At 41.8% G+C, this 57,671-nt stretch carries 40 protein-coding genes and 1 pseudogene (2 of these 41 cut by a window edge); 13 read left to right on the top strand and 28 right to left on the bottom strand.

Annotated features, from left to right (window positions below):
* A protein-coding gene (locus IPO83_04405) for a hypothetical protein (protein ID MBK9730522.1) crosses the window boundary here: on the bottom strand, positions 1-235 show its beginning. It extends 1,769 nt beyond the left edge of the window; the window shows 235 of its 2,004 coding nt (coding positions 1-235); the start codon lies at positions 233-235; its stop codon lies beyond the left edge, outside the window.
* A gap of 286 nt (positions 236-521) precedes the next feature.
* Here IPO83_04405 and IPO83_04400 point away from each other — a divergent pair, with 286 nt between their 5' ends.
* The 9 genes from IPO83_04400 (at position 522) to IPO83_04360 (ending at position 19,981) form a co-directional block, all read left to right on the top strand.
* Complete coding sequence (locus IPO83_04400; GenBank protein MBK9730521.1) at positions 522-2,567, top strand: hypothetical protein; 2,046 nt, start codon at positions 522-524, stop codon at positions 2,565-2,567.
* Between the two features lie 418 nt (positions 2,568-2,985).
* Complete coding sequence (locus IPO83_04395) at positions 2,986-3,495, top strand: peptidylprolyl isomerase (protein MBK9730520.1); 510 nt, start codon at positions 2,986-2,988, stop codon at positions 3,493-3,495.
* Between the two features lie 398 nt (positions 3,496-3,893).
* Positions 3,894-5,108 carry a pentapeptide repeat-containing protein gene (locus IPO83_04390; GenBank protein ID MBK9730519.1) on the top strand — a complete coding sequence of 405 codons (1,215 nt, stop codon included), beginning with the start codon at positions 3,894-3,896 and terminating at the stop codon, positions 5,106-5,108.
* A gap of 218 nt (positions 5,109-5,326) precedes the next feature.
* Positions 5,327-7,516, top strand: coding sequence for a tetratricopeptide repeat protein (locus IPO83_04385; GenBank protein ID MBK9730518.1), 2,190 nt, complete (start codon positions 5,327-5,329; stop codon positions 7,514-7,516).
* A gap of 59 nt (positions 7,517-7,575) precedes the next feature.
* A complete protein-coding gene (locus IPO83_04380; GenBank protein ID MBK9730517.1) occupies positions 7,576-8,316 on the top strand; it encodes a response regulator transcription factor in 741 nt (246 codons plus the stop codon).
* A gap of 155 nt (positions 8,317-8,471) precedes the next feature.
* Positions 8,472-8,888: a response regulator gene (locus IPO83_04375; GenBank protein ID MBK9730516.1), complete on the top strand. Its 417-nt coding sequence runs from the start codon at positions 8,472-8,474 to the stop codon at positions 8,886-8,888.
* Between the two features lie 116 nt (positions 8,889-9,004).
* Positions 9,005-17,620 carry a T9SS type A sorting domain-containing protein gene (locus IPO83_04370; protein MBK9730515.1) on the top strand — a complete coding sequence of 2,872 codons (8,616 nt, stop codon included), beginning with the start codon at positions 9,005-9,007 and terminating at the stop codon, positions 17,618-17,620.
* A 415-nt stretch (positions 17,621-18,035) separates the two neighbouring features.
* The gene (locus IPO83_04365) at positions 18,036-18,878 is read left to right on the top strand and encodes a T9SS type A sorting domain-containing protein (protein MBK9730514.1); all 843 of its coding nucleotides are present in this window, start codon (positions 18,036-18,038) and stop codon (positions 18,876-18,878) included.
* A 629-nt stretch (positions 18,879-19,507) separates the two neighbouring features.
* Positions 19,508-19,981 (top strand): GtrA family protein, encoded by a 474-nt coding sequence (locus IPO83_04360; protein ID MBK9730513.1) that lies wholly within the window; start codon positions 19,508-19,510, stop codon positions 19,979-19,981.
* A gap of 139 nt (positions 19,982-20,120) precedes the next feature.
* Here IPO83_04360 and IPO83_04355 read toward each other — a convergent pair whose 3' ends face one another.
* On the bottom strand, positions 20,121-22,544 hold the full coding sequence (locus IPO83_04355; GenBank protein ID MBK9730512.1) for an arylsulfatase: 2,424 nt from the start codon (positions 22,542-22,544) through the stop codon (positions 20,121-20,123).
* 346 nt (positions 22,545-22,890) lie between these two features.
* On the opposite strand from IPO83_04355, the gene IPO83_04350 reads away from it, so the two are divergent.
* Positions 22,891-24,069, top strand: a complete 1,179-nt coding sequence (locus tag IPO83_04350) for an AraC family transcriptional regulator (GenBank protein MBK9730511.1) — start codon at positions 22,891-22,893, stop codon at positions 24,067-24,069.
* A 119-nt stretch (positions 24,070-24,188) separates the two neighbouring features.
* Here IPO83_04350 and IPO83_04345 read toward each other — a convergent pair whose 3' ends face one another.
* From IPO83_04345 to IPO83_04305, 9 genes are all read right to left on the bottom strand, one after another.
* Positions 24,189-25,538 carry a citrate (Si)-synthase gene (locus IPO83_04345; GenBank protein MBK9730510.1) on the bottom strand — a complete coding sequence of 450 codons (1,350 nt, stop codon included), beginning with the start codon at positions 25,536-25,538 and terminating at the stop codon, positions 24,189-24,191.
* A 225-nt stretch (positions 25,539-25,763) separates the two neighbouring features.
* Entirely contained in the window at positions 25,764-26,759 is a 996-nt protein-coding gene (locus IPO83_04340) for an isoaspartyl peptidase/L-asparaginase (GenBank protein MBK9730509.1), read from the bottom strand.
* A 221-nt stretch (positions 26,760-26,980) separates the two neighbouring features.
* Positions 26,981-27,733, bottom strand: coding sequence for a DUF2490 domain-containing protein (locus IPO83_04335; protein ID MBK9730508.1), 753 nt, complete (start codon positions 27,731-27,733; stop codon positions 26,981-26,983).
* Complete coding sequence (locus tag IPO83_04330; GenBank protein MBK9730507.1) at positions 27,733-28,383, bottom strand: hypothetical protein; 651 nt, start codon at positions 28,381-28,383, stop codon at positions 27,733-27,735. The genes IPO83_04335 and IPO83_04330 overlap by 1 nt, the downstream gene beginning before the upstream one ends.
* A 19-nt stretch (positions 28,384-28,402) precedes the next feature.
* Positions 28,403-28,816, bottom strand: a complete 414-nt coding sequence (locus IPO83_04325) for a hypothetical protein (protein MBK9730506.1) — start codon at positions 28,814-28,816, stop codon at positions 28,403-28,405.
* Positions 28,813-30,459 (bottom strand): ABC transporter ATP-binding protein, encoded by a 1,647-nt coding sequence (locus tag IPO83_04320; protein ID MBK9730505.1) that lies wholly within the window; start codon positions 30,457-30,459, stop codon positions 28,813-28,815. The genes IPO83_04325 and IPO83_04320 overlap by 4 nt, the downstream gene beginning before the upstream one ends.
* Before the next feature lie 50 nt (positions 30,460-30,509).
* Entirely contained in the window at positions 30,510-31,544 is a 1,035-nt protein-coding gene (locus tag IPO83_04315; GenBank protein MBK9730504.1) for a hypothetical protein, read from the bottom strand.
* 41 nt (positions 31,545-31,585) lie between these two features.
* On the bottom strand, positions 31,586-34,498 hold the full coding sequence (locus IPO83_04310; GenBank protein ID MBK9730503.1) for an SBBP repeat-containing protein: 2,913 nt from the start codon (positions 34,496-34,498) through the stop codon (positions 31,586-31,588).
* Positions 34,499-34,555: 57 nt separating this feature from the next.
* Positions 34,556-37,921, bottom strand: coding sequence for an SBBP repeat-containing protein (locus IPO83_04305; GenBank protein MBK9730502.1), 3,366 nt, complete (start codon positions 37,919-37,921; stop codon positions 34,556-34,558).
* Positions 37,922-38,382: 461 nt separating this feature from the next.
* Between IPO83_04305 and folK the strand changes: the two genes are divergently transcribed.
* Positions 38,383-38,862 carry a 2-amino-4-hydroxy-6-hydroxymethyldihydropteridine diphosphokinase gene (gene folK, locus IPO83_04300; GenBank protein MBK9730501.1) on the top strand — a complete coding sequence of 160 codons (480 nt, stop codon included), beginning with the start codon at positions 38,383-38,385 and terminating at the stop codon, positions 38,860-38,862.
* A 141-nt stretch (positions 38,863-39,003) separates the two neighbouring features.
* Here the strand turns inward: folK and lysA are convergent, their stop codons facing one another.
* From lysA to IPO83_04280, 4 genes are all read right to left on the bottom strand, one after another.
* Complete coding sequence (gene lysA, locus IPO83_04295) at positions 39,004-40,236, bottom strand: diaminopimelate decarboxylase (protein ID MBK9730500.1); 1,233 nt, start codon at positions 40,234-40,236, stop codon at positions 39,004-39,006.
* Positions 40,237-40,323: 87 nt separating this feature from the next.
* A complete protein-coding gene (locus IPO83_04290; protein MBK9730499.1) occupies positions 40,324-40,512 on the bottom strand; it encodes a hypothetical protein in 189 nt (62 codons plus the stop codon).
* 47 nt (positions 40,513-40,559) lie between these two features.
* Positions 40,560-41,474 (bottom strand): ribose-phosphate pyrophosphokinase, encoded by a 915-nt coding sequence (locus IPO83_04285; GenBank protein ID MBK9730498.1) that lies wholly within the window; start codon positions 41,472-41,474, stop codon positions 40,560-40,562.
* Positions 41,475-41,930: 456 nt separating this feature from the next.
* Positions 41,931-43,766: a proprotein convertase P-domain-containing protein gene (locus IPO83_04280; protein MBK9730497.1), complete on the bottom strand. Its 1,836-nt coding sequence runs from the start codon at positions 43,764-43,766 to the stop codon at positions 41,931-41,933.
* A gap of 127 nt (positions 43,767-43,893) precedes the next feature.
* Here IPO83_04280 and IPO83_04275 point away from each other — a divergent pair, with 127 nt between their 5' ends.
* On the top strand, positions 43,894-44,283 hold the full coding sequence (locus IPO83_04275) for a hypothetical protein (GenBank protein ID MBK9730496.1): 390 nt from the start codon (positions 43,894-43,896) through the stop codon (positions 44,281-44,283).
* A gap of 281 nt (positions 44,284-44,564) precedes the next feature.
* On the opposite strand, the gene IPO83_04270 is transcribed toward IPO83_04275, so the two are convergent.
* Genes IPO83_04270 through IPO83_04250 form a run of 5 tightly spaced genes read right to left on the bottom strand, consistent with a single transcriptional unit; the run spans position 44,565 to position 46,985 of the window.
* Positions 44,565-45,140: a DUF4256 domain-containing protein gene (locus tag IPO83_04270; protein ID MBK9730495.1), complete on the bottom strand. Its 576-nt coding sequence runs from the start codon at positions 45,138-45,140 to the stop codon at positions 44,565-44,567.
* Positions 45,141-45,177: 37 nt separating this feature from the next.
* A complete protein-coding gene (locus IPO83_04265) occupies positions 45,178-45,759 on the bottom strand; it encodes a YdeI/OmpD-associated family protein (GenBank protein MBK9730494.1) in 582 nt (193 codons plus the stop codon).
* 13 nt (positions 45,760-45,772) lie between these two features.
* Positions 45,773-46,186, bottom strand: a complete 414-nt coding sequence (locus tag IPO83_04260; GenBank protein MBK9730493.1) for a DoxX family protein — start codon at positions 46,184-46,186, stop codon at positions 45,773-45,775.
* Between the two features lie 6 nt (positions 46,187-46,192).
* On the bottom strand, positions 46,193-46,657 hold the full coding sequence (locus IPO83_04255) for an SRPBCC domain-containing protein (protein MBK9730492.1): 465 nt from the start codon (positions 46,655-46,657) through the stop codon (positions 46,193-46,195).
* 7 nt (positions 46,658-46,664) lie between these two features.
* Entirely contained in the window at positions 46,665-46,985 is a 321-nt protein-coding gene (locus IPO83_04250) for a winged helix-turn-helix transcriptional regulator (GenBank protein MBK9730491.1), read from the bottom strand.
* A gap of 250 nt (positions 46,986-47,235) precedes the next feature.
* On the opposite strand from IPO83_04250, the pseudogene IPO83_04245 reads away from it, so the two are divergent.
* Positions 47,236-48,209 (top strand): annotated as a pseudogene (locus tag IPO83_04245) (helix-turn-helix domain-containing protein).
* A 186-nt stretch (positions 48,210-48,395) separates the two neighbouring features.
* On the opposite strand, the gene gldN reads toward IPO83_04245, so the two are convergent.
* The 8 genes from gldN to IPO83_04205 all read right to left on the bottom strand — a co-directional run.
* Positions 48,396-49,226 carry a gliding motility protein GldN gene (gene gldN / locus IPO83_04240; GenBank protein MBK9730490.1) on the bottom strand — a complete coding sequence of 277 codons (831 nt, stop codon included), beginning with the start codon at positions 49,224-49,226 and terminating at the stop codon, positions 48,396-48,398.
* A gap of 26 nt (positions 49,227-49,252) precedes the next feature.
* Entirely contained in the window at positions 49,253-50,902 is a 1,650-nt protein-coding gene (locus IPO83_04235; protein ID MBK9730489.1) for a hypothetical protein, read from the bottom strand.
* Positions 50,903-50,996: 94 nt separating this feature from the next.
* Positions 50,997-51,815: a gliding motility protein GldL gene (gene gldL, locus IPO83_04230; protein ID MBK9730488.1), complete on the bottom strand. Its 819-nt coding sequence runs from the start codon at positions 51,813-51,815 to the stop codon at positions 50,997-50,999.
* Positions 51,816-51,880: 65 nt separating this feature from the next.
* The gene (locus IPO83_04225) at positions 51,881-53,152 is read right to left on the bottom strand and encodes an SUMF1/EgtB/PvdO family nonheme iron enzyme (GenBank protein MBK9730487.1); all 1,272 of its coding nucleotides are present in this window, start codon (positions 53,150-53,152) and stop codon (positions 51,881-51,883) included.
* Between the two features lie 162 nt (positions 53,153-53,314).
* On the bottom strand, positions 53,315-54,328 hold the full coding sequence (locus tag IPO83_04220) for a type IX secretion system membrane protein PorP/SprF (protein ID MBK9730486.1): 1,014 nt from the start codon (positions 54,326-54,328) through the stop codon (positions 53,315-53,317).
* A gap of 232 nt (positions 54,329-54,560) precedes the next feature.
* A complete protein-coding gene (locus IPO83_04215) occupies positions 54,561-55,391 on the bottom strand; it encodes a uroporphyrinogen-III synthase (GenBank protein MBK9730485.1) in 831 nt (276 codons plus the stop codon).
* 24 nt (positions 55,392-55,415) lie between these two features.
* The gene (locus IPO83_04210) at positions 55,416-56,399 is read right to left on the bottom strand and encodes a DUF4271 domain-containing protein (GenBank protein ID MBK9730484.1); all 984 of its coding nucleotides are present in this window, start codon (positions 56,397-56,399) and stop codon (positions 55,416-55,418) included.
* A gap of 9 nt (positions 56,400-56,408) precedes the next feature.
* A protein-coding gene (locus IPO83_04205) for a BamA/TamA family outer membrane protein (protein ID MBK9730483.1) crosses the window boundary here: on the bottom strand, positions 56,409-57,671 show its 3' portion. It continues 516 nt past the right edge of the window; only the last 1,263 of its 1,779 coding nucleotides appear in the window; its start codon lies off the right edge, out of view; it ends in the stop codon at positions 56,409-56,411.

The raw sequence follows: 57,671 nt of genomic DNA, 5'->3' as shown, positions 1-57,671 counted from the left end.
ACGGATACAGCCAGCAAATTTCCACGCCGCCAAAATTCATTTCTTTCACCCAGTCGAGCTGATGCCTGATATCCGGTTTTTTAATCTCGGTAGCGAACCACCACCATCTCACAAATGGCTTTGAACTGTTGTAATATGAAACAGGTTCAACAGCAGGTGTTGCATTTTGCTTGCAGCTATCCAGCGAGCCTATCATTATTGCAATAAGGAAAAAAATGCAGCAGTATAATTTCATTGAGCTCAAATTTAGAAAACGACTTCGGTCAAAACTTAAATTATTCCATAGTTCAACAAACAGCTAAGGCATAGTACAGGATTTAGTAACTTTATTACCACACTGAATATCTTGCTACATGATACATCATACAGCATCATTCCCACAGTTGATAAAGCAAAGTTTAATCTTCGCGGTCTTAATTGTGATTGGCTTTTCTTCAAAAGCGCAAAATGATTGGACATGGTTTCAGAACCAAAACTTTGACTGTTATGAGAACAATAATAGCATCCGTTCAATTTGTTTATTGAACGGAAAAATATGGGTAGCAAAGAACCATGAGGTTATGGCGATGGACACTGCTACAGGAGACTATGAAATCTTTGGTGAATCAGACTTCCCTTCATTTGATTATGGCGATTTCGTTTCTATAGCTTCCAATGATGTTGATTGCATTTATGTAAGTTACATGGGCTGTCAAAACCAAATGAAAGGACTATTGAAGTTTGATGGAGTTATATGGCAAAATTTTCCGTGTGACTTACTAAATGCAATCGGTTGGGCTGGTATGCCACTTCAGGTCGCTTCCACTGGCCACGTTTTCACTGCGGTTACAAATCAAGTTGCCGAGTTTGATGGGCAGAACTGGAGTATTCATACGAGTCCGATTGGCAACATTTACTGTGGCGGGATGGATGAGGCCGATTCCATTTGGATGGGAACTATTGGCAGTGGCAATCTGATTAGTTATTACGAAGAGTCATTTGAATTGGTACTTAATAGTTCACCTGCATTCTACACAATGGCAGTGAGCAAGCAAGGATCGGCATATATTCCATCTTGGCCCAACAGTGCCGGTGCAATAATCAAGTTTAACCACGGCTCACTAGATACGTTTGATTTTCCGTGGTCACAATTCTCGACTTATGTTTCTCCAATGACAACAGATACATCCGGTAATGTGATTATGGTGAATGGGAATGCTGTCTACTTCCTTCAAGGACAAGATTGGATACCTCACTATTTTCCCGTTAATTTCGGTGAACATACAGCAGTCTATTGTGATCCGTCGAATAACGTCTGGATCGGATATTCGAATGGAATGTTAGTGAGATTACACGAGGGACAATCCACAATTTTCAGCCTAAGCTACTCCTCCCTTCCTTCAGATACTGTACTCTCGATCTCATCGTACCAACCCGGAAGTGATTTTCAAACTGTTGCTGGAACAACTAAAGGACTTGCGATAATTGACAACGATAATCTTGCTGTGAAAGCAGTATTTGATCACAACAATTCTATTCTGCAATCCGATAGGATTACTTGCCTTTCAAAATCAAGCTACTTTTCCCCTATTTCATCTCAGTGGATCGGGACAAATACCGGATTATATTCCTGGGATTTCGATACAACCTGGCGCCGCTATTCGATCGATAATTCTCCATTGCCAAATGACACCATCAATTCAGTTGTGCTTGGCGACTATAACGGCGGTGTATGGATTGGCACCAACGCCGGACTTGCATATTTTGATGAAGATACTTCCTGGACGATGTACACAACTTCAAATTCACCACTGCCATCTAACAAAATTCAGTGTCTACAGTACTATGCACAAGTACTTTATGCCGGAACTGATAGTGGTGTAGTAATTTATGATGGAAGTACATGGCGGATTCTTAATACAACAAACTCTGGGATTTCCGCTAATGACATTATTGCGATAGCAAGAACATACAATGCTTTATTCATTGGCACCCGAGCAAATGGTTTATGTGATTCCAGTTTTGTAAGTTCAAACTGGACTTATCTGAACTCCGGTAACGGATTAGGATCAGATTCCATTCTAACGATTTACAGCAGTGCGTCTGGTGGATGGGCAGGGTCCAATGGTGTGTTCGTTGGCACTAAGGGTGCAGGAATGTACACTGTATACCCTGATGGTACTTATAATGACGTCATGGAGGTTCAAGGTATTGGCTTTGAAAATGCATACGATGCATCTGAAAACACAGGCTACTGGTCATTTCAGTGGTGGGTCGGAACTGAAAAAGGAATTCTCTACTCAGATATCTATGGTGGCATTTATGCAAGTATCAATCAATCTCATAATGCTGTTGTCTATTTTGATCCTACAATGCTGAACATCCGTGCTGACTGGTCACAATTTGTGTCCCCGGAGATACAAGTTTTCGATTTGCAAGGAAGATTTTTATTCAGCTATCATCCGGGAAGACTGATTGATCAGCAAGTGGTTCGCATTCCTACAGCAAGATTGTCTTCCCAGATCTATGTGATCAGAATTCTATCAGGTAATTCAAGCATCGCGTTGAAAGCAATCAAGCCCGAATGAGTGATGATTTCAAATCAAAACGATAGAAGATGAAATGTACAAAAAACTTCTGCTGACTTGTTCAGGAAAGCGGAAACTGCAGTAAACAATGGTGCGGTATTCGAAGTGCAGAATTTGAAAGTGGCGTGAATGGGTGTTCGAGAACCATGATTAACCTTCATTTTCTGGTGAAGAGTCTCAGCCAACTGCTGATTCAGACACAAGACTTACAATAACAAAAATGTCTGCAAAGTTATCAGTAGCAATGCAAGTGATGGCATGTGGAACAAAAGATTATTTGAATGCATCCCACATTGAACGAAGTTTCACCGATTGCTAATGCGCGAATTTTATTACGCCCTGTTTTACAAATTGAAATATTGATTCAAATCCGTTTATTTTCGCAGCAATAATTTTAACTCAATCTAATTTACAAATAATGACCACTGAAAATCCAAAGGTATTTTTTGAAGTAACTGCTGACGGTGAAAATGTTGGCAAAATCGTTTTTGAATTAAGAGCAGATATAGTTCCGAAGACTGCTGAGAATTTTCGCGCATTGTGCACAGGAGAAAAAGGTTTCGGCTATAAAGGATCCGGTTTTCACAGGATCATCACTTCTTTCATGTGCCAGGGAGGTGATTTCACCAATGGCAATGGTACAGGAGGCAAAAGTATTTACGGAAATAAATTCCCTGATGAAAACTTTATTCTCAAGCACACTGAAGCCGGTCTGCTTTCTATGGCCAATGCAGGACCGAACACGAATGGTTCACAGTTTTTTATAACTACCGTTCCCACGCCATGGCTGGATGGTAACCACACGGTATTCGGAAAAGTGATGGAAGGAATGGAGGTAGTTACCAAAATAGAATCGTTCGGAAGCAGGAGTGGCGCCACTTCCAAAAAGGTGGTGATTGCAGATTGTGGAGAAGTAACCGGAAAGTAAAAGATAAGGAGGATGTTGAATTACGTTTGTGCATTAGTCGGTGTTCAATACTTCTTCTAACTATGAGAAAACCGAAGCACCCTATGATAATTGATCTGTTATTGATAAATAGCTGACCCAAACGGTGGTGCGCTGCTCTTACAATACGAACTTCCTTCAGAATATCTGACATAGGAATCGTTTTGGCCTTGCTCTTCTGTGATAATCGGTTCGCTTCAGCCATCAATACTTTTTTACGAAGTGCTTTTGCTAATTGATCTTGCTCTTCTTAGAACCCCTCCCCCCCCCGGGGTGATTTCCTTCCCCGGCGCCCCCCGGATTTTACATTTAAGAACCAAAATTACAGAATGAGCAGGTCATGGGTTCCGGTCTGACATGCATAACACCATTTAAATTCCATGGCCAACAAAGAACATTTAGCCGCAATAAACAAAGGCGTTGAATACTGGAACAATTGGAGAAATGAAAATCCGGTTTCGATTGACCTTCGTGAAGCTGATCTGAGCAAAGTCAATCTGAATGGTGCCAATCTTAAAAGTGCTGATCTGAGTGACGCGAAATTATTCAGAACCAAACTTTGTAAATCAAATCTCACGGAAGCAAAACTTAAAGGTGCCAGTTTGTGGAATGCTGATCTCACTGATGCGATACTAAAGAAAGCGAACCTGATCGAGGCAGATATGAATGGAACCAAACTTATTGGCGCTGATTTCACAGGTGCAAAATTATACAGGGCTAAACTTTACAGGGCAAATCTTGATCACGCGATCTTAATACAAGCTGATTTTAGCGGTTCAAACTTAAAGGAAGCGAACCTAACTGATTGTAATCTTGAATCGGCAAAACTCGACGGAGCGAAGCTTACAGAATGCAATCTCACGAGAGCAAATCTTTATAAGGCTTCTCTTTTTCACGCCACCTGTGTGAGCACAAAATTTACCGGTGCCAATATGGAGCATGCAAACATTTATGGCATTTCCGTATGGGACATTGAAACGGCAGGACTCGTGCAAAAGAACCTCGTGATAACACGCGCAGGTGAACCGCAGATAACAGTCGACAACATTGAGGTCGCACAATTCATTTACCTCATATTGAACAATAAAAAAATCAGGGATGTAATCGGAACCATCGCAAAAAAGGGGGTGCTGATACTTGGAAGATTTTCTGCCGAAAGAAAAAAAATACTGGATGCCATCAGGGAAAAGCTTCGTGAACATGATTATGTGCCCATCATGTTTGATTTTGAAAAAGTGACAGAAAGAGATCTTACGGAAACGATTAAGATTCTTGCCGGCATGTCAAGATTTGTAATCGTTGATATTACGAATCCAAAGAGTGCGCCGCTTGAATTGCAGGCCACTGTTCCTGATTATAAAATCCCTTTCGTGCCCATCATACAAAAAGGAGAAAAACCGTTCGCGTTGTTTTATGATTTACAACCAAAGTACAATTGGGTATTGGATATTATTGAATATGATTCTGAAACTGATTTACTGGAAGGCTTTCAGAAAGGAATACTCGACAGAGCATTGTCCGTTGAAAAAAGATTGCTGGAAGAACGACTTACTCCAAAACCCGACTCCCTCAACTTCGGAGATTACAAGGAATAACAACAACACTGAATACTTCAAAACATCGCTATAAAATCTTTCGTGCAACTCTCCTGCACGGTAATTCTGAAATCATGGATGATATAACAAGTATTGTTCCTGCTGTGGGATAGAACCCTATTCTTTTTATATACATCCGGCGGCCTGTTTTGGTGACTTCCTCGTTAACTGCAACGATTTAATGTTAAATATTATCTTGCCACTTCAACATTCACCTGATGAAGAAAGATCTTTTCCTGCCGCTCGTGCTTTTTTTCAGTCTATTCATTTTTTCATCGGGCACTTCTTTTTGTAATAATCAATTGCCTGATTCCATTCAATCAAAATTCAATGCAGCGATTCATGATACATCTCGTATCAGGATATTGATTGAATACAGTCAGCAGGTTCAGGACAGCACTGCGCTGAACTATGTAAACATGGCGATGGCGTTAATTGATAAAAATATTTCAGGAACCTTGAAAAAGGACTTCACCAAACTAAAAGGTGATGCACTCTCTGATATCGGACTCATCCACCGGAATATCACGGGAGATCTTCCTACAGCCATTCAAAAATTTACTGAGGCGCTTTCAGCTTATGAAATTGCAGGAGATAAATCAGCCATGACTGTTCCGCTGAGTAATTTGCAGGATATCTACCTCATGAGTGGCGATATTGTAAACGGTAAAAAAATACTGGATAAAAGCTTTGCCATTCAAAAAGAAAGTGGCGATACCCATGGATACATCGGCACACTTCAAAATTACAGCAACTATTACGCGATAAAGGGGAATGCTGATTCAGCTCTGGAAGTGCTTACCGTTGCAAAAAAACTGGCAACGCAATCAGGCAACAAATTAGATGAAGCGTATGTGCTGCTGGCCATCGGCACCACATGGTACAATAAGGGAGACATGTCGCAGGCATTGCCTTATTTATATGAGAGTGTCGCCGCATTTGAAAAATCAAAGCATCCGGAAGAAAAATACCAGGCGCAGCTTGGTGTTGGTCTCGTTTATGCGAAGTTAGGCGCCTATCCGAAGGCCATTGGTTTCTATCAACCGGCGCTGAAGATTGCCATGGAGACAGACGACTTGCCCAATATCTGCCTGGTTAACCTTAACATAGGCATTGCATACAGGGCAAGCCATCAACCGGATTCGGCAATCGGTTACCTGCAACAGAGTTTAACTGCTGCCCGCCAAATCGGTTTTACCATATATGCCATCTATTCTCTCGTTAACCTGGGGGAATGCAAGCTCGAAATGAAGGACACTTTAACAGCCATGAAATATTTCAGGGAGAGTGTCGCAGAAAATAAAGAAGCCTTGTCATCGGAAGGATTTGCAGAGAGCTATTACCAGATCGGTAATATTTTTTTTCTTCAACACAAGATTGATAGTGCAATCTATTATGCGAAGCTCAGCATGTCCAATGCAAGCGAGTCGCAGTTTGCAGAAACTTTAAAACCATCTGTGCAATTGTTAAGCGGAATTTATGAATACAAAGGAGATTACAGGAATGCACTCGACTATTATAAACGATACATCGGCTACCGCGATACCATTGACAATAAGAAAGCATTTCAGGCAGCAGTAGAAAAAGAGTTTGAATATGAATCGGAGAAAAAAGAATTGCTGGCAAAGGCAGAACGGGAAAAAGCTGCCATTGAACTGACTGCACAAAAAAACCGCCTTTTGATTTCTTCCGTTGCATTTGCTACGATTCTTGCGCTGGTTGGCATCTTATTCTACGTAAACCGGAAGCGAAAAGAATCTGTCTTCCGGGAAAATCTTGCTGAGAGTGAAATGAAAGCATTGCGTGCGCAAATGAATCCGCACTTTACTTTCAATTCATTGAATGCGATTCAGCAAATGGTGCTGAGCAATGAAAACGACAATGCTTTTCATTACCTCGATACTTATAGTAAGCTTACACGCAAGATGCTGGAGAATTCAGAGAAAAAATTTATTTCTGTTTATGATGAAATTAAATTTCTTGAACTCTACCTCAGTGTTGAATCGTTGCGCTTCCAACATTCTTTTCAGTATGAAATAAAAGTGGATGATTCAATTTCTCCGCATGCTTCCAAAGTTCCGGCTATGGTTATACAGCCGTATGTGGAAAATGCTATCAAACATGGTTTGCTTCCGAAAAGCAACAACCAACATTTGCTGATTCATTTTAAAAGAAATGCGGCAGATGATGAATTGCTTGAAATTGTGATTGAGGACAATGGTGTCGGAAGAAAAATTTCAGGAACCAAAAACATGGATGATCATCAAAGCATGGGTATGTCTATCACTGAAAACCGCTTGCGGCTGCTGGAAGGGAAAAAAGGAAATAAAGTGCTGGTAGAAGATTTGGTTGCTGCCGATGATTCATCAAAAGGAACAAGAGTGCGGATAATTATCAGTCAGGAATAATTCAAAGTGCTTTTCTTGTAAAATCAATTTTTACACTTCAACTTCTTTTTACATAACGTATGCTCACTGCTATCATAGTTGATGATGAACTCAAGGGGCGTCAGTTTCTTCGGCAATTGCTGGAGAAATTTATTCCACAGGTGAAAGTTGCAGGTGAAGCCGCCAATGCAACAGAAGCAAAAGAACTGATTCATGCTATACATCCTGAACTGGTTTTTCTTGACATAGAAATGCCGGGCAAAACAGGCATTGAGTTGCTGAAAGAAATTGCAGACATCAAATTTGAAGTGATTTTTGTGACTGCATTCAACACTTACGCGGTGGAAGCATTCAAACTGGGTGCCGTTGATTATTTGCTGAAGCCGGTTAGTCCGCCGGAATTAACAAGAGCTGTTGAACGCGCTGAAAAATATATCGGCTTGCGTGTGCAGCAGAAGCAAAAGTTTGATACCCTTGCCGAACAATACGGAAAACCATTTTCAAAGATTACGGTGCCCAACCTGAGCGGCTTTGAATTTGTTGACTTTTCTGAAATCATCTTTATGCAGAGTGAAGGTAACTACACACACATCCGGCTGGCCGGCGGAAAAAAAATAATGGCCACACGACTGCTCGGTGAATTTGAAGAAATGCTGATGCCTTACAATTTTTTCCGGGTACACAAATCGTTCATCATTAACCTGGTGCACATGAAGAAATATACAAAAGGCGATGGCGGCGTGGTAATGATGAGCGATGGCTCTGAAATTGACGTGGCCCGCAGAAGTAAAGATGCTTTTCTGAAAAGAATTCAATTGTAACCTTTGCTTTTAGAAAGTAAAAAGCTAATCACAGGAAACGGTTTCTGTCTTCCTGCTTACACCGTTTACCCATTGACCTGTTCCGTTCGTAGTACTATTACTGCCACTCATACAATCGTCTCTTCTCAGTTACATTACATAAATATCTTTGATGTATGGACGAAAATTATTTGCTTCGTGTCCTCATTCTGGACGATGAAGTTCCTTCCTTACAACTCATTCAGATACTTTTACAACAACAGCCTTGCATTAAGATTATAGCGGCAGTTCAGCGGGTGAGTGAAGCCATTGCAATCATGAATTCGCAAACTATCGATCTGCTGGTGCTCGATATCGAACTGAAAGGAGAATCAGGATTCGATCTTATAGACAAAACGAAAGAAATCTCTTTTGAATTCGTATGCCTGGCCGCCACAAAAGACCATGCCTTCAAAGCATTCGAATATGGAAGCGCAGGTTATTTGCTGAAACCTGTGAATGAAAAGGAACTGAGGAATTGTTTTTCCCGCCTTCGAAAATCCAAACCATACATACAACCGGTTCCACCGCTCATAAGCGGGAGCCGACCGTAAATCAATTGCTGAAAACAGATGTACACATTCAAAATATATTTAACACTGATTAAATAATCGATTACATTTCCCCCACTTCATTAAACGCACATTCAACCATCCTAAATTTTTATCCCATGAAAAAGATGCTACCCTTTCTGCTGAGTTTTCTCTTCTGCTTATTACAGTACATGAACACCGCAAATGCACAATGCAGTTTGACGAACACGATCAGCGGAACAGCCTGTACAGGTCATACGCTAACAGCAAATGTGTCGGCCACACCTTGTGCAATTGCCTGGCAACAAAACGGCAATACCGTTCATACGGAATATCCGGAGAACTGGAACGGAATAGGAACTACTGTTGCCGGTGGTAACGGTTTTGGTAGCGGCGCCAATCAGTTTGGCAATCAAACGCAATACTCAACAGCATCAGCCGGTGGTATCGCCGTTGATGCAGATGGAAATATTTACATCTGCGATAACCCGAACAACAGGGTTCAAAAATGGGCACCCGGAGCCCCTTCAGGCACCACCGTAGCCGGCGGAAACGGTGCGGGCAGCGGTGCAGATCAGCTTAATAATCCATCAGATGTTTTTGTAGATGCAACGGGCAACATATATGTATGCGATTTTTACAATGCGCGTATTCAAAAATGGGCCCCGGGAGCCACGTCAGGGATTACCGTGGCCGGTGGCAATAACTTTGGATCTGCCGCCAACCAGTTTACCAATGCATTCCAGATTTTTGTGGACGCTTCGGGAAATGTTTATGTGTCAGACAATGGTAATTACAGAATACAAAAATGGGCGCCGGGTGCCACCTCAGGTACAACGGTAGCAGGCGGAAATGGGTCAGGCAGTGCAGACAATCAGCTAGGGTACGCTAACTTTATTTTTGTGGATGGATCCGGCAATCTTTATATAGCAGATTATTTTAACAACCGTGTTCAAAAATGGGCACCGGGAGCTACTTCTGGAATTACAATAGCCAACTTGACCGGACCCAGGGCTATTTATGTCGATGCAGGTGGCAGTATGCTGGTAAGTAGCGCAGGTTTTAATGGTAACGATAGAATATCGCTTTGGCATCCAGGACAATCATCAGGTAAAACATTGATGGGTAAAATAGATTATAGCAGTGACCCCAATCCTTTCCAGACTGTTTCAGACATGACACTTGATTACAATGGAAATATTATTCTGATTGATGCTTTCAATTTTCGGGTCCAGAAATTTAATGTTGGCAATGTCACCAACACATTTATTCCTTCAGCATCAGGAAACTACCAGGCTGTTGCTTACTCATTTGGTACAGGTTGCGATGTTACCAGTAACACAATTGCTGTGGAACCCGCTCCGGTGGTTACATCATCGGCCAATGGGGCATTATGCGGTGGCAGTAGTGTCACACTCACTGCAACAGGTGGCTCCACATTCACCTGGCAACCAGGCAACCTTTCCGGGGCCGAACAAACTTTTGTTCCACTTAATACAAGTACTTATTCAGTTACCGGAAATGTGAATGCCTGCGTAACTGAAGCCACCATTAATGTGTTGCCAACTCCTGAAATCTCTGTCACAGGTGAGGCCTGTACAGGCCACTTGCTAACGGCTTCGCTGAATTCAATTCCCGCTTTATTAGAATGGAAATTGAACGGAAGCGTTGTTAAGTCATCGACTCCATCCTGGAATCCAACAGCGGTAACAGTGGCAGGTGGTAATGGCAGCGGTTCAGGATCTAATCAGTTTGCCAACACTTACGCAGGCATTCTGGTAGATGCAGCAGGGAATATTTATGTTTCAGATGCTGGCAATCACCGTGTACAAAAATGGGCCCCGGGCGCAACATTCGGCCTTACCGTAGCAGGCGGCAACGGGCAAGGATCGGCTGACAATCAGCTTTACAATCCTGGTGGCATTTTTCTGGACGCCTCCGGTAATCTTTATATCGCCGACCAAAGCAACAACCGGATTCAGAAGTGGGCGCCGGGAGCCGGCAGCGGAACTACCGTTGCAGGCGGCAATGGATTTGGTGGCGCACTCAATCAATTAGAATATCCAAGCTACGTTTCTGTAGATGAATCAGGCAATGTATATGTTCTGGATGGCTGGGATAATGCCCGTGTCATGAAATGGGCACCCGGAGCCACCGAAGGCGTAGTGGTTGCAGGGGGCAATGGTAAAGGAAATGCCGAGAATCAAATCAACCTCGGTACTGGAATGGTGAGGGATAATACAGGTAATATTTATGTAACCGATTGGTATGCCAACAGGATTCAAAAATGGACACCGGGAGCAACCACAGGTATTACCATTGTATCCGGACTTAGCAGCCCTAATGGCTTATTATTGGACGGTGCCGGAAACTTCTATGTGGTGAACAGCCCTTATGTTTCGCCGGCCTATCAATCACACATCGTACGTTATCGAACAGGAGATTATACATGGCAGGATATTATTCCGGCTACTTACGGAACGGCCCCCAATCAACTGGCAGGAGCAACGAACGGTTATTTTGACGCTGCAGGAAATATGTATATACTGGATGGAGTAAACCGACGTATACAGCGATTTTCTACTGCTGCGATTTCGCAAACTTATGCTTCAACATCTCCCGGCAATTATTCAGTGGTTGCAACCTCATTTTCCGGTTGTCAGACCACTTCCAATACTATCAATGCAATATTGTCTCCTGTCACCAACTCACAGGCAGTGTCTATATGTGCAGGAAGCAGCGGTCAACTTTCTGTTACCGGCAGCAGCAGTTATACCTGGAATCCTGGTAACCTCAGCGGATCCTCCATCAGTGTGAATCCCTCCTCCACCGTAACCTACACTGTTACAGACAATGCAACTTCCTGTACTACGCAGCTCATGGCATTTGTTGCCGAATCATCTGCACCGGCCATTTCCGGAACTAGTTGCATTGATGGAACTAATCTTACGGGCACTGTAGCTAAAACACCTGTTACGCTTGAATGGAAATTGAATGGTTCAACCGTTGCTTCATCTACCGCTACCTATTCAAACAATAATATGACCGTGGTAGCCGGCGGAAATGGTATCGGAGCGAATCTGAATCAAACGAAGTATCCACGCGGAATGGCGCTCGATGTTGCAGGAAATGTGTATGTAGCGGAAGAACAAAATCATCGTGTAACCAAATGGGCACCCGGCGCGACGGAAGGAGTGATTGTTGCTGGTGGAAACGGATCCGGCCCTAATGCAAATCAATTTAGCTCACCGGAAGGAATTTTCGTTGACAAGTTTAATAATATATACGTAGCAGACCAAAACAATCAGCGTATTCAGAAATGGGCGCCAGGAGCCACAGAAGGGGTAACGGTAGCCGGAGGTCATGGACAAGGAAATGCATTGAATCAACTCAGTTCTCCATTGAGTGTTTATGTGGACGATGCAGGAAATATATACGTACCTGATCAGAGTAACCATCGGGTAGTAAAGTGGACGCCTGGTGCTTTAGAGGGCATTGTGGTGGCAGGGGGCAACGGGCAGGGTTCCTCAGCAAATCAATTATACTTTCCATTACAGGTTACCCTTGATCTGCAAGGCAATTTATACATTGCAGACTATAGCAATCACCGCATTCAGAAATGGGAGCCGGGTGCAACATCAGGCACCACTGTAGCGGGTGGAAATGGGGCCGGTTTCAATAGTGACCAGGTTGGACAACCGCAGGGTGTAGCAGTGGATGGTGCAGGTAATATATATGCTCTTAGTGGTTATAATAGTTACATTACTAAATGGGCGCCCGGTGCTACATCAGGTGTTTACCTGGCAGGTTATTGCTGCAATCCTCCCGGTGGTGTGTGGGGTGCATATTCACTTCAGGCAGACGTAAGTGGCAATCTGTATGTAGCAGATTATGTGAACTGCAGGGTGGTGCGCTACAATGCTTCCTTAAATATTCCTGCACTCACTCCTACTGTTGCGGGGGATTATACTTTAGCAGCAACCCAATTCAATGGTTGTGTGTCTTCTTCACCCATACATACGGTGTATGGCGTAGCTGCAATTACTTTTACAGGCAATCAATATTTCTGCACAGGAAATTCTACCACACTGGATGCAGGAACACATAGCACTTACCAATGGTCTACAGGCGCCAACACACAAACTGAAACCTTCAGCTCTGAAGGAAATTATGCAGTTACAGTAACTGACAACGGGTGTTCCTCTACTAAAAATTTTTCTATAGCAGCGCAGACACCAGTGGTCAATACGACTGCAAATCCTGCTGCCAGTTGTATTGGTAGTCCGGTACAGTTGATTTCCTCCCTTATTTCAGGTGGAATTCAAAAGGTTACCAAAATCTATGATATAGACGTCAGTCACCTGATTGGGATGTTTTCCACATGCGATAATGCTAACCGTTATGGATATTACTATAATTCAGTCGGTTTTAATTATAATGATATTGGAGGTGGGACAATTGCAAGCATCAAAATAGAATTTAATGTGGGACTCGATCAAAATGTAGCAGGTACGCATACTATTAGCGGGGCTGCCACCGGAAGTTTTTTAGTGCCAAATGTCTTCGCAGGTTGCGATGTAGCGAACCCTGCCAACTTTGTAACTATAAATGCAACTCCTGCCGGTTACAATGTTGGAGGCAACAATAATATTTACTTTTCCAATCCTTATATTTTTGGATTGGTGCCAACTGCTGCACTCAACAACTACTACGCAAGGGTTACCGTTACATACAATCAACCTGTCGTATCCTACGCATGGTCGCCAAATAATGATACGATCCCAAATCCTGTTGTTCATCCGCTTTCAGCAACTACTTACACCCTTACTGCTTCCAGCCTTGGATGCAGCAGTACCTCAACTGTAAATGTGAGTGTTGCAACTGCACCGGGAGATACTGCCCTGTTCGGTGATCATGTATGGAATGTTTATGCCTTTAATGCAGGAGATTTCTCTGATACGGGCCATTCCTGGAATGAAGCTTATTCCGGTTACTACGTTGACAATAGTCTCAATTTCAATACGGAGTCAAAATGGAGTTCAGTTTCCTCTCCTTCCAACGCTGCCGGTTATGTCGGTTGTGCCGTAAACAACGACAATCACTCCTGGTCTGCCAAGCGAAAAGGATTCCCCTGTGGCACTTATTTAATTGATGTGCCTTCTCATGATGATGAAGCCCAGCTCTTTATTAATGGTGTCAAAGTGTGGGAACACATTGGCGCGAACGATTATCACGCCAATGTATGGACAGGATTTCTGGACGACAATTCCAATGTTGAATTCAGAGTAACCGAAGGTGCCGGCAATTCATTCGGTTCTATCACCATTACACCTCAGGCACTCATTACTGTAAACGGGCCTGTTAAATTTTGTCCGGGATATTCTGTTCAACTGACTGCAAGCAGTGCAGGCAGTTACCTGTGGAGCACTGGTGAAACCACTCAAACTATTTCTGTAAATGCTACAGGCAATTATTCTGTGGACATGACGACCAATGGCTGCACAAATACCGCTTCACAAACCATTACCGTTGCACCTTTGGATACTGCAATAATTTATTCGAATAAAAGTCCGGATTTTAGTTTTTGTCCATCGATGAAAACCATTGATCTTCGAACGCTATCTAAGCCCGGCATCACCAGAACATGGAGCAACGGAAGTCATTCAATAGCAATTTTCCCAAGTGTTCCCGGAAATTATTCGCTCACCATTTCAGATGTACTTGGTTGCACAGCTACTTCACATGTTACAGTTACCTCTGCTGTTGCAGGAGTTGATTCCAGCTTCGGTGATAATGCCTGGAAAGTGAATGCCTATTCGCAGGGCTATTACACTGAGTACTATGGGTATTATACCTATGGACGTGCCTGGTTTCCACAAGACTATTCAGGCTACTATCTCGACAGCACGCTCAATTTCAATTCAGAAGATAAATGGAATAGTGATTCCAATCCCTCCACCGCTCCCGGATACCAGGGTTGCAGCATTGATGATGATTATGTTTCCTGGAGTGCAAAAAGGCAGGGATTCGCATGTGGTGTTTACACGATTGATATTCTAAGTCATGATGATGATGCGCAGTTGTATATTGATGGGGTGATTGTTTGGGATCACATTAATGGTTGCTGTGATCAGCACTTTGGTGTTTGGACAGGTGCTTTAAACGCCAGCTCAAAAGTAGAATTCAGGGTAGATGAAATGTCAGGAGATGACGTAGGTGCACTTCAATTTACACTGCAAAGTGGCAATGTTGACTTTATTAGCGTAACCGGAAATCCAATTGTCTGCACCGGACAGTCTTATACGCTTACCTCAGCACTCCTGGGAACTTATGAATGGTCTGATGGGCAAACAACCAATCCTGCCTTTGCTATAGCATCTGGTAGTTATAACGTAACAGTTACGGATGCAGCAGGCTGCGCATTAACAGCTAATCCGGTTTCAGTAACCATTATTGCCGCACTGGCTCCTGTGGCACACATCAACGCTTCTTCGAATGTTGTTTGCGACTGGAATCCTGTAACACTCAGCTCCGACAGCACCATTGGAAATTTGTGGAGTACCAATGAAACCGCACAAAGTATTTCTGTAAGTGGCGTTAACCTTTATACACTGACGGTGACCAACAGTGCGGGTTGCTTTGCCGAGAGTTCGATTCAAATCAACAGTGGATTTACACCTCCAACACCTGTCGCGACGGTGAGTGATACCATTTGCGCTGGCAGTAGTGCTACTCTTTCTGCCGGAGGATTAGCTCCCGGCGGACAAGTTGCTTCCTTCAATGGTATCAATCAGTATGTAATCGTGTCACAGGATATTCCTGAATATGATTTCACTATAGAAATGTGGGTGAAGACCACTACTGCCAACACCGGCATCTTCAGTGTGACCGACGGATATCTTGGCTCTAACGGACATGACCGGCACATTTTTCTAAGCAACGGGCAATTGAGTGTTCGCATATATCCCAGTTACTCGTGGAATTCAGGAATTCAAATTAACGACGGTCAATGGCACCACATCGCGCTGACAGTGCAAACGGGCATTGGTCAGAAAATTTATGTGGATGGCATTCAGTCAAACTTCTCCAACAATGATGATCATTCTGATTTTGACTGGCAAACTGAATTCAACATCGGATTTTCATCAGATATTTCTTCAAATTTTTTCAATGGACAAATCGATAATGTGCGTATCTGGAGTGAAGCAAGATCGCAGAGTGAACTCAGGAACAATATGCTTTCTGAAACACCTTCGTCTTCAACTAATCTTGTTTACCAGGCTTTACTGAATGGCAACCTGGACGCCACTGCAGGAAGTAATGGTTCAGCACCCAATGGCATCACTTATACAGGAGCTGATTTTTACACTTATGCCTGGACGGGAACAGGTGCGCCTGCGGCTGCCAATAGCGTTACACAAACTACAGCACCTCTTTTTGCAAGCGGTGCTTACAGTGTAACCGCTTCCGCCGGTTTATGTGGCAACTCAGCAAGTGCTTCGTCTAATGTGGTCGTGTTGCCTTCTACGGAATATTATCCGGATACGGATGGCGACGGATTTGGCGATGCCGGTTCACCGTTGGTTTTACTCTGCGCTATTCCAGTAAGTGGATACTCCCTTAACAACGATGATTGCAATGATGCACTCTCATCAGTGCATCCGGGAGCTATTGACATCTGCAACAGCATCGACGATAATTGCAATGGCATAACAGATGAAAATTCAGTGAGCGCCATTGTCACAGCAGGTGGGCCTACCACTTTCTGCTCATGGTCATCTGTTAATCTTTCTGCGAGTACTTCGGGAGCAGGCTCCTTAAGCTACCAATGGCTGAATGAAAGCAGTGTTATTCCAGGTGCAACAACTACTGCCTACAATACCAATGTAACAGGTAATTATGCAATGGTAATTAGCAATGGTATTTGCACCGATACTTCCAGCAGCATGTCCGTAAATGTATTGGCGAAGCCGGATGCTGCCATCACTCCTTCCGGCATCGTGAGTGCCTGCAAAGAAGTGGCCGTAACATTCAATGCCAATACGGGAGCGGGGTATACTTACCAATGGTATAAAGGAACAGTGATGATACCTGGCGCCACCACTGCAACCCACATTTCCATGGGAAGCAAGCAGGGTTATTACAACGTGTTGGTTACAGCACCAAACGGTTGTTACAATCATTCTGATTCTACCCAGCTCATCCGCCTGAATGTTCCGCCTTCTGTCATCAACATTCTCAATCCGGCAGACAATCCTGATTTGTGTATCAATGGAAAAGTAAAAATGCGGGGAACAGGTGGTACCGGCTTCACGTATCTGTGGCTCAAAAACAATGTGTCAACGGGAGTTACCACACGCGACTATACTGTTACTGAAGAAGGAAATTACAAGGTGCAGATTACCAACCCTTATAATTGCAGCAAAACTTCCACTGCCGTTTCTGTATTCAGTTCCTGCCGCGATAACAATAGTATTGCTACAGCTGTTACTCCGGTAATGAGTGTTTATCCTAATCCAACGGATGGCCATTTTGCAGTCAGTCTATCACTCTTCAACTCATTTAATGGTGATGCAACAGTTGAAGTCCTCAACATGCTGGGACAGATTGTGCAGAGTGAAACAGTTCCGGTAACGGATGGTGAGTTGTTTAAAGAAATGTTTATGGGAAATGAAATACCCGCTGCCACTTACATGTTGCGTATTGTTGCCGATGGACAGGTGTTTAAAGAGCAGGTAGTGGTGCAGTATTAATTGAGTTTTGCTTATAAGAAAAAGCCTCTTCGGAGGCTTTTTCTTTTTAGGACAACAACCTGCAGAAAAATTTACTTTTAAAAAACAATTTGCCTGCTGTACACTTCATCTTCCGTAAACTTGTAACCCCGAAACTGTCATGCATTCTCTACCTTATTTTATTGCCCATTCTAAAAAAATATTCGCACGGAACTTAAAAAAATCATTTCTGAGAATTATTTAACAAATGCAGTGTAGATTATCAAACTCGTGTGCTTTTCTCAAAGCTGGACTACAGACTGATGAAGGTGAGGTTCTACTGCGCTTACTTTTATCAGCGCGTTAATTTTACTATATTTGATGATATCGGACTAAAATCTTAATTGTGGCGTTCGGACAAATTCCGCATTATGTAACTTCAATAAAAATCGTCGTTTTGAAAAGCATCATTCTACTTTCGTTGTCCATTCTTTTAATGAGTGCTGTTAATGCACAAATAAGTTTGCAGTATTCATTGCCTTCTATCAATAATGCTTCATTCAGCATCATTAAGTTTGGTTTGGCAGGCGATCAATATGTGCTGATTGATTATTCAACAAACCAGATCACCGTTTACAATTTGAATCAGGTACTTGAAAAAACAATTGATATCCCTGCTTCCGTGATTGTAACAAATTACCAGGTCTATTACATTTCTGATAACTTGTTCGATCTTGATTCCAGCTTAGAATACCTCGTGAACAAGCCCATTATTCCAGGCGTTTACTCTAATACCTATATCGTAAAAGAGGATGGTACAATTCTTTTGGAGGCTGACAGTGCGATCATCTCTAATTTTACTAATCCCAATCTGATTTCTGATTTTGCGAATGTTTATCCGACGCCTGATGGTACAAAATTGATTCTGTATAAAAAGAATTCCGGATACCAGGTATATTCACTTCCAGGCACCTTGCCTTGTCATGAATGTAACAATGGAGTTTTTACTGGAAATTTTTCTCCTGAAAATCCTGATCGCAACGGCACTAATCTTTCCAATCCCTTTCCGAATCCCACGGACAATCTCACGCGCATTGATTATAACTTGCCGAAGGGAATAAATCAAGGAGAACTGATTTTCTTCAATACGAACGGAGTTGAAGTAAAAAGATTTAATGTATCGAATGTATTCAGCTTCATTTATGTGTCTGCCAACGATTTGCCACAAGGCACTTATTTTTTCACACTGAAAACAACACAGGGAATAACTGAGGGAAAGAAACTTGTGGTGGTAAAGTAGGAAGATACGAAAGCTGGCCTTCACGTGCATTCGTGATAAATTTCTCGTTATCGAACTCCAAAATCTTTATTTTGCGATGATACGGGCATAAGAATGGATCTAAAATGAATGCAAAGGCGTGCCACGGTTTGGAACCGTGGCACGCCTCTCCGTTTTCGCCAGAAAGCTTTATCATCTCTGCATACGCACTCGAGGTAAGTTAAGCCCTTAGTCAACTCCAAAAGCTTTATTTTGCGTCGCCTCTAAGCACATAAAATCGAACTATAAAACTGTTGACTCATCTTTAAGTACAACTTCTTTCACTATGACACTAATAGCCATCTTTTTACCATGCATTTCATTCTTTTTAAGAGGTAAAATATTAACTGCCATCATTTGTTTGCTTTTACAAATAACTTTAATCGGATGGGTTCCTGCAGCAATATGGGCTGTTATATCGCTTCAGAATTCCAGAGCTGACAGACGTAATGAGAAATTAATAAAAGCGATGAAGAATAGATAAACTTAATTAGGAACAAATGGAGCACTTGTATCCTACTCACTAACATATACTGTAAGACCTTTTGCTGCATCTACCCGGAAGTAATCTTATTTTCGTCGCATAGAATATGAGAAAAACACACGAGAATATAAGAACACTGGTGCTGGCAGTGGGAGACTTTTTTTACCCTCCATTTAAAAGCATATTCTCCCTGCAAACATTCAGGTATGCGGCCTGCGGTGGCTTTACCACGCTGATGGGAATTGTGCTCTATTACATCGGATTCCATTTTGTTTTCAAAAAAGAAGTAGTCCATTTATACGGCAGGCTTGCACTGGAACCACATATTGCGGCCGATTATTTATTTGCTTTATGGATTACATTTCCAATTGGTTTTTATTTAAACCGGTTCATTGTTTTTCAGGAATCGAATCTTAAGAGCAGCGTACAGTTGTTCAGGTATTTTGTAGTTACCGTTGCTGCAGTTTGCATCAACTATTTTTTCCTCAAATTATTTATTGAAGGTTTTGGATTATATCCGACAATAGCTAAAATATTTACTACCGCTTTTGTTATTTTATTCAGTTACGTAAGTCAGCGTAATTTTACTTTTAAGAAATGATGAGTATCTAGTAGAAGCAAGTTACTGATCGAATGTCAGGTTTCTATATAACGCAAAAAAAATGGGGAAGCGATTAAACTTCCCCATTTCGTTAACAGGATTCAGCATGGCAGCTGATGATCACTTCACTGCAAAAAAATTATTCTTTGCTGAAAGCCCTTTGCGCTTCCATTTCCATATCAAGATATTTTTCTGTTCCTGTGTTCACTTTTACGAATGCAATATGACCTCCTTTAAATTCACCCGGTGAATCATACAGCTTACTCACGGGATCGCCGCTATCATAACCTACACATAATCCATCGCCCACCAGGGTGAATTTTCCTACCTGCGCGGTCATCGGGCCTGTGGCAACTTCCTTGTCATTTATATAAAGCTTAGCGGTGCCAATGGACTCACCATGTTCCCCGGCTTTTTCTTTTGTGAACTCCATACCAAAAGTGTATTTACCGGGCTTAAGCACAGCCGACACAAATTGTTGTTGTGTAATGCCCAAAAAATTATACACATAATACAACTTATGATCTTTGATGAATAAGCTATGTCCGCCAAAGCGGGAACCGTGCGCAAAAATTACTCCCGAAGCATTGGCATCCGTAATCTCTACGTTGGAAACGATCTTGTAAGATTTGCCTCTTATATTAACTGCTACCGCTTCAGGTACTGCACTGGTGTGCGGATAATAAGTATAGTTGTCAGTTTTGGGTTCTTCCTCCGGACGTTCCAATGTTAAAATCTGAGTTGCGGTGCGATCATCCAACGGATAAGCAAAATTTTTCTTCGCTTCTTCATCATATAATTTTTTTAATGCTTCCAACTTTTCAGGATTCTCTTTAGCAAGATCTTTTGACTCTGAGCGGTCAACGTCTGTATGATATAATTCCCATTTATCCTGATCAAAATGTCCTTTGTCAGTAAGTGGCGCATGCACGGCAACCGCTTTCCAGCCATCCTGCCAGATCGCTCTTGTTCCGAGCATAGTATAATACTGCACATGTTTCTGAGTTGGGTCATCGGGTTTTGCGTCGAAAGTATATTTCATCGAAACACCTGACAACGGATATTGCTCTACACCACGGTAAACCTTCGGCATTTCCAATCCGCAGATTTCTAAAATGGTGGGAACGATATCAACTGCATGATGATATTGGTTCCGCACTTCGCCATGAGCTTTAATACCTTTTGGCCATGAAATTACCAATGGATCCGCTGTGCCGCCTGAGTAATTTGAATAACGTTTAAACATTTTAAACGGCGTGGAAAAAGCAGCCGCCCAGCCTGTCGGGTAGTGCTCGTAAGTATTCGGTCCGCCCAATTCATCAATCAGCTTCATGTTCTCCGATAATTCATCGGGATAGCCATTAAAGAATTTATTTTCATTTACAGAACCGCTCGGACTTCCTTCACCCGATGCGCCGTTATCGGCAGCATACATAATGATCGTATTATCATATTGGCCTGAAGCTTTCAGGTGATCTATGATCCTTCCGATTTCTACATCTGTATATTCAGAGAACGCTGCATAGACTTCGCATAAACGCGAGAATAATTTCTTTTCATCCGCACTAAGTTTATCCCATGGACGTACATAATCTCCCGGTGCAGCCTGCTCTTCCGGCATCGGATTAAATTCGGTCAGTTCAGTTCCCTTTGGCAAGATGCCTCTTTCAATCATGCGCGGCAACACCCATTTCCTGTATGCATCATACCCATCATCAAATTTGCCTTTGTACTTTGCTATATAATCTTCAGGTGCCTGGTGCGGTGCATGGTTTGCTCCCGGGCAATACCACATGAACCACGGCTTGGAAGGATTAGCTGATTTCTGATCGCTGATCATTTTGATTGCCTGATCGGCAAGATCCTTTGATAAGTGATAACCTTTTTCAGGTCCGTAAGGCTGTTCAATGGCATGATTATCTTCCGTCAGGTCAGGATAAAACTGATTGGTTTCTCCACCGATAAAGCCGTAAAAACGATCATAACCCTGTTGCAATGGCCATTGACTCTTGTTAGCACCTGCAGAGAGATCGGTCTCCGGAACATTGTGGTCCTTTCCAATCCAGAAAGTGCTCCAACCATTTTCATTTAATATCTGCGCCATGGTTGCAGCCTGTGCAGGCAACTGACAACTGTAACCCGGAAATCCATTGGCGCCTTCAGTAATAGCTCCCATACCATTAAGATTGTGATTACGTCCGGTATTGATGCAGGAACGTGTTGGAGAACAAAGCGCAACTGTATGCCATTGTGTATAAGTTAAACCGTCCGCAGCCAGCTTATCCATGGTGGGCATGCTTATTCTTCCACCGTAAGGTGACCATGCGCCAAGGCCTGTATCATCATAAAGAATGATGAGAATATTAGGCGAACCTTCAGGCGCCTTTTTTCGAATGTAAGGTGCCCAGTCAGGTTTTGAATCGCGGACATCGAGCTTGATGTCGCCATTAAATGTTGATGCCGATGTTTTTGCAGGCGCTGTATTTTGCTGCTGGTTGCAACTAACGCCAAGCAAAGTGATTATAACAAGCGACAACAGGCATTGAATTTTCAGTTTTGTCATGGTTAATTTTTTAATGGTTAAGTTGAATGGGTTGTTTGGATTAGATGGAGGTATAATTGAGTTGGGTTTCTATTTTAAATTGATTCATGATGTTCAGGTATCCTGAATAGCTGAAATGATCTGTCTACTGATCCCATACCGAATTGCAGATCTGTTTTTTGATTTCAGAAGAAAGAAAGACATAGGCAAATGCTAAAGCAGAAGTTGAAGATATCCTTTATAACAGGTAACCTGCCTGCAAATAGCGCTGAAAGTGTCCATCAGACAACTTACAGGACATTTTGCCGGCAATTTCCGGTAGCAACATCAAAATTGTATCTTACCGCCTTCAAATCTTGTTCAAAATTTGTCTTCGTCGGCAATTCCAATTGAGGTTGTTTTTTGTTGGATCGGTTCATTTTGTGGTGGTCTGACCGGAATGGTATTGCTGTTTGCGAAAGGAAATAAAATTATTGCCAACAGGTATCTCGGTTTCTTTTTCCTGATTTTTTCCTTTGCGATATTTGTGGGCAGTTTTGCATTCAATGATTTGTTTCTCCGGTTTCCACAACTGTTCAGGTTAGACAGTCCATTTACATATGCTTTAATGCCCATGCTCTATCTGTTTGTCAGGAACAGTATTGATCCGGGTTTCCGGTTGAGGAAATGGAACTGGTTATTGTTTCTTCCGGCATTGCTGAACCTCGTGGAGTTTCTGCCATTGTATTTTTCTTCCCGAGAAGCTAAGCTGGCCATGATTCAAGTTTATGCCGCGAAAGGCAGTTACCTGTTGCCCTTTCATTTTCCGGCAAAAACAATATGGACGGGATTACTGATCGGCATTAATCTTTCACTCATTTATAAACATTTTAAAAGCGATAATGCCTCTTTTCAAAAGTTCCCGGTTTTTTATCGCTGGATGGCATGGTTCCATTTGTACTTCATTCTGCTTGTGTTGTTCCAGTTTAGTCTGATGCTCGGCCTTCATTTTGAAAACTGGAACCCTTACTTCATCTCCTATTTTTCACAGTCTTCTTTTGTGTTGATCAACAGTATTGCATTGTTTTTCTATCCCGACATTCTGTATGGCATGCTGCCTGTTCAAAAGAGGAGCAAGCCGGTGGTTTCAAAAATCCTGGCACCTCAGGATGATTTATTTGATCGCCAGGTTCAGATGTGGCAGGAAAAGAAAATTTTTCTGAACCCTAAACTCACTCTTGTCGAATTAGCTAAAGAATCAGACATGAATGCCAGGCAACTTTCACAGGTGATCAGAAGTCAGTCAGGATATGAAATACGTGACTTCATCAATCAACAAAGAGTGATTTATATTAAAGAAGTGTTTGCGGGACAACCAGAGAAAATACAGTCCATTACAATTGCAGCACTCGCGGAAGAAGCGGGCTTCAATTCACGCGCGGCTTTCTATAATGCTTTTAAAAAGTTCACCGGCACCACGCCGAAGGATTATCTGAAGCAGATGGATCCGAAGTTGACGATTGATGAGGAATTGAGAATTAGGAATTTAAAAATGGATAGACTTTAGTCACGGATGCATACCCAATTGTTGCAGTGATGGTTGGATTTCTGCCTTGAAAGTAAAATGAGATTAAAATAAAAAAGACGCCTCGTTCATGAGGCGTCTTTATATAACCGATTCGCTTTCTATTCGGTAGTGGTGGCAGTTAATGGTTCTTCTTTCTTAGCTGCATTCTTCGCAATAAAATCTTTGATCCATCCTGTGGTTACGGATTTCGGCCGTTCGATGCCTTGTCCGAGTGCACGGTCCCAAACAAGAGAGGCCAGCACACCTAATGCACGTGAAACGCCGAAGAGCACCGTATAAAAATCATATTCCACCAGTCCATAATGAACAAGCAATGAACCGGAATGTGCATCCACATTCGGCCATGGATTTTTGATCTTCCCTGTTTCTCCTAATATTTTTGGAGCTACTTCATATACATTCCATACAATGTTCACGAGTTCGTCATCAGGGCAATATTTTTTTGCAAATTCCATTTGCGCAAGAAAGCGCGGATCTGTTTTACGGAGTACTGCATGACCATATCCGGGAACCACTTTTCCTTCCGATAAAGTCTGACGAATGTATTTTTCAATTTCTTCTTTCGTAAGTCCACCCTTTCCAAGTTTTCGCTTCATTTCCAAAATCCATCGGATCACTTCCTGGTTAGCAAGTCCGTGTAATGGACCGGCCAATCCGTTCATGCCCGAAGCAAAAGCTAAGTAAGCATCACTCAAAGTAGATCCGACTAAATGTGTTGCGTGTGCAGAAACATTGCCGCCTTCATGATCCGCATGAATGGTGAGGAACAAACGCATGTAACTGTAAAAATCGGGTTGATCGAAACCTAGCATGTGCGCGAAGTTGGCAGCCCAGTCGAGGTCTGGATTCGGCTCAATGTGTTTTCCTTTTTTGTAGGAACGTCGGTAGATATAAGCAGCCACGCGGGGAAGCCGTGCAATGAGTGTCATCACATCTTCATACATGGGATCCCAATAATCCTTTTTGCTGATGCCTTCCCGGTAGGCTCTGCTGAAATTTGATTCTGTTTGCATGGCCATAATGCCGATGCTGAACTGCGTCATCGGATGCATATCGCGGGGCAGACGATCTATTGCTTTAAAAACATGCAAGGGCACAATGGCACGGCGCGCCCAAACATTGGCCACGTGTTGAACATCTTTATAAGTTGGAATTTCATCAAGCAGCAAGAGGTAAAAGAGTCCTTCGGGAAGCGGCTCGTTGCAATTATCGAGGTGCGGAAGTTTTTCCCGGAGTTCAGGAATGGTGTAGCCTCTAAATCGGATGCCTTCATTGGCATCGAGCAGTGATGTTTCTGTCACCAGCGCAATAATGCTCTTCATGCCGCCGTAGGCCTGACCAACATTGTAGGATCCCAGCGCAATCTCGCTGCTGGATTTAATTAACTCTTTTATTTCGGCAGCCAGTGGCGTGGCTTTGGCGGCGAATTTATCTTTGATGTAACCCATCTTCCCGGTGAAATTTTAATGCGCTCAAAATTATAGAAAATTCGGGTGGCAATGCAGTGAGTGGTTTAATTTTTCATGAATAGTTAGAACAATTGAAATATTAATTGGTTGCGACACGGCAGAATTAATTATTTTCAAATTAATCACTTAATACAATCGAAGCGACAGCATGGTACCGGAGAAAGGCGCCCATTTGATTGGCCAAGGGTGACAACTCTTTAACCCTTACTCTTCATAGATAGACACTTTCATTACACCTCTTGTATTGATATATCCCCTGAACATTCCCTCGGTATTGAATGGCATTTCAATATGACCGTTTTTATCCATGGCAATACAACCCCCTCTGCCGCCCGCTTTGGTGAGTTTATCTTTAATTACAAAATTGGCAGCGTCATGAAGATTGATAATGCGGTATTGCATGAGGGCGGAAATGTCATAGGCCACCACGTGGCGGATAAAATCCTCCCCTCTTCCGGTGCAGGAAACGGCGCAGGTTTTATTATTTGCATACGTTCCACTGCCGATCATAGGTGAATCACCGATGCGGTTATATTCTTTGTTCACAATACCACCTGTTGATGTGCCGGCTGCAAGGTTGCCAAAATAATCGATGGCCACACAACCAACTGTTCCAAATTTCTCTGTCGATTTTTCATTTCCATCAGCAGGATGCATCATACCGGTGGTATCACTATGGTCGAGTGGTGTGGTATCGCCTTTCACTGCGCGTTGCAATTGATCCATGCGATACTGCGTAAAGAAATAACTGGTATCAACTATCTCGATTCCCTGCTCCTTTGCAAAATTTTCAGCCCCTTTTCCTGATAAGAAAATGAATTTACAACTGTCCATAATGCTGCGCGCTGCGGTAATCGGATTCTTAATGGTTTTTACTCCCGCCAGGGCACCGGCCTTCAAAGTGTTTCCGTTCATGATGGCCGCATCCATTTCTATGGTTCCATCATGTGTGATCACAGAACCCTTTCCGGCATTGAACAGCACTGAGTTTTCCATTACGTTGATAGCCGCCACCACTGCATCAACGCTGGAACCACCTTGTTGTAACACAGCATAGCCCGCATTAAGCGCAAGCGCAAGCGTATCTCTGTAAGCCTTTTCCTGTATTGCTGACAGGTTCAACTTTTTGATGTTGCTCGCACCACCATGGATGGCGATGGCGATCGGATGCTTGGGAATACTATTGGTTGATTGAGCCATGAGACAGGAAGGCAACAGCGTGAATAAAAGTAGTATCGTGAAAGTATAACCAGCCAGGTAACGTATCATTATGTTTAATCTATTAAGTAATTCACTGATGATTTATTAAGTGTTAAAGTATTCTAAAGTTTTTCAAAGAATAAGGATGTATTTTCATTAGTATAAATAAGCATATTAAAAAAAGGAAAGCCATTGCACTCACTTATTAATTGAAACCTTTTTCAGAATCGATAGTACCAGGAAGTGCCTGCCGCATAAATGGTATTGTTTGTTTTTTTGTTGAAACCCTGTGAAATTGCGTAATACCATTCGCTCCGAAGGTGGTCGTTGAAGTTATAAAAAAATCCCGCGCTACCGCGAAACCTGTTTAATCCGTTTCTCTCGGTATTATTAAGCGGATAAAAAATTTCACCTGATACATAAGGCGTGATATAGTAGTTTATTCTGTACCGGAAGGTAAACTTATCGCGATTGTAGGCTGATGATGGTTTGTAATTTTCTGCAGTAAGCTGATTATAAAATTGATTTGAAAAACGAACTCTTGCTGAAAAAGAAAAGTTGCCGACTCCTTTTGAATAAGTAATATCCGCCAGCAGCATCTGGCGGCTTTCAAAACTGTTGTTGATATTTTTATGCGTTATGAACCTGTAATCCGCGCCTAATGTAAAATTACGGTTGAGTTTATAATTGATGCCGATATCGATAAAGGAAGTACTCAGCTCAGCAAGATTCTGGTTAAATATTTCCTGGTTGAAAATGGCAACAGAGAAAGAACGTGATATTTTTTTCTCCATGTTCAATCCGATAATTCCCTGAAAATCCTTTTGCGGTGTGTAAGCAGCCTGTGCCAGCGCAGGCCTATGACAGCACAACAAAAAAATGCAGGAATAGAAAAAATGCAAGGTCATGAGAGGCAGTGCCTGAACGCCGGTGCAGTTGAAACGTACTTTAATATTTTGGCACAGCTTTATCATCAGTATTGATAAGAATATTCTTTTGAATAGATCAACTCCCCTTTCTCATTATACACTTTCCGGCTGAGCAGCATTCCTTTATTGTCGTAACTATACAACACCTGGCGAATCAGTTTTCCATCCTTATCAAAAGTGCTTTCGTCTGTAAGATCGTTTAACGTGTTGTAGGCAAGCACATTTTTTTCTATGATGATGCCAACGGAATCCATTGTTGATTTTTCAGCAACATGATTCCATTTGTCGTACGAGGTAAAAATGGTTTTCAATACTTTTCCATTTGTATCAATTGTCCGGAAGGTAATTTCCTGGTCCTGTCTGTTGTATTCAAACTGCTCGTGCGATTTTATAGTCCCGTTCACATCGTACTCAATACTCTCGACCACATTGCCTCGCTGATCGTAACGTGTAAAAGATTTTCTGCCAACAGTGTCTTTCTTTCGCGCATCAAAAGTATTCACAGTAACGGAGTTGATGCCCCGCGATTTGATTTCATTTTTAGTCTGGGAAAAAGTGTTTAAGGAATTGAAAAAGAGCAGAAATATTGCAGCAGCAACTGAAGGGAAAACAAATGACGTTTTACTATGACGTACAATACTGTTAATAACCAGTGCACCACTTATAAAAAACTTTTTTGCAAGAAGAACATTCATGACTGAAATTTGATTTCACTTACTGAAAAACCTGGAAAGCGCCAACGTCAATGTGGTCTTTTCGTCCGCCGATGTTTACTTCCTTTACCACGGTAACATTACCACTTGGAACAGTAAGCGTAGAATCAAGCGAATAAACATAAAGAGTATAGTTACCCTTGTACAGGTATTTGAATTCAAACTGTCCTTCGTAGTTTGTTTTGATCCGCTGTCCATAGCTGATGTCGTCTCCATAAATCAGATACACATAAGTATCTGCTCCGGGATATTCGCTGATAAACTCAGTAAAGGTGGAGTTGTAATGTTTAACATTCACCGCACCTGAAATGGAAGCATCGCCACCTTTACCTTCCTGTTTTTTACAAGATGCAAGGAACAATGCCGCAAACAAAATCAGCAGTCCTAAATGTTTTAGATCATTCCTGAATGTCATGGTACAAGTTGTTGAATTTTTGGATGAAGTTCGCTCAGGTTAAGTATCTGATCTACTATCATATCGCCGGGAAGCTGGCTCGATGCAATAATCACTGTTCGTTTTGATTTTAATTTCAGCAATTCAAGAATCACTTTTTCTCTCGCATACTTATCCAGATCATCAAAACCGTCATCAATCAGTATTACTTTTTTCCTGGTAAGAAAGGCGCGCGCAAACATCAGCAACCTTCTTTGACCATTCGAAAGATTTTTCGCAAGATCATGCAAATGAAAATCAAGTGCATCGGTGCTGCTACCAGTATTGAATCCTAACCGTGTAAGCAGTTGTTCCGCCTTTTCACGCTTTTCTGCAGTTTGGCTATAGGAGATGGCTTTAAAGACAGTGCCGCCAATCAACGGTGCCGCATTGGAAATGATGGTGACATTTTTCCGGATGGCATTGGGTGCCAATGCTGCGTAGTTCCATTCATCCAGAAAAATATTTCCGTTGTCGGGAACATACAAGCCTTGTATCAGTTTCAACAAACTGGTTTTTCCGGAACCTTGTTTGCCACAAACCCAGGTAATGGTGCCAGGCTTAATAAGGAGAGAAAGATGTTCAAATGCCGGATGTTCTGCGCTTTTATATTGAAAGGAAACATCTTCAAAGGTGATTCTTCCTTTGGCCGTTTCGATCGTTTCCGGTTCCGCCCTGGCCTCTGCGGGCTGGTTGATGATGCGCAACAACTTGATCATAGAAACCTGTCCGAGTTGCCAGACAACATTTACGCTCAGCATTCTGCGAATGGAAGCTTGTATATATAACAGCAACAATATAAAATTGAGTACATCACCATGATGAATGGTGTAAGGTGGCTGTTCACGTGTAACAGCAACAAAGTAAAGGACGATGGCCAGCGTTCCAAAAAATAATGCAGGAAGAATGGCTTGCACGAATGCATAAATCTTATAGTAATGAATCCCGAGTTCATACATTTTACGCGACTGCCGGTTAAATAGTGCTGCTTCAGGCACTTCGCGGTTAAAACTTTTGATGGTGAAAAATCCCTGGAGTCTTGTAGCTACGAAACCGAGCAAGGTGGATCGCTGATTTCTTCTTTTGATGGTTGCACTTCTTACAAATTTGTTGAGGAATATAATGATGAAAGTAGCCACTGTCAAACCTCCAATCACAATACTTGTTAAAGGTGCATTGATCAAAAATAAAACAGTGAAAGCTGTCGCCAGGAAAATAACATCGCCTGAAAACTGAATGATGCCTTTGCTGATGAACCGTTGAATGAAGGTAAGATCGCCGCTATAACGGAGCAGGTATTTCCCGGCAGGCTTCACTTCATGCACAGTCATTGAATGAGACAACTGCGTACGAAACAATAATTCCCGCAGGTCGCGGGAAAATCGCTCACCTACCATTCCGGTAAAATATTTTTCGCAATAAGTAATGATGGATTTGAAACCTATGAGGATAATAAAAAAAGTAAAGAAGCCCGACATGGTTTCCAGGGAGAGATGAAGGGTATCAAACAATTTTCCTTTGGTAGAACTTTCATGGAAAGCAAGTTCATAGAATTTACCGATGCTGAGCGGAAGCAATACATTTAACAAACTGCTTCCGATGCTTGCCACGAATGTTGCGAGCACAAGCATTTTATTCAGAGAAAAAAACTTAGCAATTAAATTGCGGGTGCTCATCATGCAGCTACCAGTCTGGCAGAAACAAGCAAGTTATTGAATTTACCGGTCATGATCTGATCAATGGTTAATACAGGAACCGCGCAATTAGCTTTCACTTCCTCAATCAGCAACGGGCTCATCGTGAAGCGACCGCTGATAAGTGCAGGTGTAATTCCCAGTTGCTGAAGAATGTCGTAGCCCTGAAAAGCACTTAGACTATCACCGCAGGAAAATACGACTGAATAAATAGTAGCCATGAATGCCCTGGTTTTTAAAAGGAAGTTTGTTTCACGTTGCATTAATCCGTCAGCAATTTCCATCACAATATAATCTGGATTTTCCGCCGCAATGCTGTCAAGCAATGTCTGATACAGATCGAGCAGGTCTTCTTTTTCACACATGAAAGTGGAAGGAAAACCAATGTCAGAAAAATCGGTAGAGATATCTGCTCCGCAGTCGAATACAAAATCTTTATCCTTGGTAAAGCAAGTGCCGGTAAACTTTATGAACGCCACTTTTTTTCCTGTCAGTTTTAGGCCACGTGCAACAAAAGCTGCCGTGGTGGTTTTACCGCTGTCCATAGTGGAACCAACAGACAAAATTATTTTAGCGTGGTTGGGTACTTTACCGGAAAACGGAACACGTTGTTTGCTGTACCATTTGGTATTGATCACCTTGCCTGTTTCATCGCAGCAATAACCGATCAACCTGATTTTAGTAGGTTCAACATCTTTTAAGCTGGCATTTTTTGACTTCACCACACCGATTGCTCCGCCGGCACCAAGAATGTCATACAATTCCATGGAATGCGATGGCACATATCCTTCAAACTGCGAAGTGGCATAACGGTCGGCAAAAGCAGCCATGATAAAATCATTTTCAAAGATAGCCGTGATGCGCTTATCTTCTCCCTGAATGGATTCATGACGGCCAAGTGTGATCACTTCGAAAATGCCAACATCTCCTGCAATGGGTACATGCAATTCATTGATTGCTGTATTCAATACATATTGCTGAATGTCCTTTGTAACGATGGTTTTTTTGATTTTCATGGTATAGCAGGTTGTTTTCTGAAAGTTGAAATTTCGAGTGATTAGTGAATGAGTTTACCGGATTGAAGGACTTGCTGTTTACTCAATACTGACCAGGTATATAAACCTGTTGATAATGTGCCTGGCAGTTGAACGGTAAAAGCATTTTCAAAAGACGTTGAATAAATCATCCTTCCGGTTACGTCGAACAATTTAAACTCAAGTTTTTGATTTGTAAAGCTTGCGACCTGAATGTTGATTTGGTTACTGAACGGATTAGGATACACGCTGACAAATTGATCTGCAGCTTGCGTTAAATCAATTCCTGTAACGGAACCATATTTAATTAAAATCATGTCGCGCTGTTGTCCGTTCTGCCAACTGCTTCCGGCTACAAAAAGATCGTTGCCTGAAAGCATCAAGGTATTCGGTTCGTCGAGTGTGTCTGATGCGTTGTTGTAAAAAATTTGCCATTCTTCATTTCCATCTCCGTTGTAACGGATGATGGTGATATCAAAATTCGCGTCGGTAACAGTGCCATTGTTGGTATGACCAGCTACATATACATTGCCGAATTGATCAGTGAGCAGCGCATCAGCAATATCATCAAGATTGGAAGTACCGTTTTCGATATTTTTCCAGATTTCATTTCCGTCAGCATCGTACTTAATGGTAACCATATCAAAATTAATTGCGGCTGAATTGTCGCCATCGCTGTAACCGGCAGATAAAATATTTCCTGAAGGATCAAGTGAAATCGATTCCCCAAAATCGCCTCCATTTCCGGCACCGTTAAAACGCTTCAGCCAAAGCTGATCGCCGGTTGGAGAATATTTCATGGTAATAAAATCCGCTGTATCTGTTGCCCCGGCGCTGATGCCTGTTGCATAAATATTTTCGTTGTCGTCGATAACAATGGCCCTGATCTCATCATTTCCAAATCCACCATCAATAATTTTCACCCACTGCTGAATACCATCACTGTTGTATTTGATGAAAAGCATATCCTGATTCGTACCGCTGAATGTTCTGCCGGCAATATATATATTGCCTGAAGCCGCTATCCTCACAAAGCTTCCGCGGTCAGCGCCGTTGCCTGCTCCGTTGTATGTTTTTGTCCAAAGCAGATTGCCGTTCGTGTCATATTTTATGGTTGTCGCATCGTCGTTGGATGCGATTCCGGGATCATTGTCTGTTCGACCAGTGATAACAACATTGCCTGTTGCATCACGCTGCATGTCGTAAGCCTTGTCATTTTCATGCGTGGGCGAATCGTAGTACCTAAGCCAGGATGAATCTCCAAGAGCATTCAATTTGACAGCCGTAAAATCGCCGGACGTGCCGCTGTTTTTAGTGAAGCCGGCAACAACAATCTGATCAGTGCCATCTATGGCAACTGACTGACCTTCGTCTTCACTGTCGGGCGAAGATCCATTGACAAATCTTGTCCAGATAGTGTCACCTGCTGCAGTCAATTTCAACACATACATATCACGGTTTTGACCGCGTTGCACAGCGTAGCCTGCGAGGTAAATATTTCCGGTTGCATCCATTTTCAGATCGCGGATGTTATCACTGTTATCACCCTCGCCATTGAAAGTGTTATTAAAAAGTTGCGTACCGCTGTTGCTGTATTTTACTATCAGTGCATTGCGCTGCTGGTGACTGTCTTCTTCATAACCGGCGATAAAAGAATTTCCACTTGCATCCGTCAGCAGTGCATTGCCAACATCATCAAATCCACCGCTTCCTGCGTATATATTGGTCCACACCGCAGTTCCAGCCGAAGAATATTTAATCGTTACGGTGTTATTCGAAATTACGGGTGTGGCATTCACATCAGAAATTCCGGTTACAAAAACTTCACCACCTGACACTGCGATAGCTGAAGGAATATCATCGTTGCCTGCTGATCCGTCGTAGACTACATTCCATTGTAACACACCGCTTGCATTGTATTTCACGGTTCTGAAATTGAGATTCACAAACGGACTGTTGTCGCCATCGCTTTGACCTGTCACATATACATTGCCACTTCCATCAACTGCAATGGCCAATGCGCGATCCTGGTCGACGCCATCCACCACTTTTGCCCACTGTGAAATTCCTGAACTGTTGTATTTAATGGTGTAGAAATCATCGTTGCTGCCATTGCTGCTCCAACCGGTAACGTAGATATTCGCACTGGCATCAATAGTCATGCTTGTTGCGCGATCTGTGAAACTACGGTCGCCGTATTTAAGCCATTGCTGTGTTCCAGACGCATTGTATTTAATGGTAGCATAATCGTCGAAGTTGCCGTTGTAACTTCTTCCGGTTACGTAAATATTATTGCTGTTGTCCGTCACAACTTTCACGGCACGATCAGTGCCATCACCCAACCCATTATATCGTTGTAACCAAAGCTGGCTTCCGGAAGCAGAATATTTTATGGTGAGGTAATCATCTTTGGTAACGGAAGTCGGATCGCTGTCGCTTTGACCGGTTACAATCACATTTCCATCCTGATCCAAAGCAATGGAATTCGGCTGATCATAGGCATTCGCAACGTCATAGTTATAAACTGCTGACCAAAGCAATGAGCCATTGGGATCATATTTGATGGTTAGAAAATCATTTCCCGCGTCTTCACTTTTTCCAAATCCGGTAACATAAACATTTTGCAAAGCATCCACCCAAATGGCAGTTACTTCATCGGGTCCGTTACCGGCTGCACCGAACATCGTTCTCCAGGTTACATTTCCACTTGCATCCGTTTTCTGAACAAGAAAATCGCGGTCAGTACCGATGTTAACACTGGATCCACCGGCGTAGATGTTGCCCGAAGCATCGGAAGTGATACAAGTGAAGCGGTCGGAGTAATCACCTTCGCCATTGTATCGAAAGGTCCATTCTGCAGATGGCTGTGCGAAGAGCGCTTGCTGCATCAGGACGAGGCTGAAAAGAAAGACTTTAAATTTTAATAAGGTGCTCATTTTATATTTTTTTGATGGCTAAAAAAAATCATTCCACACTCATCATTTATTGACAAATCAATTTTCAGATTTTACCAACTTGTAGATATTGCGCCCGGCACCACTCTTAACTTCTATAAGATAAGTTCCGGGCAATAATTTTTCACCAAGGGAAAGAGTACCTGTCACATGGTCATATTGCTCCATTTGCTGACCGAGCACATTATAAATCCTGATGTCGGCCAAACTTCCCTCCGGCAGTTGAATGTTAAATGTATTTGCAAATGGATTGGGAGCAATAAAGGGCGTACTCAGTAGGTTCCCTTCTTTACAGATAATTTGCACCTTGGTGCCTTTTGATGTATTGCTGCATCCACTGTTATTGGTAACCACCACTTTGAAAGTGCCCGCCACTTTTGCCATGTATGAAATGTTGGTGGCACCGGCGATGTCAGCAGATCCTTTTTTCCATTGATAAGTAAAGGATGAACCTGAGTTTGCGGTTAACAAAACACTGTCGCCTGCACAGAATGAAAGCGGACCACCGGCAGTAATCTTTGCCGTGGGCAAACCTTTTACGGTAATTTTAACAGTATCAGTTCCTGCAGCACAGCCCAGTGCATTTGTACCTGACAAAACATAATAAGTAGTAACTGTTGGACTGGCAACAGGATTTGCAATAGTTGCATTACTTAAACCGGTTGCAGGTGTCCAGGTATAGGCAGTAGCTCCATTACCATTTAAGGTGATAGAAGAACCGGTGCAAATTGTTACATCTGATCCTGCATTAACAATTGGCGGCGGGCAATACTTCACAGTAACGGCATCAAATCCGCTGTTAACACCGCTTGCATATCCTGCAACATAAACATAGCCCAATGCATCAGTCGTGATAAATCGTGCTACATCTTCACCGTTACCCGGACCATTGTACCTTGCCACCCATTTGCGAACTCCTGATCCATCATAAAGCAGGGTTACATAATCACTGCCTGATGTGGTGCCCACACTTTCTCCTGTTACATAAATGTTTCCAACGAGATCAGCAGCAATTGCATTTCCGCGATCGAGTCCGGCTGCAGGACCGTTATACCTGTTGAGCCATGTTTGGGAACCGTTTGATTTGGTGTATTTAATGGTAACGATATCGGCACTGTCGGCACCGGTTGTCGGTGCGCTTCTTCCGGTTACGAATAGGCCATTTGCAGTGACTGCTACACTGTATGCACGGTCAGTGCTGTTACCTGTGCCGTTATAGGTTGAAGCCCATTGCTGTACACCGGTATTCTTGTATCTGAGTGTAAGGTAGTCGTCGCCGGAAGGAAATCCTGAATTACCTACAATGTAGAGATCACCTGTACTGCCTTCCTGAATCATATCTCTTGGTTCATCATCGAGTGTACTGACACCGTTATATTTTGAAATCCATTGTTGCACTAAGGAACCATTGTATTTGATGGTTACGACATCGTAATTACTGCCATTCCATGTTTTACCGGTAACATAATTATTGGTGCCATTCACAATAATTTTCACGCCTCGGTCAATGCCGTTTCCTGTACCGTTAAAGCGAACTACTGCGGATTCATTTCCGATAGAAGAATATTTCACGGTAGTCATGTCGTAATTGGTGACTGAAGAAGAAATATTTCCATCACTGTAGCCGGTTACAAACACATTTCCATTGGCTGCATTTACGCTGATGGATGTTGCTACATCCGCTTCATTAGCGAAGTTATAACGGGCTGACCAAATCGTATTTCCAAGCGCATCATATTTAATGGTGATGTAGTCATCGCTGGTTCCGTTGCCAATGCTGTTTCCGCATACATAAATATTGCCGCTGGTATCAAGTGTAATTGCTTTTCCTTCATCATCCGCCAGTGAGAAATCGTAGGTCTTGTACCAAACTGTAGCTCCGGAAGAATTGATTTTTGCGGTAAAAAGATCCTTGCGTTGTTCAGGGGAAAACACATAGCCGGTGATGTAGATATTGTTGGCGGCATCCGTAATCATATCCTGCACTTTGTCTGAAAAATCTCCTTTACCATTATAGTTTTTTGTCCAGGTCGCAGTTCCTGTTGCACCTGCATATTTTATTATCGTTGCATCCTTCTGTGTGGTAACATTGTGTCCACCGCCGGCAACATACAAGTTGCCCGAACCATCAAGTACCATGTCTTCAGCAATATCATCACTGTTTGAAGCACTGCCGTCAAAGTACGTGCTCCATTGAAGTACACCTGCAGCATCATATTTTACGGTGAGAAAATTATTGGCAGTGATGGCAGCAAGCGCATTCACATCACTTTTTCCGGTTACAAAAACATTTCCGGCAGCATCAATTGCAAGGTCATTAGGGTCTTCATTGTTCAATACGGCATTGCCAAAGGTTTTCGCCCATTGCTGTGTTCCCAGAGAATTATATTTAATGGTTAGGAAATCGTAATCAGTAGTTCCACCCGAATTATCCACATCAGATTGACCAATTACAAAAACATCTCCGGTTGCATTCACTTTTATATGGTTACCATAATCATTATCAACCTTATTAAAAAATTTGGTCCACTGAGCCACACCTGATGAATTGTATTTAATGGTAGCGGCATCATAATCGCTGGCACTTGAAGCACGTCCGGTTATAAAATAATTACCTGCCCCGTCTGTTGCAATATCATCGCCGCGATCATTCCCGAATCCCCTGTTGTATACAGTGCGCCAGGTTTCATTTCCTGTGCTGCTGTATTTAATCGTAATGATATCATCATCCACTAAAGTGGTGGTTCTTCCTGTAATCACACAACCTCCGGTATTGTCTGCTACTATGCCTGTTCCGCGATCAGTGGCGTTGCCGGTTCCATTTACACGGGCTGACCATTGAAGCACTCCTGAAGCATTGTATTTGAGGGTAAGTATGTCGTCATTTAGAGTTGCAGTTGAATCGCGGTCACTTGAACCTGTAATAAAAACATTACCACTAACATCTACAGCAAGACTAAGTGGAGAATCATCTTGATTATAAGGTAAAGCATTATAACTGGCTGACCATAAAAGGTTACCTGCTGCATCATATTTTTGAGTAAGTATATCATTTTGGTTGACACCACCACCATCTGATTCGCCGGTAACAATCACATTTCCGGCAACATCCAATGCCATGTAAAATATTTTGTCGGAACCGAAGCCGGCTCCATTGAATTGACGGGTCCAAAGCGTATCTCCATTGGTATTCATTTTTACAAGCAGGTAATCTTTATCTCTGCCAGTATTAAAAGTGTAACCGCCGAGGTAAAGATTAGAGGACGCATCCTGAACTATTGCATTATAACGATCTGAATTATCGCCAATGCCGGCTTGTATATTGGACCACACAGGAGTTAATTGTGCCCAGGCAAACTGTTTAATGAAAAGGATCAGGATAATAATGTGGATTAATTTCTTCATTGGGATGGAAGGTGGCTTGAATGAATAGTTAAAAAGAATCGGTGATAATCAGGGATTAAATGATGGTCAAAAGTATCAGGATGCGAAGAGGTATTAAAATAAAGGTTACTGAACAGGGTAAATTCGAATGTGAAAGTGTTTTAATCTATCGTGAATCAATGCTTGGTTTGCTGATTACCATGAAAATTTTAGTAAACACGGGTATGCTGACGGTTTTCCGAAGAGATTCGGACTATATTTGAAGCGGACGATGTAGGAAATTAAATCAAGGTCGGGCACGCTGAAATTTATCTCTTTTGCAGCTCTTTCGCATTCACTAAACCAGGCCGAAGTGCAACCGATGCAGGGATGAGCAAAGCCTGACTGATGGCGAAACTGAAACGTGACAATATTTCACTACCGGAAAATCAAACTTACAATGCTATCGGGACTAAAAGATCTGAAAGAATTACCTTATGATAATGCACACTGCTTATTTGTTATTAGGAAGTAATGTTGGTGACAGAAACCATCACCTTCAGCACGCAATTGAAAAAATAAGCGACCAGGCAGGTGCGATTATAAAAATGTCTTCTGTTTATGAAACGCAACCTTGGGGCGTAACACAGCAGGATGATTATTTGAATCTCGCCGTTCAGACAGAAACCCGTTTGAGTGCATTGGAGTTGTTTAAAATACTTCAGCAAATTGAAGCAAGTGAAGGTCGTGTTAATCCTATAAAAAATACGCCGAGAACCTTAGATATTGACATCCTGTTTTTTGATGACACGGTGATTGATGAAGGATCACTGATCATTCCGCATCCGCGGCTTCATTTACGCAGGTTTGTGCTTGAACCCCTGAGTGAAATTGCTCCTTTCTTCGTTCATCCTACACTTAATAAGTCAGTGGAAGAATTATTGAAAGTTTGTACAGATGAGATGAAGGTTAAGAAGGTATGAGTGTTTTTATAGCGGGATCGCGGGATTGTTGAATGGTTAAGTTGCTAAATGGTTAGATGATCAAATGGTCAAAATGTTGCGGCAATGCCGGAGAAGAGAGATATTCTTCTTTTTTATGTATCGACTTCCTTAGTATAGAAATTACAATGCTACTTCTACCATATTGCGCATGATATCTTCCAGCGTTTCAGCTTTCCTGATAAGTTGTATTTTTCCTTTGTATAAAAGCACTTCAGCAGGTCTCGGACGTGCATTATAGTTGTTGCTCATTGAATATCCATAAGCGCCTGCATTTTTTATCGCGAGCACATCTCCTTCGCGCACTTCAGGCAATTTGCGGTCCCATCCGAAAGTGTCGGTTTCACAGATGTAGCCGACTACAGTATAAATTCTCGGCGTGCCGCCGGGGTTGGATATATTTTGAATGTGATGGTAGGCATCATAAAACATCGGCCGGATCAAATGATTCTGTCCGGAATCGACGCCGGCGAAAACAGTAGCAGTCGTTTGTTTCACCACATTCACTTTCACGAGTAGTACGCCTGCTTCACTCACCAGGAATTTGCCGGGTTCAAACCATAGTTGCAGATTTCTTCCGTAACGATTACAAAATTCAACGAAGCGTTCAGTCAGTGCTTTACCGAGTTCTTCGACATTCGTTGTGATGTCATCTTCTTTATATGCCACTTTAAATCCACTGCCGAAGTCAATGAATTGAAGGTCGGGAAAATCCGCAGCTGCTTCAAACAATAATTCTGCACCACGAATGAATACGCCAGCATCCAGGATATCAGAACCAGTGTGCATGTGGAGCCCGTTGACATTTATTTTTTCCGACTCCACAATCCGCAATACATGCCGGAGCTGGTGAATTGAAATGCCGAATTTAGAATCGATGTGTCCGGTTTGAATATGAAGATTTCCACCCGCAACTATATGTGGATTAAGACGGATACAACAGGGAACGGTGTTGCTGTACTCATGACCAAAACGTTCTAACATAGAAATGTTATCAATATTGATTTGCACACCCGCTGCTATGCCGGCTTTTATTTCTTCGAAAGAAACACCGTTAGGAGTGAAGAGTATTTCCTCAGGAGCAAAGCCTGCGTGCAAAGCCAACTGCACTTCGAAAATGGAAACTGCATCAATACCTGCGCCTGCTTGCTTTAAGATCCGGAGAACGTTGATATTGTTGAGTGCTTTGCAGGCATATTTTATTTTTACTGTTGTTCCTGAAAAGGCGGATTTCAATTTTTCCAATTGCGAAATTATTTTTTCTCCATTGTATACATACAATGGTGTTCCGAATTGCTGCGCGATGTCAAGCAATTGCTGATTGTTAAAGTCATTGGAATGAGAATCTTCTTGCATGGTAACTTTTCTCGTTTTGCAGTCGCAAAGAAAAGCTATTCGTGGCAGAACAGGTGGTGCCGGGATTACTTTTATAACAGGTTATTCTTAAGTTGGTAAATGATAGAATGGTTGAATGGTTGAATGGTTGAATGGTTGAATGGTTGAATGGTTGAATGGTTGAATGGTTGAATGGTTGAATGGTTGAATGGTTGAATGGTTGAATGGTTGCGGCGAAGCCGGATAATAGGTTGTGCTATTCTCCGGCTTCGCCGCAACAATTAAACAATTAAACACTTAAACACTTAAACAATTAAACACTTAAACAATTAATCCCTTCACCCTCACAACCGTTCCATCAGCAACCCTGCCACTGTCTTAATCCGGAGAAAATCATTTTGCAACATCAAGGCATTGGGATGTGTATCAGTACAGATTATTTTTTTGATAATGCCACTGTTCTGAATACGTTTCAACGCATCATTCACAAATAAGCCATGCGTAGTGATAACTGAAATTTCCTTCGCGCCTGCCTGGCGGTAAGCATGCGCTGCATCAATCAATGAACCGCCTGTGCGGATCATATCGTCGTAGATCACTACGTTTTTTCCGAGCACTTCCGCGCTGATGGAAGTGATGTGCGTTTCATCACCGCTCACTCTTCTTTTAAAAACGAATGCGGCATTCACGCCTAAATCATTCGCGAGCGATTCAACCCATTTCGCACGTCCTGCATCTGTGCTGGCAAGTACAAAATTGTGTCCACCCAGCTCTTCCGCCGCTTCCATGATAATGGGTTTGCAATAAACGTGCACTGCACGAAGGGCACCTTCAAAATAGTGTGGCAGTCCTTCAGAATGAAGATCCATCAGAATTACGCGGTTGCCCAACGATGTTTCAGGAATAGATGAAAAAAGAATGGCGCGTGTTTTTGCTTTCACCACTTCTCCGTTTTTAACGGCACGTTCCATGGTAGAATAACCGAAAAACGGAATTACAAGGGTGAGGGAAACAGCGCCGTAGTTTTCCAGGGAACAGGCAAGATCGAATAATTCAAGTGTGTCTTCATCTGAAATGGTGCCGCCGATTATGATGGCTTCACGTCCTTCTACATTGGAAAGAATGCGTTGGTAAATTTCTCCATCGGGAAATTTCTTATAAACTGTTTCTCCCGGTTCAAAATGACCCCCACTTAAAATTTTTTCGCGGAGGTAACGATAGCTTTGTGTGCTGAACAATAGTTTGGGTGGAGCGCTCATATAGTATAAAATTTAGCTCATGATAAGAATTAATCGGATAAATTGGGAATGTATGAATTGATTTTCACCTGATTAAAATCGGGTGCAATAGATTAACCGCTTGATAATTGTGGTTATTGGTTTTTTCATCGGGAAAGGCATAGGAGAAAGAACACCCTTGAGGCTAATGTAATTTAATGAAGGAAATAAGTTTTTCAATGGTCAGGTTTTTCTTAACGGTTCAAACCTAAAAATCTTTAACAGCCACTTGTATAAAAAGTTGCCGCTGCATTTTTTACCGAAATAAGAGATCGTTAACCGATGTTCGATATTCGAAATAAATCGTTCTGAAATAAATGACATTTCGCTGGAGGAGTCAAGAGGCGACCGTTATCGTAGAATACTTTTGAAATCGAATCAGAAAAACTGTGATGTGGACACTCATAGCAAATCAACTTTAGTTAAACAGCATTGTCCTCAATCCACCTTCACCATCTTCACAAAGAATAGTTTCTCATCCACCATTGCACGCACAAAATAAAATCCATTGGGAAGTCCTTCTTTTTTTGCATCAAAACTAATTTCGTGATCACCTGAATGCATATAATCAGCGGTAAATTTTTTTACAACATTTCCAACCACATCCACTACCGTCAGATTCAAATTGGCAGGAGCATCAAGGTGATATTTAATGGTTGTTAAATTATTGAATGGATTGGGGTAGGCAAGCATACTGAATCCAGGATCAGTTATTTGTCTGGTAGCAGTTCCGAAATCAACGGTGATGTAATCAAGTCGCGAAATGACATCACTGCACAACGTACTGTTTTGAGTGGTGAGTTTAACCGTAAACGTACCACCTTGTGTATATACGTGTTGAGGAAACTGAAGATGTGAAGTATCTCCATCACCGAATTCCCATACCCACGAACTTGCAATAGGAATGCTGCTATCAGCGAATTGTACTTCAAAAGGTGCAATGCCATACGTGGTATCTGCGTAGAAATTTGCTTTGCAACAATTTCCTGATTGATTATAAAGTGTGACAGGAGTTATTGACCAGTTGTTGTCATAATTCATTTCATAGATTACATGATTAGGGTTGGTGATGGAAACAATGTAATACTGACCGTTGCAAATGCTGCCAAAATCAATTTCCTGGCCCTCCAGTCCCTGCGAATACACATCGTATTTACCTACAAAAATCCCCTGATCCTGACCACAACCGGACACAATTCCTAATCCTCCATTGGGCATGAGGGCCTGATCAACTATATTACCATTGTCATCAACACAATAGCCATTTACTGCTGTGCAGGTGCCGAGATTGATCAGACAAAAACTGGTCTTGCTACCTTCTCCAATTACCGGCCAGTTGGATGGATCTTCACCTGGCCCACGAACACGAAGTGTATTATATGTCCAGTTGTCAATATGAATGTGACCATGATCAGGATGATAGGTCATCGTGCCGGCCGGCACCGTATATTTAGTCATCAACTCATTGCTTTTATGATAAATAGTTTGGTTCACTAACTGCTTCGGACCTTCCCCGTCAGGACAGATTGATCCGCAATCCACAAGTGTTGTATCACAATAACAGAAACCGGTTCCATGTACTTCCATCGGACCGTAACCGATATTGGGGGTGTTAACACCTTCAGTAATATGTCCCGGAAACTCTGACCAGTTAGAAACGAGGTATTGACCAGAGTTGATCATGTCAGGCAACAAATCACAATCAGCACTTCCATCAGCACAATTGCAACCAAAAGCATTCGTGGTGGAGCAGGGACCACCGATATGTGTTGGTGGCGGATCAGTATCAAAGGTGATAGTACAATTTAACAGGTGTCCTGTATCCATCGGCACTTCATCAACAACAATAAGGTACCACGTGCCATTTGGATTTTGTCCGTTGTTCAAGATATTCATCGACTGATCAGGAAAATAATTTCCGGAGAATGGAGGAATCCCTGAAGAAATTTCTCCACCTGCTGCGTTCTCCGCAACACATGATCCGGTGTAATTATCGCCCGAGCCGCCATTATTGTTTGAAAGCTCTATGATCGTTCCGTCGGGCGACTGAAGCCGGATATCAAGATCACTGTCATATGTATGTACGATGTTGAAACATGCCTTCACCAAACCATATGTAGTATCCAACACGTCCGGCAATCCTGAAACAATAATCGGAAAACTTTCGATGTTTGGCGGATCGGAAATAGAACCGCCATAGGAAGTAACAAATGAAAGCTGCGCACGGAGTTGTGATGTGAAGAGCAGAAATAGTACAAGTAGCATCTTTTTCATAAACAGAGTTTTAATAGGTGTTTATTGCGAATCCAATCAAATGTAACAAAAGTTGTGTCATACTGCCAGCAGCAAGCAAACGCATCGCAGGGTTACTTTTATAACAGATAATTCTCATTTTTGCTGCATGACACTCACTGAACAGATTATCTGGCTCTTCATTCTTGCCCTTCCCGTCGCTTGTATAGCATGGACGGTAACGCATGAAGAAGTATTTTTTGAACCTCGTCAGTTCTGCATCCACAAAAGCAAGGAAAGCAAAACATTACTCCAGCGGAAATTCTTCTATCTCTTCACGTGTGAATATTGTTTCAGTCACTATGTAACTGCAGCAATGCTGATTATCACCCGTTATCATTTGCTCTTCAACGACTGGCGTGGTTATCTCATTTCCGGCTTTGCACTCGTGTGGATTGCGAATGCTTATATGAGTCTTTTCGGACTGCTCAGGGTAGATATCAGGAAAGAACGGCTGGAAACTGAAGAAGAGGAAGTGAAGCTAAAGCAAATGAAATGAGGAAGATTACCCAAAGCTGAATTCGATCGCTAAATTACATTTCGCGCGTAGAAGGTTGTCAATATTAATTTTGGGGAGGCGTTTGTCGGGGATGATACTGTATATGCTATTGGTTTAACAATGCCATTCAACCCTTCAGTTTTTATATCTATAACTATAAAAGTGTTGTGTAAGTGCTGGACAATTGATTGAAAACTATGATCGGTACGCTAAGCACACGCTTGTTCGTTGATTGCTTATTCCAGGAAACTCCAAAACATTTTCAAATATTGAGAGAAAATTTAAACGCTCAGTGAACCACGAAAACCCCTGGCAGCATAGTAAGATTCAGCACCGTTGTGATAAACAAAAACAGTGTTGTAACGGCGATCACAAAAAAGCGCGCCACCAAGTTTTCTGATAGCAGCAGGTGTTTCAATCCAGCTCGATGTTTTTGTATCGAAATTTCCGAGCTGTTGAAGATCGCGATATTGCGCTTCTGTTAAAATTTTAATGCCCATGTCAGCGGCCATATTCACAGCGCTGTCTTCCGGTTTATGTTCTTTTCTTGCTTCAAGTGCTTCATGGTCGTAGCAAACACTTCTGCGTCCCTTAGGACTTTCAGGAGAACAATCATAAAAAATGTATTCTCCATTCTTCTTATCATTACCTACCACATCAGGCTCACCACCTGTTCTTTCCATTTCATAAAGCGACAACAGTTTTTCAGGATTGGCTTCCAGCTTTGTTTGTATCGTGGCCCAGTCGAGGCTTTCATGGCGGTTCCTGTTTTTCTCAAAACGGGCTTTCAATACATGGAGGAGTTCTTCACTTTGTTCCCGTGACAACTTTTTTTTTGTGCTGTTATTATTATTCATAATGTTTCTATCTCTTTTTAGAAAAGCGTAGTTGAAATTATTCATCCTCCAATCCCCTTCCTTCAAGAATCTGTTCCATATATTTTTCAATCCTGGTCTCACGGGTTTTAGCTTGTTTGGCTGAGGAAAAATAAAGCAGGTATCCTCTTTGTCTTCCAGGTGTCAGTTTATAAAAGGCAGTTTTTAATGCAGGTGTTTTAGCTAATTTATTTTGAAACTCTTCCGGCATTTTAAACTCTGCAGTCTTTTTTAAAGGCACCTTTATTCCGGCTTCCTCCACTTTAACCGCTTCGTAGATATATGATTTGAGCGTCTTTTCATTCTTCACTATTTCCTTGAGAGACGTGAACCGGATTTGTCGTGCCGCCTGCACATTCTCTGTTTGCTGAATCAGGATACCTTTAGCATCCTTCAGCAAAGCACCTTTGAAAAACAACAAAGCACAATAGTCTTTAAACACATGTATGAGCACTATATTTTTTTTCTCAAACGAGTAACAAGGACAGCCCCACTTCAATTCCTCGATGAGGTCGCAATCCAGGATAATCGTTCTCAATTTCCCGATTTCCATTTGCCATCGCTGAGCTTTATTAAAGTACCAATCAACTTTAGGATTCATGTGTAATCATTATTTATGAATTAACTGTCCCGATCTTTATCAGGATTTTATCAGCAGCTCTGAAGTACCATGACGCCATTGTTAAAACCAGCAACAGTGACGCAGGAAATAATTCACTAGCGGAATGTCCTACCGCGATATGCGAAAATAATGCTCCTGTCAGCAGAAAGAAAAAACCCGCATAAGCCCATTCCTTCAGCAACGGAAATTTAGGAATAAGTAATGCTGCAACACCAAGGATTTTCCAGACTCCGATGATGGTTAAAAAATAAACAGGATAGCCTAACAGTGTGATGCCATACACACCAGGAGGTGCCTGCGCTCCTTCTATCTGCATTCTCAAAAGTTGCTGCACTCCTGTTGCTATCATTCCTGCTGCGAGCCAGATCGTGGCAATCCAGTAGATAATTTTATTTCTCTTGGTCATGGTTTGTCATTTTAGTCTGCTTGCTATTTCTTGTATCCGGTTATGCGCCATGTTAATGCCTTGGGCAAAAGGTAGCTGCAGCAACTGGTCTCTGAGCTTTGCTGATTTATAAATTACTTGCATAGTGAGTTTGCTGGTGTCATCAGTAAGTTGTTCAAATTCAAGGAACTCAAGCTGGACCTCAAAAGGTGTATGCTCCATTTCAAATGTCCTTATAATTTTCCTGTTTAAGGTAAACTCATGAATGACGCCATTGAAACCGTGTTTATTCCCTTTGGGATCGGTTGTTTCAAATTGATAACTGCCGTGCTTTTTATTTTCAAGCTTCAGCACTTTCGTTCCCATCCATTGTTCAACAAGGTCGGGCTCTGCATATGCTCTGAAAAGTAATTCCAAAGGCAAATCAAATTCCCTCGTTATCACTAATTCCTGCTTACCGTCTTCAGCATTGATTTTTGTTTTACGTTCCACGGTTCTATTATTTTGTTTTATATTTTTTCATGATGGATTCTAACTTGTTAAACCGGTCATCCCACAGTTTGCGGAATGCTTCAATAAAGTCAGCTACTTCTTTCATTTTTTTTGCATTAACGTGATAGGATATTTCCCTGCCGCTTTGCTCTTGCTTAAGCAACTCGCATTCTGTGAGTATTTGAAGGTGTTTTGAAACAGTTGGTCTTGCAGTGTCAAAGTTGCTGGCTATTGCTCCCGCCGTCATGGATTGCGAAGCAAGCAAAAGAAGTATGGCCCTTCTGGTAGGGTCGGCAATGGCCTGAAATACGTCTCTTCTTAAATTCATTGCGTAGCTATTTGACTACAAATATACATGTAGCTATTTAACTACGCAAATTTTTCAGAGAAATTTTCAGAAAATTAAATGATGATGTTTTGAGCAAGACAATGGAGTGTTTCTTTTAAGTTTTATCCTTCATAAAATCGTAAATAAGAAAATAATGTAATCCTTAGTTGTTCGAAGGTTTAGTTACTAAATAGTAACTGTAGTGGGCCAATTTGGACAAGGCTTAATCCTATATTTGCACAAAAAATCAATGAAACATGTAACCATCGTTGTCCCTGACGGAAAGGAAAATAATCTCAGCAGTATCGTCGGCGCTTACAAAATATTCACCCGGGCAAATGAGTATTGCAAAAGCAGCGGGAAAAGAGATTTTTATAAAATAGAACTGGCGGGTGTTTCAAGAACGGTAAAATATCATGATGGTTTATTTTCAGTGAAGCCGCATAAAAACATTTCAGCAATAGCTGAAACCAATCTCATTATTATTCCTTCTTTGAATCATGATTATACCAAGGCTGTGAAGCATAACAAGTTATTGATTGAATGGATTGAAGAACAATATAAGCAGGGTGCCGAAGTGGCAACTATCTGTACCGGTGCTTTTTTGCTTGCATCATCAGGCTTATTAGATGGAAAAGCTGTTCCACACACTGGGCTGCAGCAGATAATTTCAGAACAATGTTTCCGAAAATAAATTTACAGGCAGATAAATTAATAACTGATGAAAATGGAATTTATACAAATGGAGGTGCTTATTCATTTCTTAACCTGATAATTTATCTCGTTGAGAAATATTACGACAGGAAAACAGCCATTTTCTGCTCCAAAATATTTCAAATTGAAATAGACAGAAACAGTCAGTCAACCTTCACCATTTTTGCAGGTCAAAAAAAGCATGGGGACGAATTAATTAAAAAAGCGCAGTCCTATATTGAAAGTAAGCTGGACGAAAAAATTTCAATTACGCACATAGCTTCCACTTTTGCGGTTGGCAGACGAAATTTTGACAGACGGTTTATAAAGGCAACAGGCAATACACCATTAGTGTATGCACAACGTGCAAAAATTGAAGCTTCAAAAAATGCATTTGAAAACAGCCGTAAAACAATCAACGAGGTGATGTATGATGTTGGATATACAGATGTAAAGGCATTTCGGGAAGTCTTCAGAAAAATTACAGGCATGTCACCTTTGGCATATAGAAAAAAATACAATAAGGTCTGAGTTTCTGATAAAAGGTATTACCATCTTCCTGGATTATCAAATTAGTTTTACACAAACCGCAATGCAAAATTTTTACCCTGCGTGATGAAGCATTGAGCTGTATAATATTCAAGAACAATAGATGGAAGTACATCGCACAAAAAAGCCCGGCCAAATGGCAGGGCTCAATTTATTATTTAGCTCAAATCAATACGACCACACATCATGTTCGAATTCAAATATGTCCTGCTTGATTCGATCTGATTCACGAAGTGCGTCTGTTCCGGTTGCATAATCCTGTATCCGCCGATCAAACACATTCGACTCCTTATAAATATAACTCGTGAACAATCTCATTTCAAAAAGATCATCCCACGTTAATCTCACTGCATCATTGCGCTGATTAAAAACTTCTTGCTTTACCAACACATTCCGGGCAGTTGGATAATATGCCCAAAACATCGGGAGATCAAGTTGAATCTGATCATCATAATACAAAGGTGCTATCGCAATAATGCGCACCTGCATTGCAGAAGTTTCTTCATCAAAAAACCAATCTTCCTTTATTCTGTACTTGCTGACCTTAGTTGGGTCAAACTCCCGTACCAGCACTGTATCTTTAACATAGTTACCATCAAGGTCAGAAAGCTGAATGGTATCATTACCCGCACCAATCTTCGCTACATCATCCGGTAATTTCACCGTCTTGAAATTGTCTTCCTGGTACACCGTTATTTCCCCTGAAATTGCTGCATCACGAAGAACAAACACTAATGGTTTCAGATCCTTCCAGTCAATGCCTTCATATTTAAATGGAAGGTTCATTTTTTCTCTTGAATCGATTATTCTCCAGATCCGTTTTTGCCAAAGCACATCAGCTTCACGTATGTTATCATAAGGTATCACTTCTTTCTCAATTGGAGCCACCTTATCATAAAACAAATCCCTGGGCATTAATTCATCTGCCTGACCGTAGGAACTAAAAGTACCTGCAAGCATGATTACCGCAATAATTGTAAGGACGCTGAATTTCTTCATAACAATTGATTTACTGATTAAATCCGTTACTTAATCTGAAGCGGAATACTATTAAGATTACGTGGTGTTTTGTCCGGACCAACTGCTCTTATCTTTCTGAAAATGATCTGATCGCCTGGCTTACATCCTTGTACAAACTGGGCCACTTTTGCGTTAAACTTTGCACCTGAATTCTGTTCAATTCTGGCATCCTGTCTTTTGGGGATATAAACACATTCAAATGAAGTGACATCAAAGCGAACGCCCTGGAAATAAAAGTCCTTTAAAATCGCACCTATTCCGGGAACGGCTTTTAGCGTACTAGTGGGTATGTCACCTTCCGTGATCGTACCATTAATTGCTGCAATCGGATCAGGTATGCGCTTAATTACAAATTCCTGCGAACCTATCTGACGGCTACCAGCTTCCAGAGCCACCGAAACATTTACAGTCACTTTCTGATTCACCAATGATCCCGGCATATCAGCAGTAAATTTTCCTGATCCGGATTTTGTGAAACTTCCCTGGGTGGCAGAAGCGCTTACTTTATCAGCAGGAAATCCCGGAACAGAAACTGAAAATGGATTGGGTATGCCAGCGTAAATAATATTCAGGTTTTCTGATGAAACAACAACAGATCCTTTTGCTGTCTGGTACTCCGATTCAAAAGGATAATACCTTGGTTTACCGTCGGGTCCCTGCACCATCACTGCACCCGAATATTTTTGTATGCCTTCACCCCCCGCAACAGTTTCATATTTTCCCATGCCGCTCACCACCTCTAATTTTCTTCCACCTCCCGAAACCGGGTTTTCAGTAAGCTCATCAAAATTCCCGTCAGGTAGCTTTTTAGCGATACTATAATTCAATGGTCCAAGGTAAACTTCAGGATTAACGGTTGAACTGTAGGCTGCCACAAAAATGTCTGCTTTATATTGTTGTCCGGACATTACATAACTAGTTGGAGCGATTACTTTTGCAAGAATTTTATCAACTACAACTGTTTTAGCATTTATCTGTTTAAAAAGATATTCTACGATAAGATCTTCTGAATTGCGGATATCATTCTGGTATTTATTCAAAAGCGTAAGCGCCGCAATCGTAGGAACCATTTCAAAATTGGTGACCGACCAGTTCTTCAAAACGCCATCAATCTTCTCCGTCGGATCAACTGCGTTTACTGAAAGTTGTGTTTCGATTATTTTTTTGTCTTGTGGATTGTCTACCAAAGCAAGAAGGTCTGCCCTCAGTTTGTTTATTTTTATTTTCAACTCATCCGCTTTACCCTTATTGATCATAAGATTTGTAGATACCTCAAGGTTACGATCATCAAATAACTCGCCCTTCTTCATCAGTTCAGAAACAGGCATCGACTTCACATCCATTTTCTCTTCCGTTTCCTTATCCATGATTCCACCAGACTCTGTTATTAATTCTTTTTGCATTTCTTCAATATCATTAAAAACCTGGTCTGACATGGTTTTCGCCTTCTTGGCTTTTTCAAGGAAGGGACCTGTGCGCTGTGAATCATTCTTAAACTGCTCATCAAAAGCTGCAAAAGTCTGATTGTTTTTGCTTGTGATTGCAGCCGAAGAAACAGAAAGGCCTGAATTCACTACGTGAAACGCATGTAAAATTTCTGCAGACACATTCAATGCAAGAAGAGCCGTCAACACCAGGTACATGAGGTTAATCATGATTTGGCGTGGTTCCTTAGGTATGGACATTCTCTAATTTAATTTTGCTGAAAAATGATAAACGGAATTACTTTAATCAATCTTTTAGTCTTCACTATTTTTGTGCACCCATGGTCATAGCAGTAAGCATGTTACCATACACATTATTGAGTTGCGACAGGTTCTTGGCCAAACCTGACATTTCAGAGCGATACTTTTTAGTATCTTCTACCGATTCTGAAAGGTTATCCATTGCCTGCGTGAGCGAACCATAAAACTTATTCATGGTTTTCAGATGACTGTTTGTATCCTGCAATTCCAACTCGTAAATAGCATTGAGTTGTGCCAGGTTTTTAGAAACCAGTTGCACCTGCTCATGATAGCTTTTGGTTTCTGCTGTAGCGTTACCCAACAACTTGGCAGCTTCAGTAGCATTAGTATAAGCAACTTTCATTTCTGCTAATGCCCCGGCAGCTTGTTTTGCACTGGCTGAATATTCATTCGTAGCCATTGAAGCATCTGTAAAGTCGTGCAATTGAGAAATGTTGTCTCCCAGACGTCTGAGGTTATCTCCCAAACGCTTGATCAACTCAGGTTCAAGCTTCGCTTCGGTCATCATCTGATCAAGCTGATTGGTAAGCCCGCCATGACTACTGGTTTCTTTAATCATCTTCAATTCGTCCTCATCAGGAGCAAAATCGAGTTCAGGATAAATTTTTTCCCAGTAGTAATCCTTGTGTGGAGGAAGAATACCAAGCAATGCAAAGATGAAGGCTTCGGTACACATGCCCAGAATCAGGAATTCACTTGCATAATCCCAGTGCTGCAATTTGAAAAGTGCACCGAGCAAAACAATGGAAGCACCAACTCCAATGATCAGGTTTTTTAACCTTTTGCCCCTCTCGGACTCAAAGAATACAACGATTCTATTCATTAATAATCTATTTTAAGTGGTTTTGAAATAGAAATGATTAATCAGAAAAATGATTGCTTTTGATGTTATGGTCTGTCATCAATAGATCTTCCGAGGAAGGTGATTACATCCCTGAAACCAATATAACATTTGGCAGTATCCTGGTATTCGTAATTACGTGTACCTACCTGGCAGAAGTATGCTATGTCTTTCCATGAACCTCCACGAATTACTTTGCGCTTCATCGTAATTGGATCAGCGGCATCCACATCATAACGGATATCAGGATTCAGGTCATGTTCAAAGTGATAACTGTTTTCGTAGAATGCGCTGGATGTCCACTCAGAAACATTACCGGCCATATTATATAACCCGTAGTCGTTAGGGAAGTAAGCATCTGCTTTAACAGTATACATACCTCCATCATCCGGATAATCTCCACGCCCAGGTTTGAAGTTGGCAAGTATGCATCCTTTTTTATTTCTCATGTAAGGACCGCCCCAAGGATATGGAGCCAAATCTCTTCCTCCACGTGCAGCATATTCCCATTCAGACTCCGTAGGCAACCGGAACTCATCATTTGTCGCCTCGCCATGAGAGGTAAGGAAATCATTCCATAACCTCGTGCGCCATTTACTGAATGCCATTGCCTGATTCCAGGTAACTCCTATTACAGGATAATTGTCAAATGAAGGATGCCAGAAGTAATTTCTGGTCATGGGTTCATTGTAGGAATAAGCAAAATCATGAACCCAACTCAATGTATCCGGAAAAACATTTACCACCTCTTCTTTAATAACACTAGTACGGTCAAAGTCGGGATTTAATCGGTTGACATCGCGGGCAGCTTCCTTATAATCAACCCAATAATAAACATAGTTTAATTTTCTTGGGTCAATCTCTTTCTTTCCGAGTATTCTTTGTTCTTCAGGAAAATACATCTCATCAAGCGATTCTTCTAATTCAGGATCGGTATAATCAATATATGCGTCCCAGTTTACCTTTTCATTACCGTTGTCGTCCTCAATCATATAATCCTCACCCAAAATTGTATGGGCGATTGAATCTTTTACCCAATCAACAAACTGACGGTACTCATTATTTGTAATTTCAGTTTCATCCATAAAAAAACCCTGTACGGACACCGTCTTCGTACGTTGTATCATGGAATTATTCATGTCCTGATCATTTTGACCAATGTGCAGGGTACCAGATTTTATGTAAACCATGCCGTATGGAATTGTTACGTTCCATCCCGGACGGTCTAGCGAACCCAGCAACTGGCCATTGTATCCGCCCTGGCAACTAGCCAGTAGCGCAACTATGCCCAGCAAAAGGAATCTGTGCTTATTCAACATACTCGGAACTTTTTTAAAAAGTGGTTGACTTTTCGAAAGTTGTAAAAGTAGAAAAATTAAACAATTAAACAAAGATTTAACAGGCGACAGGATTATCCGGCAATTTGAACAGGTAATAATGCCTTTTCTAACTATTTATTGTATTGTTCAAAAATCATTTTTTCAGAAGCGAGGTGTGTAGATCACTTTTCCGGGTTTCACTGGTTTCATCAGATTGATCCTGTAATTCAATACTATCTCATGTGAACCATTGCTTACTGTATTTAATGCAGACACCGTATAATCGTAGGAATAACCAAGCCGGAAACTCTCCGAAATACTAATGCCGGCTAACGCTACAACAGCATCCGATGTCTGATCATTAAATCCCCGATACCCACCACCTAACCATAGAAAGTCCTTGTATATAAAAATAAGATCTGCCTCTGCCTGAAATCGATTTCCATCACTTTTAAACATTCCAGAAGGTCTCATACTTACTGATTTGGAAAACCTGGCAAGGTAACCTAACTGAAGATAGTATTGCCTTTCATAATCGAATTCAAGATTGCTGCCATCGGTATTCAATTTTACACTTTGGGGTAGCACATGATTGGCTGATAGCCCGGCTGAAAGATTTTTTCCATTGTAAAAGATTCCTGCAGAAAAATCCATGGCAACTCCGCTTACCGGAACAATAGGCAATAAAAAATCATTGTGATTGATGTCATTGTTTTCATAAATACCATCCGGTGCCCTTAATCTGGAACCATCTAAATTAACCTGCACAGCACCTCCGCTTATTCCTATAGAAAAATCACCAGCTTTTGTCTTCATAATATAGGAATAGTTTAATGCAACACTTGTATTTCGAAGCACTCCGGCCTGTTCATTTAAAAGATTGATTCCTAATCCGCCGTGTAAAACCTGGACCGGTGAATGAAGCGAAATATTTTGTGAAACCGGATGTCCATCGATACCAACCCATTGACTCCTGAATTGTGCTGTTGCACTGAGCGCGTTATCCATACCAGTGTAGGCTGGATTAAAAGCAGCCTGGTTTAGAAAATGCTGGCTGAATTGCGGATCCTGTTGCGCATTTGCCGCGGTGGCAACAAAAGACAAGAACATTACCACTACAATTTTAAAATCACATAGCTTCATAAATAACAACTGGTCACCGTAAATTAAAACCATTTTTATGTAACCGTCAAAAAATGGCGCATGCTGAGCTTAGCTTGCATTAAATGAAACCATATTTTACAGGCAGAACATGGGAATCCCTTATGCTAAATTATTCAAAACGAAAAAGTGATGGCACCAAAAAATGAGCCTCAGCTTTTTGAAATTAACATCTCAAATAGTCTTATGTATTTATCAATAAGCAATTGATGCAGCCACAAATCAAATCAAGAAAACAAATTAACAATCAGCTATTACTGCCCAGATAATTATCAATCGCCATAGTCATGGAAGGGGCTTGCGGGGCCGGTGCCTGCACATCAATACGAAGACCTGCATCATTAACTGCCTGTGCCGTGAAAGGCCCAAATGCACCAATCTTTATCGATTTCTGCTGGAAGTGAGGAAAATTATGTTTGAGTGCATTCACACCGGTAGGCGTAAAAAAGACGACCATATCATACTTTCTGATTTCCTGCTCTGTAAGCTCTACAGAAACTGTTTTAAAAATTACCGCCTCGGCAAACTCATATTTTTTCTTACGGAGATAATCAGAAGTGTCTGATTTGTGATTATCAGAACAAGGCATCAGGAATTTCTCGCCATCGCGGTGCTTTTCAATAATTTCTGTCAATCCCTGAAAGGTGCCATCACCAAAAAAAACTTTTCTCTTCCTGAAAAGAATATACTTCTGAAGGTAAAGTGCAATGGCTTCCGTCATGCAATAGTATTTTGCATCAGGTGACATTCTTACACGTAAATCATCACAGAGCTTAAAAAACTGGTCAACAGCACTCCTGCTGGTGAAAATTAATGCAGCGAATTCAGCAGGATTTATTTTTTGCTTGCGAAACTCTTTGGCTGAAACGCCTTCGAGGTGAATGAATGGTTTGAAATCAACAGTAATGCTGTGTTTTTTCGCCAGTTCGAAATAAGGATTCTTATCATTCTCAGGTTTCGCCTGGGTGATAAGAATTGATTTGATGACAGTTTTTGCCGAATTCCCGTTAAAAGTCTTTGAAGGTGAAGTGCTGGAATCCGCTGCTATTTTGACTTGCCGGGTATTTTTCTCAACCATCATTTTCATTTAAATCTGGTTTTTCTAGAAAGAAAACCTGAGCGGTCCCAGGTTTTGTAACAATCGGATGATGATCAGTACAGGTGCAATTTCAAGGGCGCAAATGTACAATAAAAAGTGAAACAAATGTCTTCCGAAATAATTGATTCCGATATTGAATCCCTTCATGTAACGCATGAGGATGCACCCTGCAAGCACCAAAATTGCGGCGTATAAGGCGTAAACATTAAGAGGGGCAGGCGAAAAAGTAACCAGCATAGTCAGTGGAAAAAGTGCAACACCCAGCACACGGTTCATTTGTATCTCGTAAAAATTATACAATGTGATTTCTTTTCTGAACGGAAGCAACAACGATGCAGCCTTCAGTAACAAATAGCGCGCAAACAGAAACAAAGCCACTGCTGCAGTGGCAATCACCATCAGAATCCAGGGAGGATCAACATTTAAACCAGTATAGCGGTTAAGCAGCAAATAGGTAAACAGTGAAATAACCAACACGGAAAAGAAATTAAGAAGCACTGTTCCAAATGATACACCCGTTCCCAGTTCACGGAACATCTGCTGGCTCGGCCCCCAGTTATTAAAGGTTGTAGACAGTTCATCAAACTCCCGGGAATAACCAAAACGAATCAACGCCAGTAATACCAATAATGAAAAAGTCAGGTAGAACTTCCAGTCTTCCCTTTGTTGCTTTCTTGGAATCTCCCGAAGCCGTTCAGTCGCAGATCCATAGCTGTGTTGCACAAGTGCTGCGGGAAATTGATCTGCCCATTGCTGATAAAAAGTCTCCATATGAACGATAGCGGGCATTTTCTTTCCCTGATTAATCACCGGAGAAATGGAGGCTGATGAATCATTATATTCTTTTACTGTCGGGTTAATGCTAATCAGACCACTGTTTGCCTGAGCGATAGTTGACGCTTGCCGCGCAAGAGATAGATTATTCATTAAAAAAAACAACTGGCCGACTGTCAATATAGCTGTCACAAGCCATCGCGAATTCAGCATGTACATGAGTTAAAAATTATTAACATAACCGAAATGTATTTTTGCTGCACGAAACTCAATCGGGTTATTTTGCTGATGACCGAGTGCATAGCTGAGCCCAAAGATACCAGCTTTGGTTTCGAAATTAAAGCCGGCACCAAAACCAAATGGCATATCATGCGTCAAGGGATCAAAAGAACGGTCTTCAACATAGCTTCCATCAAAAAAGAGATATAAAAATGAATTTCTGCCGAGGAAATAATGATACTCAGCCGTTAATATATGGTATTGCGTAGCAAGAATTGATTGCTCATCAAATCCACGGAGCAAGTGAAAACCTCCTAAATAGTATCGCTCATTGGCATAAATTTTCTCACCAATTATAGCTCCGCCATGATACGCCGTCATAAAACAACTACGCCTTGATATGGGCACGTAATAATTCAAGTTTCCCACCAACCGGAATTGCGTTTTCTTCTCATTCACGGAATCATACAATGAAGAAAAATCGAATTCAGGATCAGCAGGATTCTCCAAAGTTGAAATCTCCGCATTCTCCTTTACTGTTTTGTTTCCTCCTTCCGCATTAAACAGCAATGCAATTCCGCTTCGTGGATTGTTCCGGTAATCCAGCTTTTCAAACAAAAAACCAATGCCATAAAATTTTGTATTATAGTCGATGTTTGGAGGAAGTGCTTTTGACTGAATGATCGATACTGTGTCAACTGACAATAACGAATTGGAAACATTTCTGAAATAGAATCTGAAATTATTTACACCGGTAAAAAGGTACTGAACTCCAACCTGTCCTTTTACTTCAAGGTAAAGTGTATCCTTTTTATAAAGATTAAATTCTGCATCCATGCCAAACGGCAGGTTGAACAAATAAGGATATGCTCCTTTGAGATCTACCTGCGTTGCCCGTCCGGGCAACTGGTTAAAACGCAGATTAACTGTCTCCCCTCTTCCAAAAGAATTGATAAGGTTCAGCCTTCCATCGCCGGTAACCAGCAATTTTCCATTAGTCGCGCTATTAGGTAAAACACCGAGAATGAAATCGAAGCTGCTGGCATTTTTTTTCTTCAGGTATAAAAGCAGGGCGGCTCTGTTGTTACTGAACTGAAGCTGTGACGGGCGTTCTTCACTGAGAAACGGAAGCTCAGTAAGTCGCGAGGTGATTTTTTTAATTACATCTTCCTGGTAAGGAGCCGGTAGCCGCAATCCGAGATAATTGGAGAGGTACTTATTTGCAATCTTAACGTCGCCTTTTACAAGGATGCTGTCAAGTGTTAT

This window comes from Chitinophagaceae bacterium (assembly GCA_016717285.1).
Lineage (GTDB): Bacteria > Bacteroidota > Bacteroidia > Chitinophagales > UBA10324 > JACCZZ01.
Note: the sequence above shows the minus strand (reverse complement) of the source record. Positions and strands in the feature narration are given on the sequence as shown.

Excerpts from the sequence above, each read along its gene's own strand:
- gldN (MBK9730490.1), bottom strand. The coding sequence starts at position 49,226 with ATGAAGAAATTCAGCGTCCTTACAATTATTGCGGTAATCATGCTTGCA.
- IPO83_04285 (MBK9730498.1), bottom strand. The coding sequence starts at position 41,474 with ATGAGCGCTCCACCCAAACTATTGTTCAGCACACAAAGCTATCGTTAC.
- IPO83_04385 (MBK9730518.1), top strand. The coding sequence starts at position 5,327 with ATGAAGAAAGATCTTTTCCTGCCGCTCGTGCTTTTTTTCAGTCTATTC.
- IPO83_04390 (MBK9730519.1), top strand. The coding sequence starts at position 3,894 with ATGGCCAACAAAGAACATTTAGCCGCAATAAACAAAGGCGTTGAATAC.
- IPO83_04375 (MBK9730516.1), top strand. The coding sequence starts at position 8,472 with ATGGACGAAAATTATTTGCTTCGTGTCCTCATTCTGGACGATGAAGTT.
- IPO83_04270 (MBK9730495.1), bottom strand. The coding sequence starts at position 45,140 with ATGAATAATAATAACAGCACAAAAAAAAAGTTGTCACGGGAACAAAGT.
- IPO83_04235 (MBK9730489.1), bottom strand. The coding sequence starts at position 50,902 with ATGATTAACCTCATGTACCTGGTGTTGACGGCTCTTCTTGCATTGAAT.
- IPO83_04340 (MBK9730509.1), bottom strand. The coding sequence starts at position 26,759 with ATGGCTCAATCAACCAATAGTATTCCCAAGCATCCGATCGCCATCGCC.
- IPO83_04370 (MBK9730515.1), top strand. The coding sequence starts at position 9,005 with ATGAAAAAGATGCTACCCTTTCTGCTGAGTTTTCTCTTCTGCTTATTA.
- IPO83_04355 (MBK9730512.1), bottom strand. The coding sequence starts at position 22,544 with ATGACAAAACTGAAAATTCAATGCCTGTTGTCGCTTGTTATAATCACT.
- IPO83_04275 (MBK9730496.1), top strand. The coding sequence starts at position 43,894 with ATGACACTCACTGAACAGATTATCTGGCTCTTCATTCTTGCCCTTCCC.
- IPO83_04280 (MBK9730497.1), bottom strand. The coding sequence starts at position 43,766 with ATGAAAAAGATGCTACTTGTACTATTTCTGCTCTTCACATCACAACTC.
- IPO83_04305 (MBK9730502.1), bottom strand. The coding sequence starts at position 37,921 with ATGAAGAAATTAATCCACATTATTATCCTGATCCTTTTCATTAAACAG.
- IPO83_04215 (MBK9730485.1), bottom strand. The coding sequence starts at position 55,391 with ATGGTTGAGAAAAATACCCGGCAAGTCAAAATAGCAGCGGATTCCAGC.
- IPO83_04310 (MBK9730503.1), bottom strand. The coding sequence starts at position 34,498 with ATGAGCACCTTATTAAAATTTAAAGTCTTTCTTTTCAGCCTCGTCCTG.
- IPO83_04325 (MBK9730506.1), bottom strand. The coding sequence starts at position 28,816 with ATGACATTCAGGAATGATCTAAAACATTTAGGACTGCTGATTTTGTTT.
- gldL (MBK9730488.1), bottom strand. The coding sequence starts at position 51,815 with ATGAATAGAATCGTTGTATTCTTTGAGTCCGAGAGGGGCAAAAGGTTA.
- IPO83_04225 (MBK9730487.1), bottom strand. The coding sequence starts at position 53,152 with ATGTTGAATAAGCACAGATTCCTTTTGCTGGGCATAGTTGCGCTACTG.
- folK (MBK9730501.1), top strand. The coding sequence starts at position 38,383 with ATGCACACTGCTTATTTGTTATTAGGAAGTAATGTTGGTGACAGAAAC.
- IPO83_04250 (MBK9730491.1), bottom strand. The coding sequence starts at position 46,985 with ATGAATTTAAGAAGAGACGTATTTCAGGCCATTGCCGACCCTACCAGA.
- IPO83_04315 (MBK9730504.1), bottom strand. The coding sequence starts at position 31,544 with ATGAAAATCAAAAAAACCATCGTTACAAAGGACATTCAGCAATATGTA.
- IPO83_04380 (MBK9730517.1), top strand. The coding sequence starts at position 7,576 with ATGCTCACTGCTATCATAGTTGATGATGAACTCAAGGGGCGTCAGTTT.
- lysA (MBK9730500.1), bottom strand. The coding sequence starts at position 40,236 with ATGCAAGAAGATTCTCATTCCAATGACTTTAACAATCAGCAATTGCTT.
- IPO83_04395 (MBK9730520.1), top strand. The coding sequence starts at position 2,986 with ATGACCACTGAAAATCCAAAGGTATTTTTTGAAGTAACTGCTGACGGT.
- IPO83_04265 (MBK9730494.1), bottom strand. The coding sequence starts at position 45,759 with ATGAATCCTAAAGTTGATTGGTACTTTAATAAAGCTCAGCGATGGCAA.
- IPO83_04345 (MBK9730510.1), bottom strand. The coding sequence starts at position 25,538 with ATGGGTTACATCAAAGATAAATTCGCCGCCAAAGCCACGCCACTGGCT.
- IPO83_04220 (MBK9730486.1), bottom strand. The coding sequence starts at position 54,328 with ATGGTTTTAATTTACGGTGACCAGTTGTTATTTATGAAGCTATGTGAT.
- IPO83_04260 (MBK9730493.1), bottom strand. The coding sequence starts at position 46,186 with ATGACCAAGAGAAATAAAATTATCTACTGGATTGCCACGATCTGGCTC.
- IPO83_04330 (MBK9730507.1), bottom strand. The coding sequence starts at position 28,383 with ATGAATGTTCTTCTTGCAAAAAAGTTTTTTATAAGTGGTGCACTGGTT.
- IPO83_04335 (MBK9730508.1), bottom strand. The coding sequence starts at position 27,733 with ATGATAAAGCTGTGCCAAAATATTAAAGTACGTTTCAACTGCACCGGC.
- IPO83_04210 (MBK9730484.1), bottom strand. The coding sequence starts at position 56,399 with ATGCTGAATTCGCGATGGCTTGTGACAGCTATATTGACAGTCGGCCAG.